General features: G+C 61.4%; 42 protein-coding genes and 1 riboswitch (2 of these 43 running past the window's edge). Of the genes, 27 read left to right on the top strand and 15 right to left on the bottom strand.

Annotation, left to right across the window (positions count from 1 at the left end; translation table 11 throughout):
* A protein-coding gene (gene putA / locus C4J92_RS02550) for a trifunctional transcriptional regulator/proline dehydrogenase/L-glutamate gamma-semialdehyde dehydrogenase (protein ID WP_124402851.1) crosses the window boundary here: on the bottom strand, positions 1-2,154 show its 5' portion. Its footprint begins 1,800 nt before the window's first position; 2,154 of the gene's 3,954 nt are visible here — the first part of the coding sequence; the start codon lies at positions 2,152-2,154; the stop codon falls past the left edge of the window.
* A gap of 460 nt (positions 2,155-2,614) precedes the next feature.
* Here putA and putP point away from each other — a divergent pair, with 460 nt between their 5' ends.
* The 4 genes from putP (at position 2,615) to C4J92_RS02570 (ending at position 7,966) form a co-directional block, all read left to right on the top strand.
* Complete coding sequence (putP, locus tag C4J92_RS02555) at positions 2,615-4,099, top strand: sodium/proline symporter PutP (RefSeq protein WP_124365571.1); 1,485 nt, start codon at positions 2,615-2,617, stop codon at positions 4,097-4,099.
* A 205-nt stretch (positions 4,100-4,304) separates the two neighbouring features.
* Complete coding sequence (locus C4J92_RS02560) at positions 4,305-6,326, top strand: type VI secretion system tip protein VgrG (protein ID WP_124402852.1); 2,022 nt, start codon at positions 4,305-4,307, stop codon at positions 6,324-6,326.
* Complete coding sequence (locus tag C4J92_RS02565) at positions 6,326-7,051, top strand: DUF4123 domain-containing protein (RefSeq protein ID WP_124402853.1); 726 nt, start codon at positions 6,326-6,328, stop codon at positions 7,049-7,051. The genes C4J92_RS02560 and C4J92_RS02565 overlap by 1 nt, the downstream gene beginning before the upstream one ends.
* A gap of 78 nt (positions 7,052-7,129) precedes the next feature.
* Positions 7,130-7,966: a 23S rRNA (adenine(2030)-N(6))-methyltransferase RlmJ gene (locus tag C4J92_RS02570; RefSeq protein ID WP_124360963.1), complete on the top strand. Its 837-nt coding sequence runs from the start codon at positions 7,130-7,132 to the stop codon at positions 7,964-7,966.
* 135 nt (positions 7,967-8,101) lie between these two features.
* On the opposite strand, the gene msrA is transcribed toward C4J92_RS02570, so the two are convergent.
* The 4 genes from msrA to aceE form a co-directional block, all read right to left on the bottom strand.
* The gene (gene msrA, locus C4J92_RS02575) at positions 8,102-8,749 is read right to left on the bottom strand and encodes a peptide-methionine (S)-S-oxide reductase MsrA (protein WP_124402854.1); all 648 of its coding nucleotides are present in this window, start codon (positions 8,747-8,749) and stop codon (positions 8,102-8,104) included.
* A 72-nt stretch (positions 8,750-8,821) separates the two neighbouring features.
* On the bottom strand, positions 8,822-11,515 hold the full coding sequence (locus C4J92_RS02580; RefSeq protein ID WP_124402855.1) for a bifunctional diguanylate cyclase/phosphodiesterase: 2,694 nt from the start codon (positions 11,513-11,515) through the stop codon (positions 8,822-8,824).
* A gap of 303 nt (positions 11,516-11,818) precedes the next feature.
* Entirely contained in the window at positions 11,819-13,453 is a 1,635-nt protein-coding gene (gene aceF, locus C4J92_RS02585) for a dihydrolipoyllysine-residue acetyltransferase (protein WP_124402856.1), read from the bottom strand.
* Between the two features lie 11 nt (positions 13,454-13,464).
* Positions 13,465-16,110, bottom strand: coding sequence for a pyruvate dehydrogenase (acetyl-transferring), homodimeric type (gene aceE / locus C4J92_RS02590; protein WP_124365578.1), 2,646 nt, complete (start codon positions 16,108-16,110; stop codon positions 13,465-13,467).
* Positions 16,111-16,493: 383 nt separating this feature from the next.
* Between aceE and glnE the strand changes: the two genes are divergently transcribed.
* From glnE to C4J92_RS02635, 9 genes are all read left to right on the top strand, one after another.
* Positions 16,494-19,433 carry a bifunctional [glutamate--ammonia ligase]-adenylyl-L-tyrosine phosphorylase/[glutamate--ammonia-ligase] adenylyltransferase gene (gene glnE / locus C4J92_RS02595; protein WP_124402857.1) on the top strand — a complete coding sequence of 980 codons (2,940 nt, stop codon included), beginning with the start codon at positions 16,494-16,496 and terminating at the stop codon, positions 19,431-19,433.
* A gap of 54 nt (positions 19,434-19,487) precedes the next feature.
* Entirely contained in the window at positions 19,488-20,522 is a 1,035-nt protein-coding gene (gene waaF, locus C4J92_RS02600; RefSeq protein WP_124402858.1) for a lipopolysaccharide heptosyltransferase II, read from the top strand.
* 1 nt (position 20,523) lies between these two features.
* On the top strand, positions 20,524-21,585 hold the full coding sequence (gene waaC, locus C4J92_RS02605; RefSeq protein WP_124360970.1) for a lipopolysaccharide heptosyltransferase I: 1,062 nt from the start codon (positions 20,524-20,526) through the stop codon (positions 21,583-21,585).
* Positions 21,585-22,709, top strand: coding sequence for a glycosyltransferase family 4 protein (locus C4J92_RS02610; protein ID WP_124402859.1), 1,125 nt, complete (start codon positions 21,585-21,587; stop codon positions 22,707-22,709). The genes waaC and C4J92_RS02610 overlap by 1 nt, the downstream gene beginning before the upstream one ends.
* The gene (gene rfaP, locus C4J92_RS02615) at positions 22,706-23,512 is read left to right on the top strand and encodes a lipopolysaccharide core heptose(I) kinase RfaP (RefSeq protein WP_124402860.1); all 807 of its coding nucleotides are present in this window, start codon (positions 22,706-22,708) and stop codon (positions 23,510-23,512) included. Before C4J92_RS02610 ends, rfaP begins: the two co-directional genes overlap by 4 nt.
* On the top strand, positions 23,512-24,246 hold the full coding sequence (locus C4J92_RS02620) for a lipopolysaccharide kinase InaA family protein (protein WP_124402861.1): 735 nt from the start codon (positions 23,512-23,514) through the stop codon (positions 24,244-24,246). Before rfaP ends, C4J92_RS02620 begins: the two co-directional genes overlap by 1 nt.
* Positions 24,243-24,995, top strand: a complete 753-nt coding sequence (locus tag C4J92_RS02625) for a lipopolysaccharide kinase InaA family protein (protein ID WP_124402862.1) — start codon at positions 24,243-24,245, stop codon at positions 24,993-24,995. Before C4J92_RS02620 ends, C4J92_RS02625 begins: the two co-directional genes overlap by 4 nt.
* Positions 24,995-26,452, top strand: a complete 1,458-nt coding sequence (locus tag C4J92_RS02630; protein WP_124402863.1) for a lipopolysaccharide kinase InaA family protein — start codon at positions 24,995-24,997, stop codon at positions 26,450-26,452. The genes C4J92_RS02625 and C4J92_RS02630 overlap by 1 nt, the downstream gene beginning before the upstream one ends.
* 74 nt (positions 26,453-26,526) lie before the next feature.
* Entirely contained in the window at positions 26,527-27,405 is an 879-nt protein-coding gene (locus tag C4J92_RS02635; protein ID WP_124402864.1) for a DUF3800 domain-containing protein, read from the top strand.
* A gap of 134 nt (positions 27,406-27,539) precedes the next feature.
* On the opposite strand, the gene C4J92_RS02640 is transcribed toward C4J92_RS02635, so the two are convergent.
* A complete protein-coding gene (locus C4J92_RS02640) occupies positions 27,540-29,636 on the bottom strand; it encodes a TonB-dependent receptor (protein WP_124402865.1) in 2,097 nt (698 codons plus the stop codon).
* Between the two features lie 330 nt (positions 29,637-29,966).
* Here C4J92_RS02640 and C4J92_RS02645 point away from each other — a divergent pair, with 330 nt between their 5' ends.
* The 5 genes from C4J92_RS02645 (at position 29,967) to C4J92_RS02665 (ending at position 36,137) form a co-directional block, all read left to right on the top strand.
* On the top strand, positions 29,967-31,724 hold the full coding sequence (locus tag C4J92_RS02645; protein WP_124365589.1) for a carbamoyltransferase: 1,758 nt from the start codon (positions 29,967-29,969) through the stop codon (positions 31,722-31,724).
* Positions 31,725-32,621 (top strand): GNAT family N-acetyltransferase, encoded by an 897-nt coding sequence (locus C4J92_RS02650; protein ID WP_124369358.1) that lies wholly within the window; start codon positions 31,725-31,727, stop codon positions 32,619-32,621. It abuts the gene before it with no gap.
* Complete coding sequence (locus C4J92_RS02655; protein ID WP_124402866.1) at positions 32,618-34,024, top strand: PIG-L family deacetylase; 1,407 nt, start codon at positions 32,618-32,620, stop codon at positions 34,022-34,024. Before C4J92_RS02650 ends, C4J92_RS02655 begins: the two co-directional genes overlap by 4 nt.
* 86 nt (positions 34,025-34,110) lie before the next feature.
* Positions 34,111-35,259 carry a glycosyltransferase family 4 protein gene (locus tag C4J92_RS02660; protein ID WP_124402867.1) on the top strand — a complete coding sequence of 383 codons (1,149 nt, stop codon included), beginning with the start codon at positions 34,111-34,113 and terminating at the stop codon, positions 35,257-35,259.
* On the top strand, positions 35,256-36,137 hold the full coding sequence (locus C4J92_RS02665; protein ID WP_124360982.1) for a glycosyltransferase: 882 nt from the start codon (positions 35,256-35,258) through the stop codon (positions 36,135-36,137). Before C4J92_RS02660 ends, C4J92_RS02665 begins: the two co-directional genes overlap by 4 nt.
* A gap of 106 nt (positions 36,138-36,243) precedes the next feature.
* Here C4J92_RS02665 and C4J92_RS02670 read toward each other — a convergent pair whose 3' ends face one another.
* Positions 36,244-38,109: a bifunctional O-antigen ligase/aminoglycoside phosphotransferase family protein gene (locus C4J92_RS02670; protein WP_124405758.1), complete on the bottom strand. Its 1,866-nt coding sequence runs from the start codon at positions 38,107-38,109 to the stop codon at positions 36,244-36,246.
* Between the two features lie 158 nt (positions 38,110-38,267).
* Between C4J92_RS02670 and msbA the strand changes: the two genes are divergently transcribed.
* The gene (gene msbA / locus C4J92_RS02675) at positions 38,268-40,073 is read left to right on the top strand and encodes a lipid A export permease/ATP-binding protein MsbA (protein WP_124402868.1); all 1,806 of its coding nucleotides are present in this window, start codon (positions 38,268-38,270) and stop codon (positions 40,071-40,073) included.
* Between the two features lie 210 nt (positions 40,074-40,283).
* Positions 40,284-41,708 (top strand): bifunctional D-glycero-beta-D-manno-heptose-7-phosphate kinase/D-glycero-beta-D-manno-heptose 1-phosphate adenylyltransferase HldE, encoded by a 1,425-nt coding sequence (gene hldE, locus C4J92_RS02680; RefSeq protein WP_124369361.1) that lies wholly within the window; start codon positions 40,284-40,286, stop codon positions 41,706-41,708.
* Between the two features lie 24 nt (positions 41,709-41,732).
* Here hldE and C4J92_RS02685 read toward each other — a convergent pair whose 3' ends face one another.
* Genes C4J92_RS02685 through C4J92_RS02700 form a run of 4 tightly spaced genes read right to left on the bottom strand, consistent with a single transcriptional unit; the run spans position 41,733 to position 45,115 of the window.
* Positions 41,733-42,698: a metal ABC transporter ATPase gene (locus C4J92_RS02685; protein ID WP_124365597.1), complete on the bottom strand. Its 966-nt coding sequence runs from the start codon at positions 42,696-42,698 to the stop codon at positions 41,733-41,735.
* Between the two features lie 41 nt (positions 42,699-42,739).
* A complete protein-coding gene (locus C4J92_RS02690; RefSeq protein WP_124402869.1) occupies positions 42,740-43,552 on the bottom strand; it encodes an aldo/keto reductase in 813 nt (270 codons plus the stop codon).
* On the bottom strand, positions 43,549-44,724 hold the full coding sequence (locus tag C4J92_RS02695; RefSeq protein ID WP_124402870.1) for an FAD-binding oxidoreductase: 1,176 nt from the start codon (positions 44,722-44,724) through the stop codon (positions 43,549-43,551). The genes C4J92_RS02690 and C4J92_RS02695 overlap by 4 nt, the downstream gene beginning before the upstream one ends.
* Positions 44,725-44,779: 55 nt before the next feature.
* Entirely contained in the window at positions 44,780-45,115 is a 336-nt protein-coding gene (locus C4J92_RS02700) for a multidrug efflux SMR transporter (protein WP_124369364.1), read from the bottom strand.
* A gap of 115 nt (positions 45,116-45,230) precedes the next feature.
* On the opposite strand from C4J92_RS02700, the gene C4J92_RS02705 reads away from it, so the two are divergent.
* Positions 45,231-46,121: a LysR family transcriptional regulator gene (locus C4J92_RS02705; RefSeq protein WP_124405759.1), complete on the top strand. Its 891-nt coding sequence runs from the start codon at positions 45,231-45,233 to the stop codon at positions 46,119-46,121.
* A gap of 23 nt (positions 46,122-46,144) precedes the next feature.
* The gene (waaA, locus tag C4J92_RS02710; RefSeq protein WP_124402871.1) at positions 46,145-47,422 is read left to right on the top strand and encodes a lipid IV(A) 3-deoxy-D-manno-octulosonic acid transferase; all 1,278 of its coding nucleotides are present in this window, start codon (positions 46,145-46,147) and stop codon (positions 47,420-47,422) included.
* A 123-nt stretch (positions 47,423-47,545) separates the two neighbouring features.
* On the opposite strand, the gene C4J92_RS02715 is transcribed toward waaA, so the two are convergent.
* Complete coding sequence (locus C4J92_RS02715) at positions 47,546-48,985, bottom strand: TolC family outer membrane protein (protein ID WP_124402872.1); 1,440 nt, start codon at positions 48,983-48,985, stop codon at positions 47,546-47,548.
* Between the two features lie 195 nt (positions 48,986-49,180).
* Positions 49,181-49,286, top strand: a riboswitch (TPP riboswitch).
* A gap of 148 nt (positions 49,287-49,434) precedes the next feature.
* On the opposite strand from C4J92_RS02715, the gene thiC reads away from it, so the two are divergent.
* The gene (thiC, locus tag C4J92_RS02720) at positions 49,435-51,339 is read left to right on the top strand and encodes a phosphomethylpyrimidine synthase ThiC (protein ID WP_124402873.1); all 1,905 of its coding nucleotides are present in this window, start codon (positions 49,435-49,437) and stop codon (positions 51,337-51,339) included.
* Positions 51,340-51,475: 136 nt separating this feature from the next.
* Entirely contained in the window at positions 51,476-52,765 is a 1,290-nt protein-coding gene (gene cytX / locus C4J92_RS02725; protein WP_124402874.1) for a putative hydroxymethylpyrimidine transporter CytX, read from the top strand.
* Here the strand turns inward: cytX and C4J92_RS02730 are convergent.
* Positions 52,734-53,480: an RsiV family protein gene (locus C4J92_RS02730; protein WP_124360996.1), complete on the bottom strand. Its 747-nt coding sequence runs from the start codon at positions 53,478-53,480 to the stop codon at positions 52,734-52,736. The two genes, cytX and C4J92_RS02730, sit on opposite strands and share 32 nt — an antisense overlap.
* Positions 53,481-53,674: 194 nt before the next feature.
* Here C4J92_RS02730 and C4J92_RS02735 point away from each other — a divergent pair, with 194 nt between their 5' ends.
* From C4J92_RS02735 to cpdA, 3 genes are all read left to right on the top strand, one after another.
* Positions 53,675-54,292, top strand: a complete 618-nt coding sequence (locus tag C4J92_RS02735; protein WP_124360997.1) for an NUDIX domain-containing protein — start codon at positions 53,675-53,677, stop codon at positions 54,290-54,292.
* Positions 54,283-54,732, top strand: a complete 450-nt coding sequence (locus tag C4J92_RS02740; RefSeq protein WP_124360998.1) for a DUF1249 domain-containing protein — start codon at positions 54,283-54,285, stop codon at positions 54,730-54,732. The genes C4J92_RS02735 and C4J92_RS02740 overlap by 10 nt, the downstream gene beginning before the upstream one ends.
* Positions 54,733-54,829: 97 nt before the next feature.
* A complete protein-coding gene (gene cpdA, locus C4J92_RS02745; protein WP_124402875.1) occupies positions 54,830-55,642 on the top strand; it encodes a 3',5'-cyclic-AMP phosphodiesterase in 813 nt (270 codons plus the stop codon).
* Positions 55,643-55,657: 15 nt separating this feature from the next.
* Here the strand turns inward: cpdA and C4J92_RS02750 are convergent, their stop codons facing one another.
* A complete protein-coding gene (locus C4J92_RS02750; protein WP_124402876.1) occupies positions 55,658-56,641 on the bottom strand; it encodes a succinylglutamate desuccinylase/aspartoacylase family protein in 984 nt (327 codons plus the stop codon).
* A gap of 85 nt (positions 56,642-56,726) precedes the next feature.
* Positions 56,727-57,671, bottom strand: partial view of an MFS transporter gene (locus tag C4J92_RS02755; protein ID WP_124402877.1) — the 3' portion only. It continues 372 nt past the right edge of the window; the window shows 945 of its 1,317 coding nt (coding positions 373-1,317); its start codon lies beyond the right edge, outside the window — the gene reads right to left on this strand; it ends in the stop codon at positions 56,727-56,729.

Consider the following 57,671-nt stretch of genomic DNA (forward strand, 5'->3'; position numbering starts at 1 on the left):
CTCGCCTTCCATCAGGTCGGCGGCGCGCTCCAGGATCGCGGCGCGTTCGGCGGGCGGGGTGGCCTGCCAGATCGGCGCGGCGCTGATGGCGCACTGGATGGCGTTGTCGACGTCTTCGACGGTGGCCTCCTGAACGTGGCCGACCACATCGCGCACGTCGGACGGGTTCAGCACCGCTGCAGCCGGTTGTTCGCTGGCGGCGCAACCGAGCATCGGCGCGGCTTTCCAGTCGTTGTGGGCGGTGGCCAGCAGGGCGCAGGACAGCGAAGCCAGGCGATGCTCGTTGGCCAGGTCGATACCGGCCGAATTGGCGCGGTCGCTGCCGTACAGGTCACGCGGCAGCGGGATACGCGGGTGCGGCAGGCCGAAGCCGCCTTCCGCCGTCGCCATCTGCTCGATGTTCGCCACTGGATCGGCCACCAGCTCCTGAATCGAGATGGAGTGATCGGCGATGCGGTTGACGAACGAGGTGTTCGCACCGTTTTCCAGCAGGCGACGTACCAGGTACGCCAGCAGTGTTTCGTGAGTGCCGACCGGTGCGTACACGCGGCAGGGACGGTTCAGCTTGCCTTCGGAAACTTTGCCTACCACTTGCTCGTACAGCGGTTCGCCCATGCCGTGCAGGCATTGGAACTCGTACTGGCCGGGGTAATAGTTCTGACCGGCAATGTGATAGATGGCCGACAACGTATGGGCGTTGTGCGTGGCGAACTGCGGGTAGATGGCTTCCGGCACCGAGAGCAGTTTGCGTGCGCAGGCAATGTAGGAAACGTCGGTATACACCTTGCGGGTGTACACGGGGTAGCCTTCCAGGCCTTCAACCTGGGCGCGCTTGATTTCGCTGTCCCAGTACGCGCCTTTGACCAGACGGATCATCAGACGGTGGCGGCTGCGGCGTGCCAGGTCGATCACGTAGTCGATCACGTAAGGGCAACGCTTCTGGTAGGCCTGGATCACGAAACCGATGCCGTTCCAGCCAGTCAGTTGCGGCTCGAAGCACAGGCGCTCGAGCAGGTCCAGGGACAACTCGAGGCGGTCGGCTTCTTCGGCATCGATGTTCAGGCCGATGTCGTATTGCTTGGCCAGCAGGGTCAGCGACAACAGGCGCGGGTACAGTTCGTCCATCACCCGTTCGTACTGCGCGCGGCTGTAACGCGGGTGCAGAGCGGAGAGCTTGATGGAGATGCCTGGGCCTTCATAGATCCCACGGCCGTGGGACGCTTTGCCGATGGAGTGAATGGCTTGTTCATACGAAGCCAGGTACTTCTGGGCGTCGTGTTCGGTGAGGGCGGCTTCCCCGAGCATGTCGTAGGAATAGCGGAAACCCTTGGCTTCGAACTTGCTCGCATTGGCCAGGGCTTCGGCGATGGTTTCGCCGGTGACGAACTGTTCACCCATCAGGCGCATGGCCATGTCGACGCCCTTGCGGATCATCGGCTCGCCGCTTTTGCCGATGATGCGGCTCAGGGACGAGGTCAAGCCTGCTTCGTTATGGGTCGCGACCAGTTTGCCGGTCAACAGCAGGCCCCAGGTAGCAGCATTGACGAACAGCGACGGGCTGTTGCCCAGGTGCGGGTGCCAGTTGCCGGTGCTGATCTTGTCGCGGATCAGTGCATCGCGCGTGCCTTTGTCCGGGATGCGCAGCAGCGCTTCGGCCAGGCACATCAGCGCCACGCCTTCCTGGGACGACAGGGAAAATTCCTGCAGCAGGCCCTGAACGATACCGGCACGGCCGCCAGCGCTTTTCTGGTTGCGCAATTTTTCGGCAATCGTGGCGGCCAGCTTGTTGGTGGCTTCGGCCATTTCTACCGGCAGGCGCGCCTGCTCGATCAGCATCGGCACCACTTCCGGCTCGGGGCGACGGTAAGCGGCGGTGATCGAGGCGCGCAGTACAGATTGCGGCAGGATGCTCTCGGCGAACTCGAGGAAGCACTGGTGCGCGTGGTCATGCTGGACTTCGCCGGCGTCGTCGGCATCCTTGCTGCCCGAACCGTTAAGTTCGGAAAGGGTTGCACCACCCTCGAGTTTCTCCAGGTAATTGAAAATTGCCTGTTTGATCAGCCAGTGCGGCGTGCGATCAATGGAGGACGCGGCGGTCTTCAGGCGCTCGCGGGTCGGGTCGTCGAGTTTGACCCCAAGGGTGGTCGTAGCCATTTTGTTATCCTCATGGGTGCCACTACCGAGTGGCATCTGCTGGCGGCAAGATTAGCTTTGCCCATGATGAGGTGCAACCGGGTGCAACCCTTTTTGTTCAAGAAATTTTCGACGGTTGATCGGAAAAAATCCGGCCTTCTGCCGAATCGGCGCTTTGGTGGTGCATTTCATTCTGAGATAGAGTGTTCTTGCTCCGAAAAGGAGCAAAAAACCGGCGTTTGTCCCGAAATACGCGTAGGTGCAACTTATTCACGAGAAACTGGTTGCACCTTATTTGCTTTGTTGAATAGCATTCGCGCACCAAGGTGCAACCACTTCCACAGTCGGTTCATCGGCTGGCGGCTTTCCTGGGGAAACGTCAGTCATAAATGCGCGGCAGGCAGCATCGTTTACCCGGTTAACACCGGTAGCGGGCTGACAGACCGTCGCTACATAAAAACAAAGCCAGGGCGTCACTTCTATGAGCGTTAGTAATCCCACCCTGATCACGTTCGTGATCTACATCGCAGCAATGGTACTGATCGGCTTGATGGCCTATCGCTCCACCAATAACCTTTCCGATTACATCCTGGGCGGTCGCAGCCTCGGTAGCGTGGTGACCGCTTTGTCCGCCGGCGCTTCCGATATGAGCGGCTGGTTGTTGATGGGCCTGCCGGGCGCGATCTACATGTCGGGCTTGTCGGAAAGCTGGATTGCTATCGGCCTGATCGTCGGTGCCTACCTCAACTGGCTGTTCGTGGCCGGTCGCCTGCGCGTGCAGACCGAACACAACGGCGACGCCCTGACCCTGCCGGATTACTTCTCCAGCCGCTTCGAAGATAAAAGCGGGCTGCTGCGGATCATCTCCGCTGTGGTGATCCTGGTGTTCTTCACCATTTACTGCGCCTCCGGCATCGTGGCCGGTGCCCGCCTGTTCGAAAGCACCTTCGGCATGTCCTACGAGACTGCGCTGTGGGCCGGTGCCGCAGCGACCATTGCCTACACCTTTGTTGGCGGTTTCCTGGCGGTCAGCTGGACCGATACCGTGCAAGCCACACTTATGATCTTCGCGTTGATCCTGACGCCGATCATCGTACTGCTGGCGACCGGCGGCGTGGACACCACCTTCCTGGCCATCGAAGCCAAGGACCCGACCAGCTTCGACATGCTGAAAAACACCACTTTCATCGGCGTTATCTCGCTGATGGGCTGGGGTCTGGGTTACTTCGGCCAGCCGCACATCCTCGCGCGGTTCATGGCGGCGGATTCGGTGAAGTCGATTGCCAACGCGCGTCGCATCTCCATGACCTGGATGATCCTGTGCCTGGGCGGCACCGTGGCGGTGGGCTTCTTCGGTATCGCTTACTTCTCGGCGCACCCGGAAGTGGCAGGCCCGGTGACTGAAAACCCTGAGCGGGTATTTATCGAACTGGCCAAGATCCTGTTCAACCCATGGATTGCCGGTGTATTGCTGTCGGCCATCCTGGCGGCCGTGATGAGCACTTTGAGCTGCCAGTTGCTGGTGTGCTCCAGCGCCCTGACCGAAGATTTCTACAAGGCTTTCCTGCGCAAGGGCGCGTCCCAGCTTGAACTGGTATGGGTCGGTCGGATCATGGTGCTGGTGGTGGCCTTGATCGCCATCGCCATGGCCGCCAACCCGGAAAACCGCGTACTGGGCCTGGTCAGCTACGCCTGGGCCGGTTTCGGCGCCGCGTTCGGGCCTGTGGTGCTGATCTCGGTGATCTGGAAAAACATGACCCGCAACGGCGCACTGGCCGGCATCCTGGTCGGCGCGATCACCGTGATCGTGTGGAAGCACTTCGAAGTGCTGGGCCTGTACGAAATCATCCCAGGCTTCATCTTCGCCAGCCTGGCGATCTATTTCGTGAGCAAGATGGGTGCACCGACTGCCGGTATGGTCGAGCGCTTTGATGCCGCAGAAAAAGATTACAACCTCAATAAGTAATTCGCCGGGCGCTGGGCGCTCGATGAGTTAACAAAAAGGCCCGCGTCCTACGGATGGCGGGCCTTTTTTTGCCTGTGATTTACGACGCTCCGAAGAGGATTCCGACGTTCGCGTGTAGGGTTTTACTGATTTTCCTGGGGTCTGCTCAGCAGGGCGCAACAGTGGTGCAGAATCGGTCGCCTATTTTTTTGCAGAGAAACACCGGATGTTCGCTCCTGCCAATCAAACCGCGTTTACCCTGACCCTGGATGGGGTTGCCAGTGACCTCAGGGTCTACAGCTTCAAGGGTAACGAAGCGCTCAGCCAGCCCTATCGTTTTGACCTTGAGTTGGTCTGCGAGCAGCCTGACCTGAACCTCGAGAACCTGCTGCATCACCCGGCGTACCTCGGTTTCGATGATCAGGGCCATGGTGTGCATGGCCTGGTTTACCGGGTAGCGCAGGGTGATTCCGGGCGGCGCCTCACGCGCTATCAGTTCAGCCTTGTGCCGCACCTGACCTACCTGAAACACAGCAGCCACCAACGTATCTTCCAGCACAAGACGGTGCCGCAGATTGTGGCGCTGGTGTTGACGGGGCAGGGCATCCAGAGCAATCAATTCGAGTTTCGCCTGAGCGGTACTTACCCCGAACGCGAGTATTGCGTGCAGTTTGGTGAAACCGACCTGGCATTCGTTCAGCGCCTGTGTGCCGAGCAGGGCATTCACTATCACTTTCAACATTCAGCCGAACAGCACCTGCTGGTGTTTGGCGATGACCAGACCGTGTTCGCCCAGGCGCAACAGCCAACCGCGTATATGCCGGGTTCCGGAATGGTCGCGCAGACCCCGGCGATCAAGCGGTTTGCCGTGGAGCTGGAAACGCGCACCACATCGGTGAACCTGCGCGATTACGATTTTCGTAAACCGCGCCTTGAGCTGGAAAGTGCAGCTACCGGCGAGCAACTTCCCAATCTTGAGCAGCAATTCTTCCCCGGCCATTTCAGCGAGCGTCCCCATGGCAAATACCTCGCGCAGCGTGGGCTGGAGCGCCATCGCAGCGACTATCGGCTGGCGCATGGCTCGGGTGATGAGCCTGGATTGGTCAGCGGCCGCTTCCTCAGACTGAGCGGGCATCCGCGTGAGGACTGGAATGGGTTGTGGTTGGTGACGCAAATCACCCATGAAGGTATGCAACCCCAGGTGTTGGAGGAGGCTGTCACAGACCTCGCCGGCGGGGATTTTCGTCAGGGCTATCGCAACACATTCATTGCCGCCCCATGGGATGTCATGTTTCGTCCCCCTTTGCCTGAACTAACCCGCCCGAGTGTGTCCGGCTATCAGAGCGCGGTGGTTACCGGGCCCGTCGACAGCGAAATTCACTGCGATGAATACGGCCGGGTGAAGGTGCAAATGGCCTGGGACCGTGCTGGCGAGCGGACTGATCAGTCCAGCTGCTGGCTGCGAGTCGCCAGTGGTTGGGCCCATGACCGTTATGGCACGGTGCTGATTCCCAGGGTCGGCATGGAAGTGCTGGTGGGGTTCATCAATGGCGACCCGGATATGCCGCTGGTGATGGGCTGCCTGCCCAATGCCGCGACATCGGTGCCCCTCGATCTGCCGGCGGACAAGACCCGCAGCATCTTTCGCAGCCAGAGCACGCCCGGCGGTGGCGGCTACAACGAGCTGCGCATCGAAGACCGCAAGGGCGCCGAAGAAATCTACCTGCGTGCCCAGCGTGATTGGACCCAGCATGTATTGCACGACCAGCAGGTGCAGGTTGATAAGAGGCGTCGGGTGAAGGTCGGCGGCGAGTCGCACCATGAGTTGCACGGCGAAGAGCAGCGCATTACCCATGGCAACCGCCTGACCGAGCTCAAGCAGGATGATCATCTGATGGTCGGCGGCTCGCAGCAGATGCGGGCTGGCAGGACCATTCAGATTGGCGCCGGGCAGAGCATCGTCATCGATGCGGGGGCCAGCGTTACGATTCAGGCGGGAGGGCAGTCGATCACGCTGTCGGCGGGCGGGATTTTCAGCAGTGTGCCAATCCAGCTTGGCGGGGCGCCAGCACCTGCGGCGGCGCCGTTGACGCCCGGTTTGAAGGAGACGGTACTGGCGGTTATCCCGCTCCCCCTGAGCCCTGTGCAAGTCGCCAGCCTGAAACGCAGCGCGCCGTTTTGCGAAGAGTGCGAGCGTTGTCGGGGCGGGCAGTGTGATATCACCGATCATGCGCGGAGGGTTTCCTGATGCAGGCACTCATGGATCCTGGCACCTGGTTGGCACAGTTTCCCTTGCGCGGCGATGAGCGCATCTTCGCAGTGCTGGGCAATGCCAGCGCCGCCAAACCGCTCGTCGCCTGGCAAAACCTGACGGCAGGGCCGCTGCCGCGAGCGATCTGGGCGGGTACGGCCTACGCCCATTGGGACGAGGTGATGCCTTATGTGGGCATTGTCGAGCCGGGTAGCGCCTTTCTCGATTGGGTAGCCACCGCGCACGCCACCGATTGGGGTTGGTTGGCGGTATCCTCCAGCGCGTTGGACACCGTGATCGCCCATCTGCAAAGCTTGACCAAGGTGTTTATGCCCAATAACCAGGCGGTGTTTCTACGCTTCTGGGATGGCGCTCAGTTTCAGCCAATGTGGCAGCAATTGGGTGACGAGGCGGGGAAGGTCTTGCCGGTGTTTGGGCGTTATTTGATCAATGGTCAGCCGCTGACGGTGGCGACCGGCCAGATCACCCCTGCCAAGCCCTGGCCCTGGTGGCGAGTGCCTGCGCCATTGCTCGAGCACCTGGCTGCGCAGTCGCCTCAGGTACTGGTCGGCAACCTGTTGCAATGGCTGCAAGAGCAGCGTCCTGATGTGTATGCCGCGTTCACGCCGGCCACCTTGCAACACAAGCTCGCCTGGTTCGCGCGCAGGCCGGGAGTCAACCATGCAGCGCTGGCCGATTACCTCGCTGCGCAGTTGAGTTAACAAAAACACCAGCCGCCATGCGGCCCTGCACCTTTGCGCCGGTAGAAGGTAAACTTCGCCCCCTGCGCAGGAGCAACCATGAATTATCGTCACGCCTTTCACGCCGGCAACCACGCCGATGTCTTCAAACACCTGACCTTGACCCGCCTCATCGCCTTGATGTCGCGCAAGGAGCAGCCGTTCGCCTACCTCGATACCCATGCCGGCATTGGCCTGTACGACCTGCAGGGTGACCAGGCCAACCGCACCGGTGAATACCTGGAAGGCATCGCCCGCCTGTGGGGCGCAAACGACCTGCCGCCGCTCACTGCCGATTACATGCGCGTGCTCCACGAGATGAACCCGGATGGTCAGTTGCGCTACTACCCAGGCTCGCCGGAGCTGGCGCGGCGCCTGACGCGCCCCCAGGACCGTGTACTGCTCAACGAAAAGCACCCGGAAGACGGCGTGTTGCTCAAGGACAACATGAAGGGTGATCGTCGGGTCAAGGTGCACCTTGGCGAAGGCTGGCATGTGCCGCGCGCCCTGTTGCCGGTGCCGGAAAAACGCGCATTGATGCTGATCGATCCACCGTTTGAAAAGCTCGATGAAATGCAGCGTTGCGCGGCGTCCCTCAAGGAAGCCGTCAGCCGCATGCGCCAGACGGTCGCGGCAATCTGGTACCCGGTGAAAGATCCGCGCATGTTGCGCCGCTTCTACCAGGACCTGGCCGGCACCGGTGCGCCGAAGCTGTTGCGCGTAGAGCTGCTGGTGCATCCACTGGATACGCCCAACACCCTGACCGGCTCAGGCCTGGCAATCGCCAACCCGCCGTGGGGCCTGGAAGAGGAGCTGCGTGAATTGCTGCCGTGGCTGTCCAGGCAACTGGGCCAGACCCAGGGCGGCTGGCAGATGGATTGGCTCATCGCTGAATAGCCTATTTCAAGCCAAACACAAACCAGTGTGGGAGGGGGCTTGCCCCCGATTGCGGGGTGTCAGTCAGTACATTTGTCACTGATACACCGCAATCGGGAGCAAGCCCCCTCCCACATTTTGACCGGTGTTGCCCCTTTATATCGGGCAGGTCACGCCGGTGCCGCCGATGCCGCAATAACCCTGGGGATTCTTCGCCAGGTACTGCTGGTGATACGCCTCGGCGAAGTAAACCGTCGGCGCTTCGTCGATTTCGGTGGTGATCTCGCCCAGGCCGGCCTTGGTCAGCTCTTGCTGATAAGCCTCGGCACTGGCCTTAGCCGCCGCCAGTTGCTCCGGCGTGGTGGCATAGATCACCGAGCGGTATTGGCTGCCGATATCGTTGCCCTGGCGCATGCCCTGGGTCGGGTTGTGCAGTTCCCAGAACATCTTCAGCAAGTCTTCGTATTTCACTTTGGCCTGGTCATACACCACCAGCACCACCTCGCTGTGGCCGGTCAGGCCTGAGCAGACTTCTTCGTAGGTCGGGTTCGGCGTGAAGCCGCCGGCGTAGCCGACCACGGTGCTGACCACGCCGTCGCGCTGCCAGAACTTGCGCTCTGCGCCCCAGAAGCAGCCGAGGCCGAAGATCGCAAAACCGACGTCGTCGGTAAACGGGCCCAGCAGCGGGTTGCCGTTGACGAAGTGCGTTTGCGGCAGCGTCATCGGGGTTTCACGGCCAGGCAGAGCTTGTTCTTGAGTAGGCAGCACGTTTTTGTTCACCAGAATTTCCGAGCGCAAGACCATGATCAGTCCTCTCGTCAGGTTGATTAGCAGTAAATTGTCAGACAGCCAGTGTGCCCGAGTGTTACAGCGCTGTCAGGCGATTGGCCCGCGTGGATAGCGTTTAAGCTTCTCCAGCAGCTCTGCGCCGGGGATTGGCCGGTCGAACAGGTAGCCTTGGCCCACGTCGCACCGATGCCTGCGCAGGAACGCCAATTGCGCGGCGGTCTCGATGCCTTCGGCCACCACCTTGAGCTTGAGGTTGTGGGCCATGGCGATGACCGCCGAGGTGATTTCCATGTCGTCCTGGTTATCCGGGATTTCGTGGATAAAGCTCCGGTCGATCTTAATGATGTCGATGGGGAATTTTTTCAAGTAGCTCAGCGACGAATAACCGGTACCGAAGTCGTCCATGGCCAGGGTCAGGCCAAAGCTCTTCAGTTGGTCCAGTTGCAGGCGCGTGTCTTCGGTGGCCTCCAGCAGCAGGCCTTCGGTCAACTCCAGCTCCAGCAGATTGGGCGGCAGCTGTTCTTCCTTGAGAATCGAGGCGATCGAGGCCACCAGGTCCGGGTCGGAAAACTGCTTGGGCGACAGGTTGATCGCGACCTGCAGATTACCCAGGCCCGCCGCCGTCAACTGCCGGCTCATGCGGCACGCCTGGCGCGCGATCCATTTGCCGATGGGGATGATCAAGCCGGTCTCTTCGGCCACGCTGATGAACTGGTCGGGGCGGATCATGCCCTTTTCCGGATGGTTCCAGCGCAACAACGCTTCCATACCCAACAGGCGGCCACTGCGCAGGCACAGCTTTGGCTGGTAGAACACATCAAGCTCGTTCTGGGTCAGGGCGCGGCGCAGGTTGTTTTCCACGAACAGTTTGTAGCTCGCTTCGGCATTCAGGGCTTCGGTAAACACTTGCACCTGGTGTTTGCCGTTGGCCTTGGCCTTGTGCAGGGCCAAACCGGCGTTGCGCATCAGGGTCTGCGGGTCGCGGCCGTGCAGCGGCGCGCAGGCCAGGCCTACGGAGCCGGTCACGCTGATCAATTGGTTGTCGACGAACATCGGCTTGTCGAGGGTGGCCAGCAACTGGCCGGCGACCTGCTGGCCGGTCTCCAGGTCGGCATCGTCCAGCAACACCGCAAACTCGTTACTGGCAAAGCGCGCCAGGCTGCCGCCGCTGCTCAGGCTGTTGCGTAGACGACGGGCCAGGCTGATCAGCAGCTTGTCCCCGGTCTGGTGCCCAAGGCTGTCGTTGATGCGCTTGAAGTTGTCGATGTCCACCAAAAGCAGGCTGATCGGGCTGTCGCTGTCGCGGGCAAAGCGCTCGTCGAGGTTGCGGATGAAGGCCGGGCGGTTGCCCAGGTTGGTCAGGTTGTCGGTGTAGGCCAGGCGTTCGATGCGCTGTTGCGCCAGCTTGGTCTGGGTAATGTCTTCGTAGATGCCGATGTAGTGGGTCAACTCACGGTTGTCGCCATACACCTTGGAAATCGACAGCTGGCCCCAGTAGGGTTCGAGGTTTTTGCGTCGGCTTTTGAATTCACCTTGCCAGCTGTTGCTCTTGGCCAGGCTCGACGGCGCATCGAACAGCAACTCGCTGAGGTTCTCCAGGGCCGGCAACTGCGCCAGGCGGTGGCCGTGCACCTCTTCGGCGCTGTATTGGGTGATCGCGGTAAAGCTTGGGTTGACGTACTCCACCACGCCATCGCAATTGACCAGCAGAAAGGCGTTGGCACTTTGTTCCACGGCACGCTGGAACAGGTGCAGAGCGCTGGTGGCGGTGCGGCGGTTGTGGTTGTTGATGACTTGGGCGAACTGGTCCGCCAACTCGCCGGCAAAGGCGATTTCATCGGACTGCCAGGCACGCGAACTGCCGCTTTGCTCCAGGCACAGCACGCCGACGACCTGGCCATCCACCCGGATGCTCGCGTCGAGCATGGCGTGGATATCCTTGGCGAACAGGCTTTCGGCCATTTCCCGCGTACGCGGGTCGCGCAGGGCATTGGTGGCATCGATCGCGCGGCTGCTGTGCAGGGCTTCGAGGTAATCGGGGAAGCAACTGGCGTCAATCGCTTCAGGCAAATGGTATTGCTGATCGGCGCGGTGATAGGCCGAAATCGGCACCAGGCGCTGGCCTTCCAGGTTCCAGATGCTGGCGCAATCGATCTGGTAGATGTCGCAGGCGCTGCGGGTGATCAGTTCGGCGGCTTCTTGCAGCGAATTGGGCGTGGTGTAGCGTTGGCGGGCCAGGAGCAGGATCAACTCCTGCTGGGCGCGTACCCGCTCCAGGTGTTGCAGTTGTTCCTGTTGCGCGCGCTGGTTGAGTTCCAGGGCGATTTGCAGGCGGCTGTTCTGGTTTTCCAGGTCGGCGGTCGGCACCGTGGCGGGAATTTCGCTGAACAGGCCATCAACCACCATCAGGTAGCCGCGCAGCAGGTGGCGATTGTGTTGTTTGTAGGCCTCGCCCATTTCCAGCAGGCTCAGCGGGCCATCGTTGGTGTGCAGGGTGTAGCGCACCAGGTAGTGGGGGCTGAGGGTCAGTTGCTGCTGGATCGCGTCGTGCAGTTGATAGCGTGCCTGGGGCTCCATCAGGCTGGCGTACGGCGTGCCGATCAGGGCACAGAGTTCGACCGCCGGCAGGCCGAATTGGCGCTCGCAATTGGGGTCGAGGTAGAGCAGCGCCCAGCTTGCCTCATTAAGCCGCTCGAAACGCAGCATACCGAGGCGCGAAGGCACCGGTAATTGCGTCACTACCTCGGCCGCCGTTCGGGCGACATCGGGTTGGCTTTTCATGGGGGAAACTCGCTTGGAAAAATGCGCACGGCGCCGGGCTCACGCCCTCTTTACTGTTGCCTGCGGCAAGGTTGCATCATGCGGCACGCACTGACAAGAGAGGATGAAGGCTAAGTGCTATAACCCGGTTATCGGCCGCCCAGGGGGTTTCTGCAGTCGAAGTGACGGAAGGTGTACAAGCCTGTCCTATGTATACAACAAACGGGCAAAAAAAGCCCCGCCAAGTGGCGGGGTTGAGGTACGAGCGTGGCGCTCGGAAATCGGTGCGGCAAAGGCCTCCCGCCGAGGGGAGGCCGCTGCGGCTTACAGCAGGATGGTGCGGATGTCGTTCAGCAGCTGGCTCAGGCGCTGGGTGAAGCGTGCCGCCGCGGCGCCGTTGATCACACGGTGATCGTAGGACAGCGACAGTGGCAGCATCAGCTTGGGCTGGAACACTTTACCGTCCCAGACTGGCTGGATAGTTGCCTTGGACACACCCAGGATCGCCACTTCCGGCGCGTTGACGATTGGCGTGAAGCCAGTACCGCCAATGTGCCCGAGGCTGGAGATGGTGAAGCACGCGCCCTGCATGTCGTCCGGGGTGAGCTTCTTGTCGCGGGCCTTGGCGGCCAACGCAGCAGCCTCGGCAGCCAGTTGCAGCAGGCTCTTCTGGTCAACGTTCTTGATGACCGGTACCAGCAGGCCGTCAGGCGTGTCTACCGCGAAGCCGATGTGCACGTACTTCTTGCGAATGATCGCCTTGCCGCTTGGCGCCAGCGAGCTGTTGAAGTCCGGCAGTTCCTTGAGCAGGTGCGCACAAGCCTTGAGGAGCAGAGGCAAGACGGTCAGTTTCACGCCGGCCTTCTCGGCCACGGCTTTCTGCGCAACGCGGAACGCTTCCAGGTCGGTGATATCGGCCTGGTCGAACTGAGTCACGTGCGGGATGTTCAACCAGCTCGCGTGCAGACCTGCCGCGCCGATTTGCATCAGGCGGGTCATCGGCACTTCTTCGATTTCGCCAAAACGGCTGAAATCCACGGTGCGGATCGGCGGAATGCCCGAGCCACCGGTAGCGCCGCCGGCAGTTGGCGCTTCCTTGGCTTTCTGCATCATGGTTTTGACGTAAGCCTGCACGTCTTCCTTCAGCACACGGCCGTGAGGGCCGCTGGCCGAGACGGCGCCCAGCTCGACGCCGAATTCACGGGCCAGCTGACGCACGGCAGGGCCGGCATGAACCTTGGCACCGCTTGGTGCAGGCGCGGCGGCAGGAGCCGGTGCAGCTTCGGCTTTTGCAGCCGGGGCAGGAGCAGCAGCGGCCGGAGCCGCTTCAGCCTTGGCCGCAGCCGGAGCGGCGGCAGCTGCTGGAGCAGCAGGCGCAGCGCCTTGTACTTTCAGCTTGAGGATGAAATCGCCAGTGCCGACTTCGTCTTCCAGCTTGACCCCGATGCTTTCCACCACGCCGGCAGCCGGCGATGGGATCTCCATGGAGGCCTTGTCGGACTCCAGGGTGATCAGCGACTGGTCGGCTTCGACGGTGTCGCCGACCTTGACCAGCAGCTCGATGATCTTGGCCTTGCCCGACGAGCCGATGTCCGGAACGTGGATGTCCTGGACGGTGGCGGCGGCAGGTGCAGCGGCCGGGGCTGGAGCAGCCTCGGCAGCAGCAGGCTTTTCAGCAGCCGGCGCAGGTGCAGCAGGAGCCGCCGCCGGGGCCGCATCAGCGGCACCTTCGATTTCCAGTTCCAGCAGTTCGTCGCCTTCTTTCAGGCGGTCGCCCAGCTTCACTTTCAGGCTTTTGACCACACCGGCCTTGGGAGCAGGGATTTCCATGCTCGCCTTGTCCGACTCCAGGGTCAGGATGCTCTGGTCGGCTTCGACGGTGTCGCCAACCTTCACAAACAGCTCGATTACTTCACCTTCACCGCTGCCGATGTCAGGTACGCGAATGAGTTCGCTCACAAAAAATCTCCTCAGCAGTCCAGTGGGTTGCGTTTTTCCGGGTTGATCCCGAACTTGACGATGGCGTCAGCCACCACCTTGGGTTCGATCTCACCACGGTCAGCCAAGGCTTCCAGGGCTGCCAACACCACGAAGTGACGGTCGACTTCGAAGAAGTGACGCAGCTTCTTGCGGCTGTCACTGCGGCCGAAACCGTCGGTGCCCAGGACTTTGAATTCCTTGGACGGGACCCACTGGCGAATTTGTTCAGCAAACAGTTTCATGTAGTCGGTAGAGGCGATGACTGGACCTTTACGGCCGGCCAGGCACTCTTCGACGTAGCTCAGTGCAGGCTTCTGGCCCGGGTGCAGGCGGTTGCTGCGTTCCACGGCCAGGCCGTCGCGACGCAGTTCGTTGAAGCTGGTAACGCTCCACACGTCGGCGCCGACGTTGAACTCGTCACGCAGGATCTTCGCCGCTTCACGCACTTCGCGCAGGATGGTGCCGGAGCCCATCAGCTGTACGTGGTGCGCCGCTTCCTTGGTGTCTTCTTCGAGCAGGTACATGCCCTTGATGATGCCTTCTTCCACGCCAGCCGGCATGGCTGGCTGCTGGTAGGACTCGTTCATCACGGTGATGTAGTAGAAAACGTCCTGCTGCTCTTCGGTCATCTTCTTCATGCCGTCCTGGATGATCACCGCCAGCTCATAGCCGTAGGTTGGATCAAAGGTGCGGCAGTTCGGGATGGTGGCAGCCAGGATGTGGCTGTGACCGTCTTCGTGTTGCAGGCCTTCGCCGTTGAGCGTGGTACGCCCGGCGGTACCGCCGATCAGGAAGCCACGGGTACGGCTGTCGCCTGCGGCCCAAGCCAGGTCGCCAATGCGCTGGAAGCCGAACATCGAGTAGAAGATGTAGAACGGCAGCATCGGCTGGTTGTGGCTGGAGTACGAAGTACCGGCAGCGATGAAGGAGCTCATGGCGCCCGCTTCGTTGATGCCTTCTTCGAGGATCTGGCCCTTCTTGTCTTCCTTGTAGAACATCACCTGGTCTTTATCGACTGGCTCGTAGAGCTGGCCGACGGAGGAGTAGATGCCCAACTGGCGGAACATGCCTTCCATACCGAAGGTACGGGCCTCGTCCGGGATGATCGGCACGATACGCGAACCGATTTCCTTGTCCTTGACCAGCTGCGCGAGGATCCGCACGAAGGCCATGGTGGTGGAGATTTCGCGGTCGCCCGAGCCGTCCAGGATAGCCTTGAGGGTATCGAGTGGCGGCGTCGGGATGCTCATGCTCTTGGCGCGGCGTTGCGGCACGAAACCGCCCAGTGCAGTGCGACGCTCGCTGAGATAGCGGGCTTCGGCGCTGTTCGGCTCAGGCTTGAAGAACGGCAGGTTCTCCAGCTCTTCGTCCTTGACCGGGATGTCGAAGCGGTCGCGGAACAACTTCAGGCTGTCGACGTCGACTTTCTTGGTGTTGTGCGCGGTGTTCTTCGCTTCGCCGGCACCGGTGCCATAACCCTTGATGGTCTTGGCCAGGATGACGGTCGGTTGCTCTTTGTGGTTGACCGCTTCGTGGTACGCCGCGTAGACCTTGTACGGGTCGTGGCCGCCACGGTTGAGTTTCCAGATCTCGTCGTCGGACAGGTCGGCAACCATCGCCTTGAGTTCAGGCGTGTTGAAGAAGTGTTCACGCACGAACGCGCCGTCTTTGGCTTTGTAGTTCTGGTACTCGCCGTCGATGACTTCGTCCATGCGGCGTTGCAGGATACCGTCGACGTCCTTGGCCAGCAGTGGGTCCCAGAAACGGCCCCAGATGACTTTGGTCACATTCCAATGTGCACCGCGGAACACGCCTTCGAGTTCCTGGATGATCTTGCCGTTGCCGCGAACCGGGCCGTCGAGGCGCTGCAGGTTGCAGTTGATGACGAAGATCAGGTTGTCCAGCTTCTCGCGGCCGGCCAGGGAGATGGCGCCCAGGGATTCCGGCTCGTCGCACTCGCCGTCGCCCAGGAAGCACCAGACTTTCTGCTTGCCTTCGGGAATGAAGCCACGGGCTTCCAGGTACTTCATGAAACGTGCCTGGTAGATCGCCTGGATCGGGCCCAGGCCCATGGATACCGTCGGGAACTGCCAGAAATCAGGCATCAGCCAAGGGTGCGGGTAGGACGACAGGCCCTGACCGTCGACTTCCTGGCGGAAGTTGTTCATTTGCTCTTCGGTGATGCGACCTTCCATGAACGCACGGGCGTAGACGCCTGGCGAGGTGTGGCCCTGGAAGTAGATCAGGTCGCCGCCGTGTTCGTCGGTCGGGGCCTGGAAGAAGTAGTTGAAGCCGATGTCATACAGGGTTGCGCTGGAAGCGAAGCTGGAGATGTGACCGCCCAGGTCCGAATCCTTCAAGTTCGTGCGCATTACCATCGCCATGGCGTTCCAGCGTACCAGCGAGCGAATGCGGCGTTCCATGAACAGGTCGCCAGGCATGCGTGCTTCGTGGGTAACGGGGATGGTGTTGCGGTATGGCGTGGTGATGGCGTAAGGCAATTGCGAGCCGCTGCGGGTCGCGAGTTCGCCCATACGGGTCATCAGGTAGTGAGCACGGTCTTCGCCTTCTTTGTCGAGAACCGATTCCAGGGCGTCCAGCCATTCCTGGGTTTCGACGGGATCGAGGTCTTGCATGGCTTGCTCCAGGGCGGAAAGGCTACCAGAATCGGTTGCCTGAAGTTTGCGACTGGCCTTGTGGGCAGACGACATAAATTCTTGGATGGCCGAAGGTTGCTTCGGCGTCCTGTAGTTTTACTACAAATCGTCGGCCATTTCAGCCTTTCGAATGTATATACGAGTAGTAAAACTACACAAGACTGAGCGTATGGCTCGGTCTGGCTGGTGAGCATAATCGTTATTGTTGGTCTATTGCGAACAAGAAAAGGTGAAAGTTTGATGTTGCCTGCCAAGATTAATTTAATTTCAGCTATTTCTAACTTTTGTTCGACAGTCCTTCATCGAGCATGGCTCCTGCGTTCACAACTACACGCCATTTACACGCCGATCAAGGATAGACCATGAGCCTTCCAACGCTGGCCGAACTGCCGGCCATTCTCTTGCCTTACGCCAGCCGGGCCGAGCAGTCATTTCGTGACGCAGTGGCCGCGTTGGATGACGATCATGGCCTTTCTGGCTGGACGCCGCAACGGTGGGCCGACTTCGCGCGGGTGTGCGCCGCCAGTGATTTTGTCATTGAACAGAGTGTGCGTGACCCTTTGATGTTGCTTGAGCTGGCGGCCTGGGGCGAGCTGGACCGGGGGTTTGCGCCGGGTGAGTTGTGCGGGCAGATTGCCGGTGCCGTGCAACAGGCCGAAACAGAAGACGAACTCGGCCGTGTGCTGCGGCGCCAGCGTACGCGCCAGCAGGTGCGCATCATCTGGCGTGATCTGACCCGCCAGGCGGATTTGGTGCAAACCTGCCGCGACCTCTCCGACATGGCCGACGCCTGCATCGACCAGGCCTACCAATGGCTGTACCAGCGCCATTGTGTGCAGTTCGGCACGCCAACCGGGCGGCGCAGCGGCGAGGCGCAGCACATGGTCATCCTTGGCATGGGCAAGCTCGGGGCGGTGGAGCTGAACCTGTCGTCGGATATCGACCTGATCTTCGCCTACCCAGAAGGCGGCGAGACGGTGGGGGTCAAGCGCTCCCTGGATAACCAGGAGTTTTTCATTCGACTTGGTCAGAAATTGATCAAGGCCCTCGACCCGATGACGGTCGACGGTTTCGTGTTCCGTGTCGACATGCGCCTGCGCCCCTACGGTTCGGCCGGCGCGCTGGTACTGAGCTTCAACGCGCTGGAGCAGTACTACCAGGACCAGGGCCGTGATTGGGAGCGTTACGCCATGATCAAGGCCCGCGTCGTCGCCGGTGACCAACTGGCCGGCGCGCAGTTGCTCGACATGCTGCGCCCGTTCGTCTATCGCCGTTACCTGGACTTCTCGGCCATCGAAGCGCTGCGCACCATGAAGCAGCTGATCCAGCAGGAAGTGCGACGCAAAGGCATGGCCGAGAATATCAAGCTGGGTTCGGGCGGTATTCGTGAGGTGGAATTTATCGCCCAGGCGTTCCAGCTGATCCACGGTGGCCGCGATCTCAGCCTGCAGCAACGTCCGCTATTGAATGTGCTGGGCACCCTGGAGGGCCAGGGTTACTTGCCGGCCGCCGTGATCAGTGAGTTGCGCAATGGCTACGAGTTCTTGCGCTACACCGAACACGCGATCCAGGCGATCGCCGACCGCCAGACCCAGATGCTCCCGGACAGCCCGGAAGACCAGGCGCGTATTGCCTTCATGCTCGGTTTTGCCGACTGGGCCGCGTTCCACGAACGCCTGATGTATTGGCGTGGGCGGGTGGATTGGCACTTCCGCCAGGTGATTGCCGACCCTGATGAAGAAGAGGGCGCAGAAAGCGAACTGGTCGTCGGCGGGGAATGGTTGCCGCTGTGGGAAGAATCCCAGGATGACGATGCCGCCTGCCGCCAGTTGAGCGAAGGCGGCTTCACCGATGCGCCCAAGGCCCTCAAGGCCCTGGCCGGCTTGCGCGGCAGTCCGCAGCTGCGCGCCATGCAGCGCCTCGGTCGCGAGCGGCTGGATGCGTTTATTCCGCGCTTGCTGGCCCAGGCGGTCGAACACGCCAACCCGGACCTGGTATTGGAGCGCGTACTGCCGCTGGTCGAGGCGGTCGCCCGCCGTTCCGCTTACCTGGTGTTGCTCACTGAAAACCCCGACGCCCTGCGCCGTCTGCTGACGCTGTGCGCCGCGAGCCCGTGGATCGCCGAGCAGATCACCCGTTTCCCGCTGTTGCTCGATGAGCTGCTCAACGAAGGGCGCCTGTTCAAGCCGCCGTTGGCGCCGGAGCTGGCCGCCGAATTGCGCGAGCGCCTCACGCGTATCCCTGAAGACGACCTCGAGCAGCAGATGGAAGCCCTGCGCCATTTCAAGCTGGCGCACCGCCTGCGCGTGGCTGCGTCGGAAATCGCCGGCAGCCTGCCATTGATGAAGGTCAGCGACTACCTCACCTGGCTGGCTGAAGCCATCCTCGAACAAGTGCTGGCCCTGGCCTGGCGCCAGACCGTTGCCCGTCACGGCTCGCCGCAACGGCTGGACGGCAGCCTGTGCGATCCTGGGTTCATCATTGTCGGTTATGGGAAAGTCGGCGGTATCGAATTGGGGCATGGTTCGGATTTGGACCTGGTGTTTATCCACGACGGCGACCCCCAGGCCGAGACCGACGGTGCCAAGCCGATCGACGGTGCGCAGTTCTTCACGCGCCTGGGCCAGCGCATCATTCACCTGCTGACCACCCAGACCAACTCCGGCCAGCTGTATGAGGTGGATATGCGCCTGCGACCTTCAGGTGCGTCCGGGTTGCTGGTGAGTTCACTGGGCGCGTTCGACCGTTATCAACAAAATGAAGCCTGGACCTGGGAACATCAGGCGCTGATTCGCGCACGGGTGTTGGTCGGCAGCCAGGATGTGGGCCAGGCGTTCGAGCAGGTCCGCGCCAAGGTATTGGGGCGCGAACGGGACTTGGCGAAGCTGCGCCAGGAGGTCAGCGAGATGCGCGCCAAGATGCGTGACAACCTGGGGACCCGGAGCACAGCGGCCGGTATGGGCGCCAATGCCTTCGAAGCCACGGCGCTGTTCGACCTCAAGCAGGACGCCGGAGGTATCGTCGATATTGAATTTATGGTGCAATACGCCGCTTTGGCGTGGTCTGCGCAACATCCATCGTTGCTGCGCTACACCGACAATATCCGCATTCTGGAAGGCCTGGAGCAGGTCGGGCTGATGCCCGCCGCCGATGCCCATTTGTTGCGGGAGGTGTATAAGGCGTACCGCTCCGCCGCGCACCGCCAAGCCTTGCAGAACGAGGCGGGCACGGTGGCCGGGGACCAATTTGCAGACGAGCGGCGCCAGGTGATGCGAATCTGGCAGGCGCTGGGTTTGAGCTGAAACACTATTAGGGCGGGGAGGCATAAGCCTCCCCGCATCGTTTGTGGAAACTACATGAATATTCTGATCGTTGGGCCCAGTTGGGTCGGTGACATGGTGATGGCACAGACACTGTTCCAGTGCCTGCGGCTGCGCTATCCGGACTGCCAGATCGACGTGCTCGCCCCCGAGTGGAGCCGGCCGATCCTCGAGCGCATGCCCCAGGTGCGCAAGGCCTTGAGCTTTCCGCTCGGCCATGGCGCGCTGGAATTGGCGACCCGCCGGCGCATCGGCAAAGCCATGGCCGGCCAGTACGACCAGGCGATCCTATTGCCCAACTCGCTGAAGTCGGCGCTGGTGCCGTTTTTTGCAGGTATTCCAAAGCGTACCGGTTGGCGCGGCGAGTTTCGCTATGTGCTGCTTAACGATGTACGCACCCTGGACAAGGCGCGCTACCCGTTGATGATCGAGCGTTTCATGGCCCTGGCCTACGAACCCGGCGCCGAGCTGCCCACGCCGTATCCGCGCCCCAGCTTGCAGATCGACCCGCTGACCCGCGATGCGGCGCTGGCCAAGTTCGGCCTGGCGCTGGACCGCCCGGTATTGGCCTTGTGCCCGGGCGCCGAGTTCGGCGAGTCCAAGCGCTGGCCGTCGGAGCACTACGCCAAGGTCGCCGAGACCAAGATCCGCGAAGGCTGGCAGGTGTGGCTGTTTGGCTCCAAAAACGATCATTCGGTGGGTGAGGATATTCGCCAGCGCCTGATTCCAGGCCTGCGCGAAGAGGCGGTGAACCTCAGTGGCGAGACGTCCCTGGCCGAGGCCATCGACTTGCTGTCGTGCGCCGACGCGGTGGTGTCCAACGACTCCGGCCTGATGCACGTCGCCGCGGCGCTGAATCGCCCGTTGGTGGCGGTGTACGGCTCGACCTCTCCAGGGTTCACTCCGCCCTTGGCCGACCAGGTCGAAGTGGTGCGCCTGGGCCTGGATTGCAGCCCCTGTTTTGAGCGCACCTGCCGTTTCGGCCACTACAACTGCCTGCGCCAATTGCTGCCGCAGCCGGTAACCGATGCCTTGCAGCGGTTGCAGGGCGACGTGGTCGAGGTTCACTGAGTTGCGGGTACTGGTAATCAAGACCTCATCCCTGGGCGACGTGATCCACGCCTTGCCGGCACTCACCGACGCGGCGCGGGCGATCCCCGGTATCCGTTTCGATTGGGTGGTGGAAGAAGGCTTTGCCGAAATTCCGACCTGGCACCCGGCGGTGGACAAGGTGATCCCGGTGGCGATTCGTCGCTGGCGCAAGAACCTCTGGCAAACCATCAAGAGCGGCGAATGGCGGCGTTTCAAACAGGCCGTGCAGTCGACCAAGTACGACCTGGTGATCGATGCCCAGGGCCTGCTGAAAAGCGCCTGGCTGACCCGCTACGTGCGGGCGCCGGTCGCCGGCTTCGATAAAACCTCGGCCCGCGAGCCCCTGGCGGCGCGTTTTTATTCCCGACGCCTGGCCGTGGCCCGTGGGCAACATGCGGTGGAGCGGTTGCGCCAACTGTTTGCCGTGGCGCTGGGTTATGACCTGCCCAAGGGCCTGGGTGACTATGGCCTGAGCGTCGAGAAACTGCTTGGCCTGCCGCCGAAGAAACCCTTCGTGCTGCTGCTGCACGGCACCACCTGGGACACCAAGCACTGGCCCGAAGCCTACTGGCGCGAACTGGCCGAACGTATGGCCCGCCTGGGCGTGGACGTGAAGTTGCCGTGGGGCAACGCCGCCGAAAAAGCCCGCGCCGAGCGCCTGGCCCAAGGCTTGCCCAACGCCGAAGTGCTGCCAAAACTGAACCTGGCGGGCGTGGCCCGTGTTTTGGCCGGTGCCCGCGCCTGTGTGGCGGTAGATACCGGCCTCGGCCACTTGGCGGCGGCGCTGGATGTGCCGACCATTTCGCTGTTCGGGCCGACCAACCCCGGCCTCACCGGCGCCTACGGCAAAGGCCAGGTCCACTTGGCCAGCGACTGGCCGTGTGCGCCGTGCCTGCAAAAGCACTGCACCTACCAACCCACCGCCGATGACCTGCGGCGGTTCGACATCACGCGCGAGTCGCCCCTGTGCTTCACGCGCCTGAATCCTGAGCGCGTAGCAAGCCGACTGAGCGCGTTGTTACTGGCTGAGGAGCAGCACTGATGCAACTGGCTTTCGTACTGTACAAATACTTTCCCTTCGGTGGCCTGCAGCGCGACTTCATGCGCATCGCCCTGGAGTGCCAGCAGCGCGGCCATCAGATTCGTGTCTATACGCTGATCTGGGAAGGCGATATCCCGCCCGGCTTCGAAGTGCGGGTGGCGCCGGTCAAGGCGCTGGTCAACCATCGCCGCAACGAAAAGCTCTACGCCTGGATCCAGGCCGACCTGGCCAGGCGCCCGGTGGACCGCGTGGTGGGCTTCAACAAGATGCCGGGGCTGGACCTGTACTTCGCCGCCGACGGCGTGTTCGAAGACAAAGCCCAGACACTGCGCAACCCGATGTACCGCTGGTTCGGGCGCTACAAGCACTTTGCCGAATACGAACGTGCGGTTTTCGACAAGAGCGCCAAGACCCAGATCATGGTGCTGTCCGAGCATCAACAGCAACTGTTCAGCCAGTATTACGGCACCCAGCCCGAGCGGTTCCACCTGCTGCCGCCGGGCATCGCCCGTGACCGGCGCGCGCCGCCGAACGCCGCCGACATCCGCGCTGAATTTCGCCGTGAGTTCGGCCTGGCCGAGGACGACTTGCTGCTGGTACAGATCGGTTCGGGTTTCAAGACCAAGGGCGTCGACCGCAGCCTCAAGGCCGTCGCCGCATTGCCGTCCAAACTGAAGAAACGCACCCGCCTGTTTGTAATCGGCCAGGACGACCCCAAAGTCTTCCAATTGCAGAGCGCTGCGCTGGGCCTGGGCGACCAGGTGCAGTTCTTCAAGGGCCGCAACGATATCCCGCGCTTCCTGCTCGGGGCGGACCTGCTGATTCACCCTGCCTACAACGAGGCGGCCGGCATGGTGCTGGTCGAAGCGGTGGTCGCCGGCCTCCCGGTACTGGTGAGCCGGGTCTGCGGCTACGCGTTCTACATCGACAAGGCCCAGAGCGGCCGGGTGTTGGACGAACCGTTCGAACAGGCCCAGCTCAACCAGTACCTGGTGGATATGCTCGAAGATCCACACGCGCGTGCGACCTGGAGTCGCAATGGTCTGGCCTTCGCCGAGACGGCCGACCTGTTTAGCATGCCGCAGTACGCTGCGGACCTGATTCTGGCGGAGCCAAACCGATGAAGTTGATTCTAGCCGAACCCTTCAACACCCTCTGGGCCGGACGCGATGCGTTCACCGAGGTCGAGAAGCTGCAAGGCCAGGTGTTCCGCGAGCTGGCCGCTCGCCGTACGTTGCGTACGGTGGTGCAGGGCCAACCCTATTTCGTGAAGATCCACCGTGGCATCGGCTGGGGCGAAATCCTCAAGAACCTGGTCACCGCCAAATTGCCGGTGCTGGGCGCAGGCCAGGAGTGGTTGGCGATCCAGCGCTTGCAGGAACTGGGCGTGCCGACCATGACGGCGGTGGCCTTTGGCGAAAAAGGCAGCAACCCGGCCGACCAGCATTCGTTCATCATCACGCAAGAGCTGGCGCCGATCATCAGCCTGGAAGACCTGACCCTCGATTGGGTCAAGCAGCCGCCGGTGCCGGCGATCAAGCACGCCTTGACCGTCGAGTTGGCGAACACCGTCGCGGCGATGCACCGGGGCGGCGTCAATCATCGCGATTGCTACCTCTGCCACTTCCTGCTGCACACCGACCGGCCCATTGCGGTCGACACCCTCAAGCTGTCGGTGATCGACCTGCACCGCGCCCAGGTGCGTGCGACGATCCCCGTGCGCTGGCGCAACAAAGACCTGGCCGGACTGTATTACTCTGCCCTGGAAATCGGCCTGACCCAGCGCGACAAGCTGCGCTTTCTCAAGCATTACTTTCAGCAGCCGTTGCGCCAGATCCTCGCCGAGCAAACCGCGCTGTTGCGCGAACTGGAACGCATGGCCGCCAAGCTCTATGCGCGCAAGCAGCGCTACGGGGATGCGCTCTGATGGCGGGTTGGAATCTGGAACCTGCCTACGCTGCTCTCGCGGACGACTTCGGAAGCCTGGAAGCGGTGTTTGCCCTGCAAGGCGAGCGCCTGACCCGCGACCCACTGTCGGAAGTGATTCGGGTGGAGCGCGGCGGGGTCAATTATTACGTCAAGCGCTATGTCGGGGCTGGCAAAGGCCTGCGCCGCTACCTGGGCAAGCCGCGGGTGAAGTCCGAGTGGCAGAACCTCAAGCGCTTTGCCAAGTGGGGCATTCCCACCGCCGAGGTCATCGCCTGGGGCCTGCAACGCAGCGGATTGGCCTACGACCGTGGCGCGATGATCACCCGTGAGCTGCCCAAGACCGAAGACCTGTCGGCGTTGGCTGAGCGCAACGATCCGCGCCTCAAAGACCCCACGTGGGTCGATGCGATCAGCCGCCAGCTCGCCGAATACACGCGCACCATGCACGAGCACCGCTTTACTCATAACGACTTGAAGTGGCGCAACCTGCTGGTCGACGACCAGCGCACCCTGTACCTGATCGACTGCCCCAACGGCGATTTCTGGCGCGGTTTCTGGCTCAAGTACCGCATTACCAAAGACCTGGCCTGCCTGGACAAGGTCGCCAAGTATCATCTGTCGGCCACCCAGCGCCTGCGTTTCTACATGCAATACCGCCAACGCACGCATCTGAAGACGTCGGACAAACAACGAATTCGCCATGTGGTGAAGTTTTTCGAGGGACGTGAATGAGTGACTTCCTGGCGGCCGAAGACCGCGCTTTGCTTGAGCGCAACGGCCTGGCTAGCTTCGACGCGCTGTGGGCCCGGCAACTGGACGCGGTGGACGAGCCGAACACCAGCGGCGACGGCTGGAGCAGCGTGTATCGCCTGGAGCTTGAAGGTCAGGGTTACTACCTCAAGCGCCAGAGCAACTACCTGACGCGCACCTTGCACCGGCCGTTTGGCGAACCGAGTTTTGCCCGCGAGTTTCGCAATATCAGCCTGTACCGAAAGCTGGGTATCCCGGCCTTGCAGGCAGCCTTTTTTGGCGAGCGAAAGGTTGCAGGCGAGCGCCGTGCGATGCTGCTCACCCGTGCCCTGGACGGCTGGAACGACCTGGACTCGTTGCTGGAGCAATGGACGCAACTGAGCGACGCCCAGCAGCACGCGATCCTCCTGGCCTGCGGCAAGCTTGCGCGGCATTTGCACAGCGTGGGCCAGGTGCACGGCTGCTTTTACCCCAAGCATATTTTCCTGCAGGCGCGTGGCGACAGTTATGCCGCGCAACTGATCGACCTGGAAAAGACCCGCCCGCTGTTGTTCGGCTGGCGTGACCGGGTCAAGGACCTGGAACCGCTGCTGCGCCGTGCACCGCAGTGGACAGACGCCCAGGTGCGACAGCTGTTGGCGGCTTACCTTGAGCAGCCCGAAGACAGTGCATTGGTGTCTACCTGGCACCAGCGCCTGACGGCGCGCCGCAGCCACAAGGAGAACCGCTGATGCGTTTGTCCGAGCTGAAAAATGCCGGTCGTACACCCCGCCTGCCACTGACCCTCGATCTGGCGGATGCGGCCGGTCCGGGGCAACTGCAACTGCTCAGCCTGTTGCGGGTATTGCCGGGGCAGCGCTACGTCGGCGCCGCCGTGTGGCGCGGTCGCCCGGTGCTGGCCAAGTTGTTGGTGGGCAGCAAGGCGGCGCGGCATTTTCAACGTGAACTCAGCGGTGTGCGGCTGTTGGCCGAGCAAGGCTTGACCACACCGCTGCTGCTCGCCGACGGTTTGCAGGAAGGCGAGGGGGGCTGGCTGCTGTTCGAGTTTCTCGAAGGCGCCCACAGCCTGGGCGACGCCTGGCTCGCTGTCGAAGGCTTGCCGCCCTTGGCCGACGAACAAACCGCCGTGCTCGCCGAAGCGCTCGGCGCGATTGCGCAGATGCATGCCCAAGGGCTGTGGCAGGAAGACCTGCACCTGGACAACTTGCTGCGCCAGGACGGCCAACTGTATTTGATCGATGGTGCCGGAATCCGTGTCGAAGAGGCGGGCAAGCCGCTGTCGCGCAATCGGGTGCTGGAAAACCTCGGGGTGTTCTTTGCCCAGTTGCCGAAAAACCTCGAGCCGTTTACCGAAGAATTGTTGGTGTACTACCTGCTGGCAAACGGTGAACATGCCTTGCCACTGGAAGCGCTCGAAAAGCAGGTGCGCAAAGTCAGCGCCTGGCGCTTGAGGGACTATCTGAACAAGGTCGGTCGCGACTGCACGCTGTTCAGCGTGGTGCGTGGCGCCTTCGGCCTGCGCGCGATTCGGCGTGAAGAAGAGGCGGCCATGCTGCCCGTGCTGGAGCAGGCCGATGCGCTGCTCGACCAGGGCCATCTGTACAAGACCGGTGGCGCGGCAAGCGTGGCCAAAGTCGAAGTGGCCGGCCGGCCCCTGGTGATCAAACGCTACAACATCAAGGGTTTCGCCCACTGGCTCAAACGCTTCTGGCGCCCCAGCCGTGCCTGGCATTCCTGGCGCGAAGGCAATCGCCTGGCATTCCTCGGCATCGCCACGCCCAAGCCGCTGGCGGTGTTGGAGAAGCGCTTTTGCTGGTTGCGCAGCCGTGCGTATCTGGTCACTGAATACCTGCCTGGACCCGACATTATCGAGCGTTTTGCGCCCTATGTTGAAAACGGCGATGCGCCTGAAGATGAGCTGCTGGCGCTGGACCGGTTGTTCGCCGAGTTGATCCGCGAGCGCATCAGCCATGGAGACTTCAAAGGCCACAACCTGTTCTGGAGTGAAGACCGCTGGGCGATGATCGATCTGGATGCCATGTGCCAACACAGTTCTGCTGCCAGCTTCGCTGGGGCGTATGCCAAGGATCGTGCGCGGTTCATGCGTAATTGGCCGCAGGGCAGTGCGTTGTATCAGGTGATTGATCAGCGTTTGCCCAGGATCTCTCTGTCTGATTCTGTAACGTAAGCAAAGGTCTGGCTGGACAGACCTTTCGATATTATCCCGGCGAACAAAAACGAAAACCTGGGATTAACAACTCCATGGCAAATGAACCGCCAGCTTCCCCGCAGTTTTTACTTTTTGAAAATGAAAGCGAGACTGAGCGAGCCGCAAAAAGTGTGATAGCCAGCTCGCCGACTGGGCAGTTCAGCGATTTCATCGTTTACGTGGATGAAAGCGGCGATCATGGGATGCAAACGCTTGACGTCAACTACCCTATGTTTGTATTGGCTTTTTGCGTGTTTCATAAGCGGCACTATTGCGAGAAGGTCATCCCCGCGCTTCAGAAATTCAAATTCAACCATATGGGGCATGACCTTGTGGGTTTGCATGAATTGGAGATCCGCAAAGAGAAAGGCGCGTTCTCGAACATGTTTATGTCACGCCAGCATAAACACGACTTTCTTGAAGAATTGACCAGTATTATCCAAGTGAGCAATTTCGTATTGATCAGTTGTGTGATTGATAAAATTGCACTTCGTGAACAGCAGGGGCCGATACACAACCCGTATCATCTGGCGTTGGGGTTCTGTCTTGAAACGCTTTACGAATTCCTTCAAGAGAAAAATCAACAGCATGCGTTAACTCATGTGATTTTCGAGCGTCGAGGCCGCAGGGAGGATAATGAGCTTGAGTTGGAGTTTCGCCGAATGTGTGACGGTGCGAATCGTTCAGGTGTTCGTATGCCATTTGACATTGTATTCGCTACAAAACAGGTTAATTCCACAGGGTTGCAACTTGCGGATCTCGTTGCGAGACCCATCGGCATGAGCGTCTTGCGCCCCGGCCAGGAGAATCGAGCCTTTGATGTGCTTACGCGAAAGTTCTACTGCAGTGGAGGGCGTGGCAAGGTCGGAGAGGGGTTCGAAAATTGGGGGCTGAAGATTTTTCCTGTCGCTGAAAGCGAAAAGCCCCGGTGAAACTCACCGAGGCTATAGCGCCGACCAGGATCCCCCAGTCCATTTGAAGCAAATTCTATGCGCGCGATTTTTAGGTGTCAACGCAGCTATTGAGCCAGCTTGCGGCCAGGCGGCGCCAGATGATGGAGCTGCGTTCAGAACTGATACTCCGCCCCCGCCCCCGCATACCACGACCTCCCCGGCGCCGCTTCGTAGTAGCGACCATTGCCGTCCCCCACGATCACCGATCCCACGTACTGACGATCCAGCAAGTTATCCAGGCGCAAGGTCTGGTGAAAGGTCCAGTGCTCCGCCTTCTGCTCGAACCGCGCGCGCCAGTTGAATACGCTGTAGCCCGGTGCGGCATGTTGGCGGTTGGTGTCTTCGACGTAGACTTTGCTGCGGTACATGCCTTCGAGGGCGGTACTGACCCAGTCGCGCGGTTTCCAGTTCAGTTCGGTGAACAGCGTGGTTTGCGGCACGCCGGGCAGGTAGTTGCCTTTGTCGATGGTATTCGCGCCGCTGACAAAGTTGCTGTCGTAGGTCGCTTGCAGGCGTGTATAGGCGAGGCTGGTGCTCCAGTGCTCGCTGAGCTGGCTTTCCACGCCCAGTTCGAAACCGCGACGCAAGGTTCGGCCGGCGTTCTGGTAGCTGGTGCGGCCACCGATGGATTGCTGCACGACCAGTTCGTCTTCAGTGGTGATCTGGAACACGGCGGCGTTGACGCGGGTGTTGGCCAGTTGAGCCTTCAGGCCTATTTCGTATTGCGTACTGTCAGACGGCTTCAAGCCAAAGTTGAAGCCTTCGACATTGCCCGGTGCATAGGCCAGCTCGGCCTGGGTGGGGGTTTCGAAGCCTTTGCCTGCGCTGATGTAACCGTGCAGATCGGGCGTGAACGCGTACATCACGCTCATCGACGGGGTGTTCTTCTGGTAGGTCTTGTTGCCGCTGGCGTCGCCATTGCTCAGGAATTGGTCGTCGACGTCCAGCTGCATGGTGCTATGGCGGATGCCGGCTTGCAGGGTCCAGCGATCGAGGGCCCAGTTGGCCTGGATATAGGGGTCGAGACTGCGGGCGGTGTCGATTTCATCACGGCGTAACTCGCCTTTCACGCCCAGGGTGTTGCCGCTGTAGTTCTGATAGCCGTGGCGGCTGTCTTCGCTCTGGTCGAAGTCCAGGCCGGTGATGATCATCAACTCGCCCGGCGCGCGTTCGATGGGCTGCATCCAGCGCACGCTGCCACCGTAGAACTTGCGGTCGAATTGCACGACGCCGCCGCCGCGTTCATTGGCAGGGTTAAGCGCTCCAGTGCTCGTAAACTTGGGAATCGACAGGTACTGAATCACGCTGCGCCGCCCGGTGTAGGCGTTGACCTGCAAGGTCGCCTCGCCAAAGTACCGTTCGTAATTCATGCCCAATTGCTGATGATCGATACTTTTACGTGTGTTGTAGGTCAGCGCATTGGCGCTCACCGAGCGTGGATCAGCCTTGTACGCCGCCCAGGTCTGCCCCAGCGGATCTTGCGTGCCATTCTGTTCCAGGCTGCTGTAGATCAACGCCAGCTTGCTGTCGTCATCCGGCTGGAAATTGAGCTTGGCGAACGTCTGGTCGCGACGCGCGCTGCTATGGTCACGATAGCCGTTGGTGTCCATGCGCGAGGCGTCGAGCACGAAGCCGGCGCCGTTGGCCGCACCTTCGGCGGTGAGGTGGTTTTTGTTCAGCCCGTCGCTGCCGACCAGGGTTTCGGCACCGATGCGCGGCGGGCCCGCGCCGTCGCGAGAGAACATCTGGATCACCCCGCCGGCGTTGCTGCCATACAGCGTCGCGGCGGGGCCGCGCAGGACTTCGATGCGTTCGGCGGTGTCGAGGTTGAAGGTCGCTGCCTGGCCCTGGCCGTCCGGGGTGCTGGCGGGAATTCCGTCGGCCAGCAGCTTGATGCCGCGCACGCCGAAGGCTGAACGGGCGCCGAAGCCACGGGAGGAGATTTGCAGGTCCTGCGCGTAGTTCTGGCGGTTCTGCACCACCAGGCCGGGCACGCGGGACAAGGCTTCGGAGGCGTTGATGCCGAGTTGGCCGTCGCTGATCTGTTCGCGGCTGATGCCGTCGACCGAGTAGGGCAGGTCAAAGGTGGGGCTGGCGCTGCGCGAACCGGTGACCACGCTGGGGTCGAGGATCAGCGGCGCATCGTCGGCCTGGGCGGTATTGACCAGGCCCAGGAGCAGGGCCAGGCAAGCGGGGGTAGATGAGTTCATGAACAGGTCAGGTCCGTGGCGCCACCCGACAGTGCGCGGGTGCAAATATCGCAAGTTTAACGATTCAGTCCTGGAATTGCCGAGTTCCTTGCCGTTGGGCCGTTCTCGATGTGCCCCTTCTCCGGCTTGCTGGATAAGCTCATCCTGCCCTATACCCTCTACCGGCAAAACGTCGACGGTAACCTTGAGCTTCGCTAGCCCTTGGCGCTAACAGCTTCCTAGTGCTTTTAAGCTATAATCCCGCCCTTTAGCTGTTTCCCGCGCGAGCGGGAGGCACACTTTTTTCAGGCGCGACCCGCCTGCATGCAGACTAAAAGAGGCTAGACCCCAGTGGCATTGACGATTCTTGGCCTGTCCGGCGCCCTTAGCCATGATCCTTCCGCAGCCCTGTATATCGACGGCAAGCTGATCGCGGCCGCCGAAGAAGAGCGCTTCGTACGCGACAAACATGCAAAGAACCGCATGCCCTACGAGTCGGCGAAGTTCTGCCTGGAACAGGCGGGCATCAAGCCTTCCGACGTTGACGTGGTGGCTATTCCGTTCGCTCCGATCAGCTTGTTCGGCGAAGCGCGCTGGCACTATGCCAAGCGTTACTGGTACGCGCCGGACCGCGCGCTCGACGCGATCCTGATGGGCAACCGCCGCTACAAGCGCTATCGCAACAAGATCGTCTGGTGCCTGGAGCAACTGGGCTTTGATCCGAAGAAAATCAAGATCGAACCGGTTGAACACCACCTGGCCCACGCCTCCAGTGCCTATCACTGCTCCGGCTTCCAGGAAAAAACCGCGATCCTGGGCATCGACGGCAAAGGTGAATACGCCACCACGTTCTTTGGTTACGGCGAAAACGGCAAGATCCACAAGATCAAGGAATTCTACGATCCGGACTCCCTGGGCGGCCTCTACGGCGCGATCACCGAGTTCCTCGGTTTCGAGATGCTCGACGGTGAGTTCAAGGTCATGGGCATGGCGCCTTATGGCGATGCCAGCAAATACGATTTCTCGCGCCTGGCCTCCTTTGAAAATGGCGAGTTGGTGATCAACACCGATTACGCCAACGTGATCGGCCTGCGTCGCTATAAAGAGAAGGGCAAGGGGTTCTACTTCTCGCCGAAACTGATCGAGTGGCTGGGCCCCAAGCGCGAGGGCGATATTGCCGACGAGCCGTACATCCACTACGCGGCCAGCATGCAGGCACTGTTCGAGAAACTGGCCTTGCAGATGATCGACCATTACCTGGGCGACATCCTCAAGGACACCGGCAAGCTGGCCTTTGCCGGCGGCTGTGCGCTGAACGTAAAGCTGAACCAGAAAATCATTGCCCGCGATGACGTCAAAGAGCTGTTCGTGCAGCCGGCGTCCGGCGATGCCGGCACTGCCGTGGGTGCGGCCGCCTATGTCTCCCACGCCCGTGGTGTGCCGGTGGAGAAGATGGAGCACGTCTATCTCGGCCCGTCCTACAGCAACGAAGATGTCATCGCGGCGTGCGCCAAGCACGCGAGCAAGCCGAACTGGCGCAAGATCGAAAACATGCCCAAGCGTATCGCCAAAATCATGGTCGATGGCAACCCGGTGGCCTGGTTCCAGGGCCGCATGGAGTTCGGCCCGCGTGCCTTGGGCGGTCGTTCGATCATCGGTTGCCCCAGCGCCACCGGCGTGGCCGACCGTATCAACCACCAGATCAAGTTCCGCGAGCGCTGGAGGCCTTTCTGCCCGTCGATGCTCGACACCGTGGCCCCGCAGATGATCAAGGTCGATCACCCGGCGCCGTTCATGACCTTCACCTTTGAAGTCTCGGAAGAATGGAAAACCCGCGTGCCGGAGGTGGTGCATGAAGACGGTACCTCCCGTGCCCAGGTACTCAAGCGCGAATACAACCCGCGCTACTACGACATGATGAAGGAGCTGGAAGTACTGACCGGCAATGGCGTGTCCCTGAACACTTCGCTCAATCGCCGGGGTGAAGCGATGATCTGCTCGCCGACCGACGCACTGAACATGTTCTTCGGCTCCGACCTGCAGTACCTGATCATGGAAGACATCCTGGTGGTCAAGGATGGCGTGGACCCCTATGACGCCGTGGTTTAAATGCTGAACCGCTTGCGGGGCTGGCGTGAACGTGGCTGGACGCCTGTCGAGGCCGAGGTTTACGCCCAGGCCTGGCAGCGTTACGGCGGCAGTGTGGCGACCCATCCGCAGGTCATCGAACGCTTGGCCGGCCTGGCCCAGCTTCCGGTGCGCTACCTGGGTTGGGAGCAGGACGGCGAACTCAAGGGGGCGATTGCCACCTGGGGGCGCGACCTGGCCCTGTCCAAGGACGTACTCAAGCGCACCGGCAGGAAGGGCCTGTTTGACCTGGGCAATGCCGAGATCATCCTGCCGATTGCCGCCGATGCGCAGGCGCCGCTGCGCCACCGTGGGCGTTACCTGTCAGCGCTGAACGAAGGACGCATCAGCACCCTCAAGCCCCAGGCCGAACAATTGGCCATGGCGCGCACCCCTGAAGAACTCTCGAAAAAGTTTCGCTACAACCAGCGGCGTGAGTTGCGTTTGCTGGAAGAAGCGGGTGGCGTGGTGCGGGCGGTCAACGAGTTTTCCAGCGTGGAACTGGCGGCGATTTATTGCGACCTGTTCCAGCGCCGCTGGGGTTTCCCGGCGGCCGGCGCGGCGCGCTTGGCCGAGGTGCTGGAGCTGCTCAAGGAGTTTCTGTTCGGTTCGGTGCTGTTTCTCAACGACGCCGCAATCGCTGTGCAGTTGGTGTATCAGGTGCAGTCCCGCGAATGGTTCAGCGCCGAATACGTCAACGGCGGTGTCGACCCTGAAACTCGCGCGTTCAGCCCCGGCAGCGTATTGAGTTTCCTTAATACCCAAAGTGCCTGGGAGCAGGCGCGTGCGGCCGACAAGTCGCTGCGCTTTTCCTTCGGGCGTGCCGACCGCGAATACAAGGAGCGCTGGTGCAACCCGGTGCCGGTGTTCAGCGTATGAGCCGCAAACAGCAGTTGCTCAAGCGCCATCGGCGCAACAAACGCATTGCGCTGTTAATCGGCTTGCTGGTGCTGATCGCGACCGGCGTGCTGGTGGCCTGGTGGCTGCTGCCGATCCTCGCGGTGCTGCTGTGGGCGGCCCATGAAGCCTGGTTTGCCGACCACCTGTTCTACTCGCCAAAAGACCCTTATGAGTACGCCTTCCCGGCCGGCAGCGAACAGCCCGGTTTGCGTCTGGAGGCAGGACGGCTATTGCTGGACGCGCCGTTGGCGGCCGATGAAACCCTGATCGTCGGGGTTGAGTTGAAAAGCTCATGGCTAGGGCGCTTCCTCGACCCGGCGTTGGACGTGCTGGGCCTGGAAACACCGGACCGGCAAGTCTTCGAACGGGGTGTCGCCGGGCGGCGTTATCTCAACCTGACCGGCGCCACTGAAGCACTTGCGGCGGGCAATATCGTCTTGCGCGGACGTTTTTGCCGGATCGAGGGCCAGCCGACGCTATGGCGTTTTCGCCAACCCGACTATCGCCAGCAACGCGTAATGGTGATCGCCCCCCACGCCGACGATGCCGAGCTGGCCGCGTTCAGCCTTTACAGCCAGGCGACACAAAGCTGGATCGTGACCCTGACCGCCGGCGAAATCGAAGCCGAGCATTACCAGCACATGGGGTTGCCCAAGGCTGAGGCGGCACGGCTCAAAGGCCGCCTGCGCGCCTGGGACAGCGTTGCCGTGCCGCGTTGGGCCGGTGTGCCCGAGGCGCAGTGCGTGCAACTGGGTTATTTCTGCATGCAATTGCAGGCTATGCAGGCCGCGCCGGGTCAGCCTCAGGCCTCGCGCGAAGCCGACTTGGCCGATACGCGACTGTTCCGTCAATTCAATAGCTTTGCTTTGCCCGGGGATGTGGACGGCGCGCCGACCTGGCACAACTTGATCGCCGACCTGCGCGCACTGCTGCTCAAGGCGCAGCCTCAGGTGATCGTGTTGCCCACGCCGTTGCTCGACCCGCACGCCGACCATATCTGCGCTCATGCGGCGGTGCTTGAAGCGTTGCAGGGCCTGGCGTGGCAGCCCGACACATTGCTCGGCTACGCCAATCACCTGCATGATAATGACCGCTGGCCGATGGGCGATTCCGGGGCCGGGGTGGCGCTGCCGCCGCATGTCGATGCCGCCGTAGCGCTGGTCCCGTGCAGTTTTACCCTGACCTTGCGCCAGCAGCAGGACAAGGCCATGGCGCTGGGCATGATGCATGACCTGCAGCCGCGAACGCCGTTCAAGCGTCGCGTGCGCAAGTGGTTGCAGCAGGTGCTGGCGGGCCGTAGTCCATCGCCTTATGGCGAGAACGAATTCTTTCGCAAGGCCGTGCGTCGTCACGAGCTGTTGTGGGTCCTTAAGCAGGACTGAGACCCTATCGAAGGCAGGCCGGCATGGGCCTGTCGCTGTTTTTTACCGGGCCGTGCGCCCGTAGCCAGATCGCTGCATGGAGAGTTATGAAGCCGCGTTTCAAGGTTTTGCAGTTACAGCCGGACTACAACGTCAAGACCCATGATTTCGCCGACCTGGGTGAGCAGATCGTCAAATCCCTGCCGGTTGAGCGTTTTGAGGTGACCTCCGGTTTTCTCAGTGGGCGTCCGCAGCCAGGCCAGCCCTTGAGCGTGGCCGAGCACTCCCACTATTTCGAGTTGCCGGAGAAGTCCCTCAAGGGCATCCGCTTTGGCGCCATGTGGCAGATCTACAAGTATTGCCGCGAGCAGAAATTCGACGTGGTCATCTGCAACCGCTTCAAATCGGTGAACATGATGCTGTCGCTCAACCGTTGGCTGAAGATCCCGCTGTGCATCGGCATCTCCCACGGTTTCGGCGAGTATGCCCGTGGCTATCGCCGGCGCCAGACCCGGCGTTGGGTCAGCCCGGCCTGGCGGTTCGTCGGTGTGTCGGAGGCGGTGAAGGACTACCTGGTGGACCTCAACTGCGGGTTCACCCGTGAGAACACCACCTATGTGACCAACGCGATCGATATTCCCCAGGCAGAGGCTTTGCAGCTGTCCCGCGAGGATGCCCGCCAAGCCCTGGGGCTGCCGATGGACGCACGCATGATCGGCGCCCTCGGCCGCCTGGTGCCGATCAAGGGCCACACCCATTTGCTGCAAGCCTTTGCCACCCTCAAGGACAAATACCCTGAAGCGCAGGTGGGCATCATTGGTTCCGGGCGTGCCGAAGCCGATCTGCGCGCCGACATCGAGCGCCTGGGCCTGACGGGCCGTGCGCATTTGCTGGGCTTTCGCGAAGACGGCATGAAGTACGTGCGCGGTTTCGACATCTGGACCATGCCATCGCTGTTCGAAGGCCTGGGCCTTGCGCTGCTGGAAGGCATGAGCGGCCACTTGCCGGTGATCGCTTCCAACGGCCCTGCGATGCTGCCCCTGGTGCAGGGCGCGGGCGGCTTGTCCCATGACCCAGGCAATGTCGAGCAACTGGCCGCGGCCCTGGACACTTATCTGGCACTGAGCGATGAACAGCTGCGCGCCAAGGGGGAAGAGGTGTTCCGCTATCTGGAAGCCAACCACACCCTCGACGAGTTCAAGCACAAGTACCTGACCCTGATTGAAACCGGTTTGCGTGAAGTAGGTAGAGCATGAATCAGCAGCAACCCCTGGTCTCGGTGATCATTGCTTCCTATAACCATGCCCGGTACATCGAGCAGAGCATCCTCAGCGTGTTGGGGCAGACCTACCCCAATATCGAGTTGCTGGTGGTGGACGATGGTTCCAAGGATGACAGCGTCGAGCGCATCCGGCGCCTGCAGGCCGAGCATGGCTTTGATTTCCAGGTGCAACAGAACCAGGGCCTCAGCGCCACCCTCAACGGCGCGATCGCTCGCGCCAAGGGCAGCCTGATCGCACCGTTCGGTTCGGATGACATCATGTTGCCGGACCGCATCGCGACCCAGGTGGCGTATATGGAAGGCAAGCCGAAGGTGGGCATGTGCGCCGGCAACATCGAGCTGATCGATGGCGATGGCAACCTGCACCCGGAGAAGAAGCAACGTCGCGATGTGCCGTTTCGCAGTCTCGATTTCGACGACATGTTCATGGACCGCAAGCCGTTCCCACCGGCGCCCACCATGCTGATTCGTCGGGACGTGCTCGAGGAGGTCGGCGGTTTCGATCCGCAGATTCCCCTCGAGGACCTGCTGATCCAATTGAAAATCACAGCGGCGGGCTACACCATCGACGCCCTGGACGTGGTGATGGCGCAGTATCGGCAGCACGGCAGCAACACCTACAAGAACCACCGCTACATGATCCAGAACATTCTCAAGACGTACGCCAAGTTCAGCGACCACCCGGCCTATGACGCGGTGCGCTACAACTTCCTGAACTCGATGTTCTTAAAGACCGCCCAGCGCGACCGGCCGTTGGCGCGCGAGATTCTCAAGCAGATTCCCCTGAAGTTCTGGGGCCGCAAAACCTTGCGCGGGTTGGTGCGGCTCTACCTGGCACCGCTCAAAAGCTGAGGCGCTTCCCCTGTAGGAGCAAGCTTGCTCGCGAAAAAACCGAGGACACTGCAGGCAGTCTGAATGCCCGCGTTATCGTTGACGATCTTCGCGAGCAAGCTCGCTCCTACAGGTGCTTATCACCTGAATGGGCCAGGCTGCGCACCTGCTCGCGAATTTTCGCAGTGGCCGTTGGGCTCGCAACGGTTGCGTAGCCCTTCACCAGTTGCTCGAAGTGCGTTTCGAACAGCCAGTTGCGGTCCTGCGGATAGCGTTGCATGTGGCGCAAATTACGCTGGCGCAATGCGTAGCGCAGGGGCGACGGGTAGATGCGCAGGTCGGCGACGTCAATCAGGCCGAACTCGCCGTCGTCCATCAGCAACACGTTGCCCAGGTGCAGCGAGCGGAAGTACACGCCGCGCTCATGCAATTGCGCCATGAACCGACCAAAACGCTCGACCAGCGATTCGCGCAGGCTGCTGTCCAGGCTTTGCAGGGCCTGGCGCAGGGTCAGGCCGGGCAGGGGCGTGTAGGCCACGGCGCTGCTGGCATCGGGCAGGGAGTAGAGCCCGAGGATGTGTGGTGCGGGGATGCCCAGGGTGCGCAATTGCTCGCTGTTGCTGGCAAAGCGCTCTGAATACGGATTGAAGCTACCGGAGGTGTACCAGCGGCGTGGGCGGAACAGTTTGAGGAAACTGCCATCTTCCAGGCGCAGGACTTTTGGCCCGAGGCCATCGGCTTCGATTACATGGGCATTGCTGCACAGCTGGTCGAACTCTTGCGACTTAATGTCTGCCACAGGTAAGCGCAAGAGACTGCGTCGGCGCCGGGCGATATTCAGGCCGGCGATCAGCGCCAGCGGAATCCACAACAGGAACCAGTGCTCTTTAGGGCGCGAGAGAATACCGCCGCCCTCAGTTAGACCTGCACCGATCCCATATGCCAGTAGTGATGAGGCAAGAATGAAAAGCGCTTGGGTACGGTGTCGGAAGCTGCTGTACAAACCCCAGCAGATCATGAGAATCCATGGGATGAAGCCGATGATACCGACATAATACAGCACGCCTAGGGCAAAGCTATGGGGTTCACGCAGAGTTTCGCCCCAACCGAAGCTCAGGTATAGATCAGAATCGTAGCTGTGACCGATCCACGGATGCTCGGCGATACGCTCCAGCGAGAGCTGCCAGAGACCTAGGCGCGAAGAATCGCCGCGTACAGTGATAATTTCAGGGGCAATCGCCACTACCGTCGCGAAACCGAATATCAGACCCGCGATCATCAGAGCCGACCGACGGTTCGGGCTTATGAGGGTCAACCAGAGTGCGGCAACCACCAGCGCTACCAGCGGCGTCCTGGACCCTGTCGCCAATACTGCCGCAAGCATAATGGCAAGCGCGGGAACTGCGAACCACAGACTCTTGAGTTGACGGGTTGTTACGCAGACAAAGAGCCAGTAGATAGTAAAGAAACCGAAGATGTGAGAGCTGAGCAGTGGGTTGTCCAGTGCGCCGCGCCCACCAATCATGCGCATTCCGGGTTCAAAGCTTTTGATGAAATGTGCAAGGTTGAAGAGGGTGGTGATCAGCGCGATGAGCGCCGCGCTGAAAAAGATCGGCTTGAATAGTTCGTTACGGTAATGCAACAACATGCCGCAGCCGGCCAGCAGCATGAACGTATGCATCGGTCTCTTGAAAAGATCGGTATCAGGGTGATGCTCAGGGCTCCATAAGAGACTGATCAATGCCCAGGCCGAAAACATCACAAAAGCGATGATCACAGGCTCGCGGAAGGCCTCCTTGAACTCCCTTGGGCGCAAGCACAACAACAACAGAGTTGGCGCACTGAACAGGCCGTAATAGAGTTTATGCAGTACGTTACGGTTGCCGACGAAGAACAGCGCACTCAAGAGCAACAGCAAGCCAACAGGCAAAATCCACAGGACCAGGAAGTCGAAAACGCGATTTGAGCCATAGATAAGGCGCTTTGAGTGCATACGATAAAGCCATTCCAGAAAGAGAAAGCCGACCATCTTAAGGTGGTGGCTATGTAATGTCGCCCGTCTGATCCAACCGGGCTGCGGGTTACGCCGGGTGCAAGTACAACAGAGAAGCTGTGCTAAAGTCAGCCTCCTTTTTCAAAACGCCGCGTGATATGACCGACTCCAGTCCGAGCGCAAGCCCTTCGAGCTTGAAAATATACTTCCGCCTGCTCAGTTACGTTAAGCCTTATATGGGCTTGTTCGCGTTGAGTATCCTTGGATTTCTGATTTTCGCGTCGACCCAACCGATGCTGGGTTACATCCTCAAATACTTCGTCGACGGCCTGTCCAACCCCGAAGCCGTGCTGTTTCCGACCGTGCCTTTCCTGCGCGACCTGCAGCTGCTGCAGGCGGTGCCGCTGCTGATCATTCTGATCGCGGCCTGGCAAGGCCTGGGCTCATTCCTGGGCAACTACCTGTTGGCCAAGGTCTCCCTGGGGCTGGTCCACGATTTGCGCGTGCAGTTGTTCAACAACCTGCTGACGCTGCCAAACCGTTACTTCGACAACCATAACTCCGGCCACCTGATTTCCCGCATCACCTTCAACGTGACCATGGTCACGGGGGCGGCAACCGATGCCATCAAGGTGGTGATCCGCGAAGGCATGACAGTGATCTTCCTGTTCGCCTCGCTGCTGTTCATGAACTGGCGCCTGACGCTGGTGATGATCGCCATCCTGCCGTTGATTGCGGTCATGGTCAGCACGGCCAGCAAGAAATTCCGCAAGCAGAGCAAGAAGATCCAGGTGGCCATGGGTGACGTCACCCACGTCGCCTCGGAAACCATCCAGGGCTACCGCGTGGTGCGCAGCTTCGGCGGCGAGGTCTACGAAGAAAAAAGATTCTTCAAGGCCAGCCAGAGCAACACCAACAAGCAATTGCGCATGACCCGCACCGGGGCGATCTACACGCCGGCGCTGCAACTGGTGATCTACTCCGCGATGGCGGTGCTGATGTTCCTGGTGCTGTACCTGCGAGGCGATGCGTCGGCCGGTGACATGGTGGCCTACATCACCTTGGCCGGTTTGTTGCCTAAACCGATCCGCCAACTGTCGGAGGTCAGCTCGACTATCCAGAAAGGCGTGGCCGGTGCCGAAAGCATTTTCGAACAGCTGGACGAAGAGGTGGAGGTCGACCACGGCACCCTCGAGCGTGAAAAAGTCAGCGGTCGCCTGGAAGTGCGCAACCTGAACTTCACCTACCCCGGCACCGAGCGCCATGTGCTCAAGGACATCAGCTTTACCGCCGAGCCTGGGCAGATGATCGCCCTGGTGGGGCGCTCGGGCAGTGGCAAGTCGACCCTGGCCAGCCTGATCCCGCGGTTCTATCACCATGAAAGCGGTGAAATCCTGCTCGATGGCATCGAGATCGAAGACTACAAGCTGCTCAACCTGCGCAAGCACATTGCCCAGGTGACCCAGCACGTGACCCTGTTCAGCGACACCGTGACCAACAATATCGCCTACGGTGACCTGGCCGGCGCGCCACGCGAAGACGTCGAGGCGGCGGCGGCGGATGCCAACGCCAGGGACTTCATCGACCAGTTGCCCAAGGGCTTCGATACCCAGGTCGGCGAGAACGGCGTGCTGTTGTCCGGCGGCCAACGCCAGCGCCTGGCGATCGCCCGTGCCCTGCTCAAGAATGCGCCTGTGTTGATTCTCGACGAGGCCACCTCGGCCCTCGACACCGAGTCCGAGCGGCATATCCAGGCCGCGCTGGACAAGGTCATGCAGGGCCGCACGACGCTGGTGATCGCACACCGCTTGTCCACCATCGAAAAGGCTGACCTGATCTTGGTGATGGACGACGGTCGGATCGTCGAGCGCGGCAGCCACGGCGAACTGTTGGCGCAGAACGGCTATTACGCCCGCCTGCATGCCATGGGCCTGGATGCGCCGGTACCCGCCGATATCACCTGATCCAACAGGTGCCACGACTCAGATGTGGGAGGGGGCTTGCCCCCGATAGCGCAGTGTCAGCTTGCACAAATGCCAGCTGACCCATCGCCATCGGGGGCAAGCCCCCTCCCACATTTGCCCTGCGCTGGATTCGGCGTCGCGCCAGTCGCAAGCCGGCGCAAACCCTGTGCTAATATCGCGCCCCTGTTCATTTTGTATGTGGGTTGCTCCATGAAGTTGTCCATGCCGCGATTCAATCAAGCCCCTGTCTTGGTGGTCGGCGATGTCATGCTCGACCGTTACTGGCATGGTGGTACCTCACGGATTTCCCCTGAGGCGCCGGTACCGGTCGTCAAGGTCGAGCAAATCGAAGACCGTCCAGGTGGCGCTGCCAACGTCGCCCTCAATATTGCCGCGCTCGGCGCCCCGGCCTCCCTGGTGGGTGTGACCGGTGACGACGAAGCGGCCGACAGCCTGGCCAACAGCCTGCGCGGAGCGGGCGTGCGCGCGTTGTTCCAGCGCATCGCTCATCAGCCGACCATCGTCAAGCTGCGGGTCATGAGCCGTCACCAGCAATTGCTGCGCATCGATTTTGAAGAACCCTTTGCCACCGACGCCCTGGCCCTCAATAGCCAGGTAGAGGAGTTGCTCGAAGGCATCAAGGTGCTGGTGTTGTCTGACTACGGCAAAGGCGCCTTGAAGAACCACCAGGTGCTGATCCAGGCCGCCAAGGCCCGCAACATTCCGGTGCTGGCCGATCCCAAGGGCAAGGACTTCTCGATTTATCGCGGCGCCAGCCTGATCACGCCAAACCTCAGCGAGTTCGAAGCCGTCGTCGGTGGTTGCGCCGATGAGCACGAGCTGGTGAGCAAGGGCGCGGCGCTGATGGCCGATCTTGAACTCGGCGCCCTGCTGGTGACCCGTGGCGAGCACGGCATGACCCTGCTGCGTCCAGGCCATCCGGCGATGCACCTGCCGGCGCGTGCGCGGGAAGTGTTCGACGTCACCGGCGCCGGTGACACGGTGATTTCCACCCTGGCCGCATCCATCGCCGCCGGTGAGGAGCTGCCCCACGCCGTGGCCCTGGCCAACCTGGCGGCGGGCATCGTGGTCGGCAAGCTGGGCACCGCTGCCATCAGCGCACCCGAGTTGCGTCGCGCCATCCAGCGCTCCGAAGGCTCGGAACGCGGGGTGCTGGGGCTCGAGCAATTGCTGTTGGCGATTGACGACGCTCGCGCCCACAACGAAAGCATTGTCTTCACCAACGGTTGCTTCGACATCCTGCACGCCGGCCATGTGACTTATCTTGAGCAAGCGAGCGCCCAGGGTGATCGCCTGATCGTCGCGGTCAACGATGACGCGTCCGTCAGCCGCTTGAAAGGCCCTGGCCGCCCGATCAATAGCGTCGACCGGCGCATGGCGGTACTGGCGGGTTTGGGTGCGGTGGACTGGGTGATCAGTTTTTCTGAAGGCACCCCGGAAAACCTGTTGGCCCAGGTCAAGCCAGACGTGCTGGTCAAGGGTGGTGACTATTCCGTCGACCAGGTGGTGGGTGCGGACATCGTCAGCGCCTACGGTGGCACGGTCAAAGTGTTGGGGCTGGTGGAAAACAGCTCGACCACCGCGATCGTCGAGAAAATCCGCAATAACGAATAAAGCCTGTGGCCGCTGGGCTCGCGCCTAGCGGCTGGTTTTCTTCGGCACGATCTTGCGCAGCATCTGCTGCGCCTTGCCGGTCAAGCGCTTAAGCTTCGACTCTTTTTCCGGTTCTGCCAGGCCTTGCTGGCGCAGCCAGTCCTTCCAGCGAATCCGCTCATCACGCACCAGCCAGCCCTCCTGCTGGGCGAAGCTTTCGGCCAGGTACAGACCACGCGTGCTCGCCGGGTACAACTGATCTTTCTTGACCGTGTAGAGCTCGGCCAGCGGCTCGCCGTCTTTGAGCGGCATCAAGTACAGATCCGGACGCTGTCGATCCAGGCGCGCCACCAGTTGGTCACCTTCCAGGCGCTCATCCACATGAAACAGGCTCAGCGACTTGGCCTCTTTCGGCACTTCCAGGCGCAGATCGTAAATCAGCTGCAGTGACGCCGTCGGCAGGTGCACATAGGCCCGTGGGCGCTCGATCAACTGGGTGGTCGCACAGCGCACCGGGCGCGCGGCGCCGGACAGCGGGCTCAGGCGAAACGGCAGGGCTTCACGGTAATGCAGCGCGGCTGAGTAGGGCGCCGGCAGCCACGTGTCGTTGAAGCGCCCGCCGAGCCAGCCTTCCGGGGTTTCCAGCAAGCACTCTTCGGCAATTTCCTGGATGGCGGTATGCAGCGGCAGGTTCAGTTCATGGGCCGGGACGTAGCCGGAGATCAGCTTGAGCACCACATCGCCGCGATCCTGGCGCCGCTGGCGCACCAGTACCCAGTAATCCTTGTTTTGCCAGTGCAGCGTCAGGCGCACCGAGACGCCGAGATTCGCCAGCTCCAGAGTGAAGCGTTCGGCGTCGGGCACCTCGACCGGCTTGCGCCGTTGCAGGGTCTGGGCGAAGTTGAGCGGCATGCCGACGCTCTGGTAGCTCAGGCCTTCGGGGGTGGCTTCTACGTGCAGCGGCAGTGTCTTGAAGTTGCTGGGGTTCTTTCTTATGAGCGTACGCGGCATGTCGGCTCCTTTTTGCGACGGGGTCGGCCGCGTGGGCGGCATCAGAGTTGACGGATGACTCGGGCAGCGGTTGCCACGTTATGGGCCAGGTGCAGCGGATTAATGGTCCCGACAATAGCACTGGCGACACCCGTTTGCGCAAACAACAACATGAAACTGGCCTGAATTGGATCCATTCCAGGCTCCAGGCACACGTGGCCGCTGGCCAGGGCTTTTTTCACCAGGATGCCCTTGCCATGGGCCGCCGCGTATTCAATGACGGCTTTTTCAGCTTGTTCGTTCAAATTGTAAGTGACCATTGCGCAATCACCCTGTTCCAGCGCCTTCACGCCGCCTTCAACGGTCTTGCCGGAGAAGCCGAAACCGCGAATCTTGCCCTCTTTTTTCAGCGCCGCCAGGGTCTGGTACACCTCGCAATCGTTGAGGACATGCAGGTCGTTACCGTCGGAGTGCACCAGCACCAGGTCGATAAAATCCGTTTCAAGTCTTTTCAGGCTGCGCTCGATTGACATCCGCGTATGGGCAGCGCTGAAATCGTGGCGGGAAACGCCCGCTTCGAATTCCTCACCGACCTTGCTGACGATCACCCAATCCTTGCGCTGGTCGCGCAGCAGAGGCCCGAGGCGCTCTTCGCTGCGGCCGTAGGCGGGCGCGGTGTCGATCAGGTTGATGCCCAGCTGGCGCGCCTGGCGTAGCAACATCCGCGCCTCGTCGTCATCTGGAATCTTGAAGCCGCTGGGGTATTTCACCCCTTGGTCGCGGCCCAGCTTGACGGTGCCCAGGCCCAGCGGCGACACCAGCAAGCCGGTGCTGCCCAGGGGGCGATGCAGGTCGTGCAGGGTTGGCAGGCTCATGGCAACAGTTGCTCCCAGGCGGGTTGGCCGATAGCCGGCTTTGGCAGCTCGGGCAGGGGGGCGCTGGCGCTTGGGCGGATGCCATCGCGTTCCAGGCGGGTGATGACTCGGTCGGCGAAGTCCGGTGCCAGGGCCAGCTTGGTCGGCCACCCCACCAACAGGCGACCCTGTTCGGCAACGAAGGCGTTGTCGGGACGGGTCAGGCCCGATTGCAGTGGCTCGGCGCGGTTGACGCGCAGGGTGGCCCACTGGGTCTGGCTCATGTCGATCCACGGCAACAACTGGGCAAGCTCTTTCTGGGCGGTAGCGATCTGCTCTTGCGGCGTGCGCGCCACGCCGTCGGCCTCGGCGATATCGCCACCGATGTACCACACCCAGCGACCGTCGGCGGCCGGGTGGGTGGTCACGGTCAGGCGCGGCTTGGTGCCGCCGCCCAGGCAGTGGGCATACAACGGCTTGAGGCCTGGGCCTTTGGCGATGATCATGTGCAGCGGGCGGGTCTGCATCGCCGGCTGGCTCAAGCCCAGGGCCGCCAGCAGATCCGCCGTGCCGGCGCCGGCGCTCAGTACGATGCGTTGGGCGCGGATGCCGCGGCCATCAACCTTCAAGCCGACCAGCGTGTCGCCGTCGAGCAGCGGTTCGATCTGCCGGCCTGCGAGCAAACCGTCACCAGCCAGGTGCGCCAGGCGTTCAATCAGGCTCGGCACGTCCACTACCAACTCCGCCAGGCGATAGACCTTGCCCTTGAAGCGGCGATCCTGCAGCGCCGGGGGCAGTTCGTCGCCCTTGACCTGATCGACGCGACCACGCACGGCCTTGCTGGCGAAAAAGCTGGTGAGATTACCGGCGAGGGTGCCGGGGGACCACAGGTAGTGGGCTTCAGAAAGCAGGCGCACGCCGGACAAGTCCAGTTCGCCGTTGCCGGCCAGGGCTTCACGCCAGCGGCGCGGCATGTCGGCAATGGCTTCGGAGGCGCCGGTGAGGGCGCCATGCAGGGCGTATTTCGCGCCGCCGTGGATGATCCCCTGGGACTTCACACTTTGCCCGCCACCCAGGGTCGCGCTTTCCACCAGCACCGTGGAAAACCCCTGGCGGCGCAGGCGCGCATTGAGCCAGAGGCCGGCAACCCCGGCGCCGACAATCAGAACGTCGGTGGAAATAACGGATGGCATCGGCGACCTCAATGTTCAAGACAAGAGGCGCAGTATACAGGCTGTTGAGTGGCGGTCAGTGACCGGCGGTTTTCGAGAACAGCTGAATCACCACCACGCCCAGCACAATCAGACCCATCCCCAGCATGGCCGGGATGTCCAGCTTCTGCCCGTAGATGAACAGCGCTGCAACGCTGACCATCACGATGCCCATCCCGGCCCAGACGGCATAAGCCACGCCCACCGGCACCGTGCGCACCACCAGCGTAAGCATCCAGAACGCCACGCCATAACCGACGATCACCAGCAACAGCGGGATGGGCGTGCTCCAGCCCTTGATGGCTTTCATGGAAACGGTCGCGATCACTTCCGAGCAGATGGCGATGGCCAGGTAACAGTAGGCGGCGTTCATGGTGCGTTCCTCAAGGTGAAGCTGGTTTGATATGGTCGGCATTCTAGAGGTTCAACAGATGGGGTAAAGTCATTACCTATCCGAATTCAAGATAGGTTCAGCCATGGGTTCAGACGTGAGTGTGCAGTGGGATCTGGAACAGATGCGCCTGTTTGTCAGCGTAGCCGAGCAGCGTTCGTTCTCTGCCGTGGCGCGCGGGCAACGCAAGGCGCAATCGGCCATCAGCAACGCTATTGCGATGCTGGAGGCGGACCTCGGCGTCAGCCTGTTCGAGCGTAGCAGCGGCCGCCAGCCGCGCCTGACCGAAGCCGGCAGTGTGCTGCTGGAGGAGGCGCGCGAAGTGCTGCGCCAGTGCGAGCGCCTGACGGGGCGAGCATTGTCGTTGACCCGTGGCGAGGAAGCGTGCCTGCGCCTGGCCCAGGACGAGGCGATGTTGTTCCAGCCGGTGCTCGACAGCTTGGAAGCGCTGGCCGTGCGCTATCCGTTGCTTGAAGTGCAGTTGTCCAGCGCCGCTCAGGGCGATGTGGCGCGCAAGCTGGTGGAACGCCAGGCCGACCTGGGCCTGCTGTTTTACCACGACCAGATCCCCGAAGCCCTCGAACGCCGGGTGGTGGGCAGTGTGGAAATGGTCACGGTGTGCGGAGTGAATCACCCTTTGGCTAGGGAAAAGTATGTGGATTGCCAACGACTGGCACAGTTTCGCCAGTTGCTGATGTCGACCCAAGCCAGCGTCTACCCCGGCAGTGAAGCCGCCAGCCCGTTGGTGTGGCGGGCCGACAGCTTCTACGTACTGGCCGAATGGCTGATGAGCGGCCTCGGCTGGGCCTGGTTGCCACGGCATATCGTGCAATACCCGACCTACCAGCAACAGATGGTTGAACTGGACAGCGAATGGACCCCGCCGGCGCTGGTGGTTGAACTGGTGTGGCGCCGCGATGAACACCTCGGGCCTGCCGCACGCTTTTTGGCGGAACGTTTTGCCGAGTGCCTGCAGGCGATCGACTGAAAAAGCCGATAAACTCCGCCGCCATGAATAGAACTCTCTATAGCTGTCTGTTTTACCTGGCGCTGCCGTTGGTGGCTTTACGTCTATGGTTGCGCGCGCGCAAGGCGCCGGCCTATGCCAAGCGCGTGGGCGAGCGGTTTTCCTATGGCTTGCCGGTGATGCAGCCCGGCGGCATCTGGGTGCATGCGGTGTCGGTGGGCGAAAGCATTGCCGCCGCGCCGATGATCCGCGCCCTGCTGGAGCGTTATCCGCAGTCGCCGATGACCGTCACCTGCATGACGCCCACCGGTTCCGAGCGCATCCAGGCGCTGTTCGCCAATGAACCGCGCATTCAACATTGTTATCTGCCGTACGACTTACCCTGCGCCGCCAATCGTTTCCTCGATCGGGTACAGCCTAGGCTGGCGGTGATAATGGAAACCGAGTTGTGGCCTAACCATATTCACGCCTGCGCCCAGCGCGGTATTCCGGTGGCCCTGGCCAATGCGCGGTTGTCGGCGCGCTCGGCCAAGGGCTACGCCCGGTTTGCCAGGCTGACCGCGCCGATGCTGGCGCAAATGAACTTGATTGCGGTGCAGACCGAGACCGAGGCCGAACGCTTTCGCAGCCTCGGCGCGCGTCCTGAAACCGTTGAAGTCACCGGCTCGATCAAGTTCGACCTGACCGTCGACCCTCAACTGCCGGCCCGCGCCGCCGCCCTGCGCGAACAATGGGGTGCCGGCGAGCGGCCGGTGTGGATCGCCGCCAGCACCCACGAAGGTGAAGACGAAGTCGTGCTTGCGGCCCATCGCCAATTGCTCGCCAGCTATCCCAACGCCTTGCTGATCCTGGTACCGCGTCATCAGGAACGCTTTGACCCGGCCTTTGAGCGTTGCTTGCAACAGGGCTTTGCCACGGTACGTCGTTCCGGTGGCGAGCCGGTCACCGCAAACACCTCAGTGTTGCTCGGCGACACCATGGGCGAGTTGCTGTTTCTCTACGCCTTGGCCGACAGCGCCTTTGTCGGCGGCAGCCTGGTCCCGACCGGTGGGCACAACCCGCTGGAGCCGGCCGCGCTGGGCAAGCCGGTGATCATGGGGCCGCACCTGTTCAACTTCCTGGAAATCACCGCGATGATGCGCGACGCCGGGGCGTTGCGTGAGGTGGATGATGCAGAAGGCTTGGCCGAGGCGGTGCGGCAGCTGTTCGAGTTGCCACAGGATGCGCGCAGGATGGCGCAGGCGGGATTGAAGGTGATGCAGGCCAACCAGGGCGCGCTTAAGCGCTTGCTGGATGGTTTGGATCGATTGATCACTCACTGACTCAACGCCGATCCAAAATGTGGGAGGGGGCTTGCTCCCGATGACGGAGTGTCAGTCAAAACTACTTGAACTGACCGACCGCTATCGGGAGCAAGCCCCTCCCACATTGGTTTTGCAGTGTTCTCAAGAACCCGGGCGGGCCTTCAGTTGCTCGGCGGCGGCTTTGGCCAGGTCCGGTGGCAGGAAGTCCTTGTCCGGGTTGTAGTCGGCCTTGAGGTAGCGCCTCAGGTCCTGCAGATCCCCTGGGTTCAACGTGCCCGCCGCCTGCTTCAAGCGCAGGTTGTCGAGGATGTAGTCGTAGCGGCTATTGTTGTAGTTGCGCACCGACGCGTAGAGCTGGCGCTGGGCGTCGAGCACGTCGACGATATTGCGCGTGCCCACCTGATAGCCGATTTCCGTGGCTTCCACCGCGCTCTGGTTGGAGATGATCGACTGGCGGCGCGCCTGTACCTGCTCCACGTCGGTATTCACCGCGCGGTGCAGGTTGCGGGTGTTTTCCACGACCTGGCGGCGCAGGCCTTCGCGTTGCTGCTCGGTCTGGCCCAGGCGCGAGTAGGACTCACGGACCTGAGAGCTGGTCAGCCCGCCGCTGTAGATCGGAATGTTCAGACGCAGGCCGATAGTGCGCTGTTCGACGTCACCGCGATAGGGCGTGCCGAACGCATTCGGGTTGCTGAAACCCAGGGCATCGTTATCGCCTTTTTCGTACTGCGCCACCGCGTCCAGGGTCGGCGCGTGGCCGGCCTTGCGCTGCTTGAGGGTTTCCTCGGCGGCGGTGACGGCGTAGTTGCTGGCCAGCAGGTTCAGGTTCTGGCGGCCGGCGGTTTCGACCCAGGCCTTGGCGTCGTTTGGCAGCGGTGGCAACACCGGCAGCGTATGGACAATGCCCTGGATCGAATTGTATTGGCGATTGGTCAGGGTGATCAGCGCCTCGAAGGCGTCTTCCACCTGGCGCTGGGCGAGGATACGGTTGGCCCGTGCCGTGTCATAGCTGGCCTGGGATTGCAGCACGTCGGTCTTGTCCGACAGGCCCACATCGAAGCGTTCATTGGATTGGTCCAACTGGCGCTTGAAGGCATTTTCTTCGGCCTTGGTCGAGGCCAGGTTGTCTTGGGCGCGCAGCACGGCGAAGTAGCTTTCGGCGCTCTGCAGGATCAGGTTCTGTTCGGTCGCCGAGAGCTGCAGCGCCGCTTGCTCGTTGGTGGCTTCGGCAGCTTGCAACTGGAACCAGCGGTCGGCACGGAACAGCGGCTGGCTCAGGGTTGCACGCCAGGAGTGCGCATCGCGATTGGCGGTGGCGGCCGGCGTGTCGATCTGGGTGCGTACGTTGTTGATATCAGCGCCGCCGGTCAGGTTCGGCAGCAACCCGGCGCGAGCCTGGGGCACTACTTCTTTCTGCGCGCCGTACTGGGCGCGTGCGGCGGCCAGATCAGCGTTGTTGTCCACCGCTTCCTGATAGACGCTGACCAGGTCGGTCCTGGCAGACAAGGGCGCTTCAGCTGCCCAGACCATTGTGTGGGTCGCACAAGACACGGCAACTGCCAGTGAAAGTTTGCGCAGCATGAGTCGATCCCTGAGTAAATATTACGATGATAATTTGTTGGCCAAGGCTACGGTGACCCAACTGGAGCGTCAAGCCTTGAGGCAGCTCCCGAGTGTAGTGGCCGGACCGCGGCACAACAATCCTGCAATCACGCCATTTATCATGCCCAATGCGGCGCCATTGGCAATTTGCCCACGCCATGGTCTAGACTGGCCGCGTTCTTGTCGGGGTGCCTTGTTGGAAGGCTGAGATCGGTAAATACCGGATCCCGTTGAACCTGATCAGGTTAGCGCCTGCGTAGGGAACAAGATTTCTCGTCCCCCGGCGAGTCCTCTTGTGCTTCGTCCGGGAAGTTGTTCGACAATCGAACAGCCCTCGTGCGCCAAGCACAGCACTGGTTCCAGTGCCTCCGTCCGTCACAGGTTCGCTCCGACAAACATCCACCGCCTGGAGAGTTGGAGAGCCCGTGATGAGCACAGAAATAAAAAGTACAAAACTGAAAAACACCGTGCACTTGAGTGAATCGGCCAAGGTCGACTCCGGCTCCGTGCAGCCGTTTACCCGCTCGCAGAAAATCTACGTACAAGGCACTCGCCCGGACATTCGTGTGCCGATGCGCGAGGTCAGCCTGGATGTGACGCCCACCGATTTCGGCGGCGAAATCAACGCGCCCGTGGTGGTCTACGACACCTCCGGTCCGTACACCGACCCTAACGTGATCATCGACGTGCGCAAAGGCTTGGGCGATGTGCGCTCGCCCTGGATCGAATCTCGCGGCGACACCGAGCGCCTGTCGGGCCTGAGTTCGCACTTCGGTCAACAGCGCCTGAGCGATGCCGAGTTGACCGCCCTGCGTTTCGCCCATGTAAAGAACCCGCGCCGCGCCAAGGCCGGGGCTAACGTCACGCAGATGCACTACGCGCGCAAGGGCATCATCACCGCCGAGATGGAATACGTTGCCATCCGCGAAAACATGAAGCTTGAAGAAGCCCGCGCCAGTGGCTTGCTTGACCAGCAGCACGCCGGCCACAGCTTCGGCGCCAGCGTACCGAAGATCATCACCCCTGAATTTGTGCGTGAAGAAATCGCCCGTGGCCGCGCGATCATCCCGGCCAACATCAACCACACCGAATTGGAACCGATGATCATCGGCCGTAACTTCCTGGTGAAGATCAACGGCAACATCGGCAACAGCGCGCTGGGCTCGTCCATTGAAGAAGAAGTTGCGAAACTGACCTGGGGTATTCGCTGGGGTTCGGACACGGTGATGGACCTGTCCACCGGCAAGCACATCCACGAAACCCGCGAGTGGATCATCCGCAACTCGCCGGTGCCGATCGGTACTGTGCCGATCTACCAGGCCCTGGAAAAAGTCGGCGGCGCCGCCGAAGACCTGACCTGGGAGCTGTTCCGTGACACCTTGATCGAACAGGCCGAGCAGGGCGTCGACTACTTCACCATCCACGCCGGGGTGTTGTTGCGCTATGTGCCGCTGACCGCCAAGCGCGTCACCGGCATTGTGTCCCGTGGTGGCTCGATCATGGCCAAGTGGTGCCTGGCCCACCACAAAGAGAACTTCACCTACACGCATTTCGATGAGATCTGCGAAATCATGAAGGCCTATGACGTCAGCTTCTCCCTCGGCGATGGTCTGCGCCCTGGCTCGATTGCCGACGCCAACGACGCCGCGCAATTCGGTGAACTCGAAACCCTTGGCGAGCTGACCAAGATCGCCTGGAAGCACGACGTGCAAACCATGATCGAAGGCCCGGGCCACGTGCCGATGCAGTTGATCAAGGAAAACATGGACAAGCAGCTGGAGTGCTGCGACGAAGCGCCGTTCTACACCCTCGGGCCGCTGACCACCGATATTGCGCCAGGCTATGACCACATCACCTCCGGTATCGGCGCGGCGATGATCGGCTGGTTCGGCTGCGCCATGCTCTGCTACGTCACGCCCAAGGAGCACCTGGGCTTGCCGAACAAGGATGACGTGAAGACCGGCATCATCACCTACAAGATCGCGGCGCATGCTGCCGACCTTGCCAAGGGCCATCCGGGTGCGCAGATACGCGACAACGCGCTGAGCAAGGCACGCTTCGAGTTCCGCTGGGAAGACCAGTTCAACCTCGGCCTGGACCCGGACACCGCGCGTTCCTATCACGACGAAACCCTGCCGAAGGATTCGGCCAAGGTCGCGCATTTCTGCTCGATGTGCGGGCCGAAATTCTGCTCGATGAAAATTACCCAGGAAGTGCGTGAGTACGCGGCTAACCAGCGCATTGAAGCGGTGGATGTGGACGTGGCCAAGGGCCTGGCAGAGCAGGCGGAGCGGTTCAAGCAGGAAGGCAGTCAGCTGTACAAAAAAGTCTGAAACCCATGATCGTTCCCTCGCTCCGCGTGGGAATGCATCCCGTGACGCTCCGCGTCACAAAGGCGGACGCAGAGCGTCCAAAGCGGCATTCCCACGCAGAGCGTGGGAACGATCAGCCCCTCAGAGATACCCCCCCATGAACATTCAACCGAGTACCTACTCCCCCGACATCGCGGTGCCCACCGACAAGCGCGTCTTCGGCGCCCGCGACCTGTTCTCCCTGTGGTTCTCCCTCGGCATCGGCCTGATGGTCCTGCAAACCGGCGCGCTGTTGGCGCCGGGCCTGGGTTTGTCCGGCTCATTGTTGGCCATCTTCCTTGGCACCCTGGTGGGCGTGCTGTTGCTGGCATCCGTCGGTGTGATCGGCAGCGACACCGGCTTGTCCGCCATGGCCGCACTCAAGCTCAGCCTCGGTGCCAAGGGCGCCAGCCTGCCGGCGCTGTTGAACCTGTTGCAATTGATTGGCTGGGGCTCGTTCGAAATCATCGTGATGCGCGATGCCGCCAGTCTGCTGGGCACAAGAGCGTTCAGCGAAGGCAGCCTGCTGGCGAGCCCCTTGCTGTGGACGCTGTTCTTCGGCGGCCTTGCCACCTTGCTGGCGGTGAGCGGCCCGCTGACCTTCGTGCGGCAGATCCTGCGCAAATGGGGTATCTGGCTGCTGCTTGCGGCCTGCCTGTGGCTGACCTGGAACCTGTTCACCAAGGCCGACCTCGCTGCCCTGTGGGCCCAGGCCGGTGATGGCTCGATGCCGTTTGCGGTGGGCTTCGACATTGCCATCGCCATGCCGCTGTCCTGGCTGCCGTTGATTGCCGACTACTCACGCTTCGGCAAGCGCGCCAAAAGCGTGTTCGGCGGCACGGCGCTGGGGTTCTTTGTGGGTAACTTCTGGCTGATGAGCCTGGGGGTGGCCTACACCCTGGCATTTGCGCCAAGCGGTGAAGTCAATGCATTGCTGCTGGCCCTGGCCGGCGCCGGCCTGGGTATTCCGCTGTTGCTGATCCTGCTGGACGAGTCGGAAAACGCGTTTGCCGATATTCACTCGGCGGCGGTGTCGAGCGGGATTCTACTGCGCTTGAAGGTCGAGCACTTGGCGTTGGCTATCGGTGTGCTTTGCACCCTGATTGCCTGCTTTGCACCCTTGGCGCAATACCAGAACTTCCTGTTGCTGATCGGTTCAGTATTTGCACCACTGTTCGGCGTGGTACTGGTGGATCACTTCATCCTGCGCCATCGGCGTCAGGGCGCAGTGACCCAGCTGCACTGGCCGGCGCTGGTGGCCTGGCTGGGCGGCATCGCTACCTATCATCTGCTGGCCAACCTCTATCCGGATATCGGCGCAACCCTTCCGGCATTGCTGCTGGCGGGGCTGCTGCAGTTCATCCTGGGGCGGGCGGTCAGTGGCGCGCGGGCATCAGCTCAGGCTTGATCACACCGGTAAGGCGCGCATAGGGGATGGTGATTTCGATCAACCCCTGTGCATAAGGGGCGATGGTGCTCACGTTGTACTTGAGTACCACGCCGCCACTGGTCAAGGCCACGTTCGGGGTTTTCTGGAACGGCCAGTTCTTCACGAACTCCGGATCGCGGTCCATCTTGGTGTTGATCAACCAGCTGTTATGGGCAACTTTTGCCGTATTCCAGAAGGCCTGCTCCTGGCCGGGCAACAGCATGTCGGCCAGGCCCAGCTCTTTATGCAGCACACGTGAATAGTTGATGAACCCGCGGCCAGGCTCACCGTGGGCCACGCCGGTGTCCAGGTAGCTGGACACTTCGACGATCACCAGAGCGTCATGCTGCTCGCGTACCTTGGCCTGCAAATACATGCTGTGGCGGTCGGGGGATTCGCGCAGGAACTTGTCCCGGTAGGCATTCAGGGTTGCCGGAACGCTGGCGCCGGGGCTGGTGCGGGTCATTTGCAGCAAGCGCTGCTCCACCAGGCTGTCGAGTTGCGGGTCGGCGGGGAAATGCACGGTATCGATGTTCACCAGCGGGCAGTCAGGGCTGCCGCAGCCGGGTTTGGTTTGCTCCGACTTGTCGGTGGTAACGTCCAGCGGCTTGAGCTGGCTGGGTTGGAACAGGCTCTGGCAGGCACCCAGGGTCAAGGCAATACAAGCCACGGAGGCGATTTTTAAAAGCGACATGTGTGTCCTTCGTAAATCGATGGAAAGCGAAAAGAGTAGCGCTTGGACTGCCAACAAGGCCGCCAGTTCGCCACTAGACTGATTAGAGTGAGTTTGACGCCCGCCGTCTATCCCGGCAACCGGAAAGGGGCTGCGCCAACCTGCATGGGCGCGTTAGGATGGCGCCCATTGCACGGCTTATGACGAGGAAGGATATGACGGATTTTACGAAGTCGACGCCGAATAAAATCGAGATTGTTCAGCGCGACTCTGCCTACAAGGGCTTCTACCAGCTCGATCGCGTGCAGTTGCGCCACGAGAAGTTTGACGGCGGCATGAGCCGCGTGATCAATCGTGAAGTCTTCGTGCGCCATGATGCGGTGTGCGTGCTGCCCTACGACCCGCAGCGCGATGAAGTGGTGCTGATCGAGCAGTTCCGCGTGGGCGCCATGGGCCGCACCGACAACCCCTGGCTGGTGGAAATGGTCGCCGGACTGATCGACAAGGACGAGCAGCCGGAGGAGGTTGCACACCGCGAAGCCGAGGAGGAAGCTGGGCTGACGTTCTCCGCGCTGTGGCCGATCACCAAGTATTTCCCCTCGCCTGGCGGCAGCACCGAATTTGTCCACTTGTACCTGGGCCGTTGCGACAGCTCCCAGGCCGGTGGTATCCATGGATTGGAAGAAGAGGCAGAAGACATCCGCGTCACCACCTGGGCATTCGAAGATGCCTTGCAGGCGGTACGCGACGGTAAGATTTCCAACGCAGCCAGCATTATCGCCCTGCAATGGCTTGCGCTTAATCGCGCGGAAGTGAGGGGGTTATGGCAGTAAAGGCACGGGAACGTTATCGGGTCGACCTGATCGGGCTGCAAGCCGCGTGCGAGGCCAACTACGCGCGGCTGATGCGCCTGCTCCCCGACATGCGCCACGCGCCCGAGGCGCGGCGCATTGCCGTGACCCACGGCGACCAGATGCTCGGCGTGCTGGCCCTGGAAGTCATCGTCAATTGCCCGTACACCACCACCCTGCGCGTGCGCCAGGAACACAGCCTGCCGTGGCTGCCGGTGCCGCAGCTGGAAGTGCAGGTGTACCACGATGCGCGCATGGCCGAAGTGATCAGCGCCGAACATGCACGGCGCTTTCGCAGCATCTATCCTTACCCGAATGTGTTCATGCACCAGCCCGACGAGAAAGCCCAGCTCAATGTGTTCCTTGGCGAATGGTTGAGCCATTGTCTGGCCTTGGGCCATGAGTTCGAAGTCGTGCGATAGATGTGAACGGTGTCCGTTTGTCCAGGTTTCCTCTTTGTGTCCTGCCCCAGCATAATTGCCCCAATTATCTATTCCTGTGATTGCTAGGGAGAGCGCCTTGCCGAGCGTATCCGCCGTGAACCCTGACGCTGTGCTGCTGGTGCAGCTGACCGACAGCCATCTGTTTGCCGAGGCCGACAGTACGCTGCTGGGTATGAATACCCGCGAGAGCCTGCAGGGGGTGATCGAATTGGTCCGCGAACAGCAGGCGCACATCGATCTGGTGCTGGCCACCGGGGATCTGTCCCAAGACGGCACGCTGGCGTCATACCAGCAATTTCGCGATATGACTGCGCCGATAGGTGCTCCCGCGCGCTGGATTCCCGGCAACCACGATGAGCCGCAAGTCATGGCCCAGGCTGCCGTGCACAGCGACCTGCTGGAGCCGGTGGTCGATGTCGGCAATTGGCGCATCATCCTGCTGGACTCCGCCGTACCCGGCTCCGTGCCCGGCTACCTGCAAGACCAGCAACTGCAATTACTCGCCCAGGCCTTGAGCGAAGCGCCGAACCGGCATCATCTGGTGTGCTTCCATCATCACCCGGTGTCGATCGACTGTGCCTGGATGGAGCCTATCGGCCTGCGCAACCCCGATGCGTTGTTTGCCGTGCTCGACCGCTTCCCGCAGGTCAAGGCGGTGCTCTGGGGCCATGTGCACCAAGAAATCGACCGCGAGCGCAACGGTGTACGCCTGCTGGCTTCGCCGTCCACGTGCATCCAGTTCGCACCCGGCAGTGAGCACTTCAAGGTCAGCGAGCAAGCGCCGGGCTATCGCTGGCTGCGCCTGCATGCCGACGGGCGGTTGGATACCGGCGTAGAAAGGCTCGAAGGCTTCGCGTTCCAGGTGGACTACGGCAGCAACGGCTATTGACCACCGACGGCGCGGCTATAGGTCCAGCTCCTTCGCCAATCTGACCACGGTAACGCCTTGCCCCAAGTGTCGCAGCGAGGGTTGGATCAGCACGCAGTTGTCATACGGCGTGAGGATTTCGCGTTCGGCGTCTCGGGCGATCACTGTTCCCGCGTGAGCGATCCGTTCCAGGCCACGGAAGTCAGCGGTAAAACTGAAGTCCATGCTGTTCGCGATCACCGGATCGGTGACCTGCAAACAGTGCTGGGCAACGGGCTGTTCCCGGCTTAGAAACCTCGAAACGTCGGCCCCGGCGACGGTTTCAGTCGCCACCAGGAAACGAGCGGCTATATCGAGGGCGACGTGTTCGCTCTTTTTTGAAAAGTGCTGACCTGTTTCGATCAGCAGCGCGTTTTTGGTGCTTTTGGCGTCACCAAACCCGCCGTAGTCACGCATGCGTCGACCATTGGCGTGGCCGGCGTCGGCGACGACGGTGGCCGGTACACCCAACGATTTTGCAAATGCCAGGCCTTTGGCGCACGCCCCGCACATCATCAGGGGTGGAGACTCTTCGTGCATGGAATGGATATCGAGCAGCAAATCGACGTCGTCGATCAGCGGTCGCAGCTCACGGGCGCGGCGCAACTCGACAGACTTTCGCTTGCCGTCCAGTGCGGATGGCAGCCAGACACGGTTCATGTCCTCGTCAATGAAGCGGGACGCGTCGATGTTTTGCGGGTCGAAGCGTTGATAGGCCTCAACGTTGCCGAACGCCAGTGACAAGCGGCCCTTGCGCGGGCGGATACCGCTGCGTAACAGGGTGTCTACCGCGATGGCTCCGCTGACTTCATTCCCATGGGTCAATGCCATGATCAAAACATGCGGCCCCGGTTCGCCGCTGTCGAAGCTGTAGACGTAGTCGATCCCGCCATTACCGTTTTTCCATGGGCTGAGGTCGGGGAAGTTAACCTCAACCGGATATGGCTTCAGGGATGCACGCACTTGCTCTAAGGTTTTCATTTCCGTCTCCGATAGGCCAACGTTTAGACGTGTCGCCAGATAGGGCGCGACAATCATGGGAAGCTGGCTTTTATAAGGGCCCGGCTCAACTGGCCGAAGGTTGCGTACCGCGCATGCGCCGGCCGAGGCAGACGATCGACACGACACTGATCAAGATGGTCCCCATCACGTAAAAGCTCGGTGCGAGCTTGCTGCCGCTGGCTTCGATCAACCCGGTCACGATCAATGGCGCAAAACCACCAAACAGGGTGACGGAAAAGTTGTAGCTCAGCGCCAGGCCCGTGCCGCGAATGCTGGTCGGGAAAATGTCGGAGAGCATCGCTGGAATCGGCCCCAGGCAGGCTGCGATCAACAAGCCAACAAGGGCTTGCACGATCAGCAGTGTGGTGAAGGTGGGGAAGGTGTTGAGCAGCACGAACATCGGGTAAGACGAAAACCCGGTAATCAACAGCGCGATGGTCAGTACCCGGTATCGTCCGTAGCGGTCGGAAAGCCCGCCAAATACCGGCGCCATCAGCATTAACGTAACGCCCGTCATCAGCGCCCCGAGGTAAGAAGACGTGGCGGCGATGTTCAGTTGCTTGAACGCGTAGATCGGCATGTACAACTTATGGACATAATTGAATGCAGTCGCACCGGCCACTACACCGATAGCCAGCAGCAGGCTGACATGCCCCTTGATCAAGACATCTCGCAGCGGGGTTTTGGCCGTGCTGCTGATCAGCGTTTTCTTGAAGTCCGGGGTTTCATCGATTTGTGTACGAATGTAATAGCCCACCGGCCCGATCAGCAGGCCGAAACCGAACGCGACGCGCCAGCCCCATTCGTTCAACTGCACATCCGACAGTACATAACTGAGGATCGCGCTGACCCCCGCTGCCAGGACGGTTGCCAGCCCTTGGGTGGACAGTTGCCAGCTGGCAAAGAAGCCACGGCGCTTGGCGTCTGCGTGTTCGACCATAAACGCCGTCGCGGCGCCGAACTCACCGCCTGTGGAGAACCCCTGAAGCATGCGCGCAACGATGATCAA

Origin of the sequence: Pseudomonas sp. R3-18-08, from assembly GCF_003852065.1 — a bacterium.
In the GTDB taxonomy this organism is placed as follows: domain Bacteria; phylum Pseudomonadota; class Gammaproteobacteria; order Pseudomonadales; family Pseudomonadaceae; genus Aquipseudomonas.

Excerpts from the sequence above, each read along its gene's own strand:
- thiC (WP_124402873.1), top strand. The coding sequence starts at position 49,435 with ATGAGCACAGAAATAAAAAGTACAAAACTGAAAAACACCGTGCACTTG.
- C4J92_RS02565 (WP_124402853.1), top strand. The coding sequence starts at position 6,326 with ATGCAGGCACTCATGGATCCTGGCACCTGGTTGGCACAGTTTCCCTTG.
- C4J92_RS02640 (WP_124402865.1), bottom strand. The coding sequence starts at position 29,636 with ATGAACTCATCTACCCCCGCTTGCCTGGCCCTGCTCCTGGGCCTGGTC.
- C4J92_RS02740 (WP_124360998.1), top strand. The coding sequence starts at position 54,283 with ATGGCAGTAAAGGCACGGGAACGTTATCGGGTCGACCTGATCGGGCTG.
- msrA (WP_124402854.1), bottom strand. The coding sequence starts at position 8,749 with ATGGTCTTGCGCTCGGAAATTCTGGTGAACAAAAACGTGCTGCCTACT.
- C4J92_RS02610 (WP_124402859.1), top strand. The coding sequence starts at position 21,585 with ATGCAACTGGCTTTCGTACTGTACAAATACTTTCCCTTCGGTGGCCTG.
- cytX (WP_124402874.1), top strand. The coding sequence starts at position 51,476 with ATGAACATTCAACCGAGTACCTACTCCCCCGACATCGCGGTGCCCACC.
- C4J92_RS02695 (WP_124402870.1), bottom strand. The coding sequence starts at position 44,724 with ATGCCATCCGTTATTTCCACCGACGTTCTGATTGTCGGCGCCGGGGTT.
- C4J92_RS02685 (WP_124365597.1), bottom strand. The coding sequence starts at position 42,698 with ATGCCGCGTACGCTCATAAGAAAGAACCCCAGCAACTTCAAGACACTG.
- C4J92_RS02570 (WP_124360963.1), top strand. The coding sequence starts at position 7,130 with ATGAATTATCGTCACGCCTTTCACGCCGGCAACCACGCCGATGTCTTC.
- hldE (WP_124369361.1), top strand. The coding sequence starts at position 40,284 with ATGAAGTTGTCCATGCCGCGATTCAATCAAGCCCCTGTCTTGGTGGTC.
- C4J92_RS02750 (WP_124402876.1), bottom strand. The coding sequence starts at position 56,641 with ATGAAAACCTTAGAGCAAGTGCGTGCATCCCTGAAGCCATATCCGGTT.
- aceE (WP_124365578.1), bottom strand. The coding sequence starts at position 16,110 with ATGCAAGACCTCGATCCCGTCGAAACCCAGGAATGGCTGGACGCCCTG.
- C4J92_RS02560 (WP_124402852.1), top strand. The coding sequence starts at position 4,305 with ATGTTCGCTCCTGCCAATCAAACCGCGTTTACCCTGACCCTGGATGGG.
- putP (WP_124365571.1), top strand. The coding sequence starts at position 2,615 with ATGAGCGTTAGTAATCCCACCCTGATCACGTTCGTGATCTACATCGCA.
- waaA (WP_124402871.1), top strand. The coding sequence starts at position 46,145 with ATGAATAGAACTCTCTATAGCTGTCTGTTTTACCTGGCGCTGCCGTTG.
- C4J92_RS02580 (WP_124402855.1), bottom strand. The coding sequence starts at position 11,515 with ATGAAAAGCCAACCCGATGTCGCCCGAACGGCGGCCGAGGTAGTGACG.
- C4J92_RS02625 (WP_124402862.1), top strand. The coding sequence starts at position 24,243 with ATGAGTGACTTCCTGGCGGCCGAAGACCGCGCTTTGCTTGAGCGCAAC.
- C4J92_RS02690 (WP_124402869.1), bottom strand. The coding sequence starts at position 43,552 with ATGAGCCTGCCAACCCTGCACGACCTGCATCGCCCCCTGGGCAGCACC.
- C4J92_RS02665 (WP_124360982.1), top strand. The coding sequence starts at position 35,256 with ATGAATCAGCAGCAACCCCTGGTCTCGGTGATCATTGCTTCCTATAAC.
- C4J92_RS02730 (WP_124360996.1), bottom strand. The coding sequence starts at position 53,480 with ATGTCGCTTTTAAAAATCGCCTCCGTGGCTTGTATTGCCTTGACCCTG.
- msbA (WP_124402868.1), top strand. The coding sequence starts at position 38,268 with ATGACCGACTCCAGTCCGAGCGCAAGCCCTTCGAGCTTGAAAATATAC.
- C4J92_RS02630 (WP_124402863.1), top strand. The coding sequence starts at position 24,995 with ATGCGTTTGTCCGAGCTGAAAAATGCCGGTCGTACACCCCGCCTGCCA.
- C4J92_RS02620 (WP_124402861.1), top strand. The coding sequence starts at position 23,512 with ATGGCGGGTTGGAATCTGGAACCTGCCTACGCTGCTCTCGCGGACGAC.
- C4J92_RS02715 (WP_124402872.1), bottom strand. The coding sequence starts at position 48,985 with ATGCTGCGCAAACTTTCACTGGCAGTTGCCGTGTCTTGTGCGACCCAC.
- C4J92_RS02700 (WP_124369364.1), bottom strand. The coding sequence starts at position 45,115 with ATGAACGCCGCCTACTGTTACCTGGCCATCGCCATCTGCTCGGAAGTG.
- C4J92_RS02650 (WP_124369358.1), top strand. The coding sequence starts at position 31,725 with ATGCTGAACCGCTTGCGGGGCTGGCGTGAACGTGGCTGGACGCCTGTC.
- glnE (WP_124402857.1), top strand. The coding sequence starts at position 16,494 with ATGAGCCTTCCAACGCTGGCCGAACTGCCGGCCATTCTCTTGCCTTAC.
- C4J92_RS02660 (WP_124402867.1), top strand. The coding sequence starts at position 34,111 with ATGAAGCCGCGTTTCAAGGTTTTGCAGTTACAGCCGGACTACAACGTC.
- rfaP (WP_124402860.1), top strand. The coding sequence starts at position 22,706 with ATGAAGTTGATTCTAGCCGAACCCTTCAACACCCTCTGGGCCGGACGC.
- C4J92_RS02735 (WP_124360997.1), top strand. The coding sequence starts at position 53,675 with ATGACGGATTTTACGAAGTCGACGCCGAATAAAATCGAGATTGTTCAG.
- C4J92_RS02635 (WP_124402864.1), top strand. The coding sequence starts at position 26,527 with ATGGCAAATGAACCGCCAGCTTCCCCGCAGTTTTTACTTTTTGAAAAT.
- waaF (WP_124402858.1), top strand. The coding sequence starts at position 19,488 with ATGAATATTCTGATCGTTGGGCCCAGTTGGGTCGGTGACATGGTGATG.
- C4J92_RS02655 (WP_124402866.1), top strand. The coding sequence starts at position 32,618 with ATGAGCCGCAAACAGCAGTTGCTCAAGCGCCATCGGCGCAACAAACGC.
- C4J92_RS02670 (WP_124405758.1), bottom strand. The coding sequence starts at position 38,109 with ATGCACTCAAAGCGCCTTATCTATGGCTCAAATCGCGTTTTCGACTTC.